Here is a 54,665-nt window from a genome sequence, read left to right on the forward strand (position 1 = left end):
GCGCTTTGCTAATCCTTCGCCGCCATCAGGCTGGATAGAAGACTTCCACCTCCAAGCTGTCGATCATGCTCGGCACACGCAAAAAAGCCCCGGCCATCGTCCGGGGCTTTTCTCCTATGGCGCTCCGGGGGACGGACCGGACATCACTTCTTGTAGACCTTGTCCGGATCGAACATCCGCTCGGCATCGACGAAGACGAGCTTCGCAATGCCGCCTTCAGGCTCGACCTTGCGATAGAAGCAGGACCTGCGGCCGGTGTGGCAGGCGGCGCCGACCTGCTCGACGCGGATCCAGACCGCGTCCTGGTCGCAATCGGTGCGCATCTCGACGACGCGCTGCGTTTGACCCGAGCTCTCGCCTTTTCGCCACAAGGCGTTACGCGAGCGGCTGAAATACCAGGCCTCGCCGGTCGCAATCGTCTTGCGCAAGGCCTCGTCATTCATGTGAGCGACCATCAGCACATCGCCGGTCGCGGCGTCGGTCGCCACGCAGGTGACGAGACCGGCCGCGTCGAACTTCGGCCGGAAGTCGAGGCCTTCCTCGAGGTCGTGGGAGTGAGCGGACACGAGACCCTCGCTAGATCATTCGCGAGGATCAGCGCAGCGAGCCTCGCACCAAAGACAGGAAGCGGGCCTGCTCCGCCGGGTTGTCGCGGAACATGCCCGTGAAGCGGCTGGTGAACGTGGAGGCGCCATGCTTGGCCACACCGCGCACCGACATGCAGGTATGCTCCGCCTCGATCAGCACGGCGACGCCGCGGGGTTTCAACACCTCGTCGATGGCGGCCGCGATCTGCGCGGTCAGGTGCTCCTGGGTCTGGAGCCGGCGCGCGAAGATGTCGGTCAGGCGCGCGAGCTTCGACAGGCCCACCACCCGCTCGACCGGCGTGTAGGCGATGTGCGCCTTGCCGTAGAACGGCATCATGTGGTGCTCGCATTGCGAGGTGAATTCGATGTCGCGCACCAGCACGAAATCGTCATAGCCGGCGGTCTCGCCAAAGGTGCGGTCAAGCACCTCGGCCGGGCACTGGTGGTAGCCCTGGTAGAGCTCGTCAAAGGCCTCGACGACGCGACGCGGCGTATCCAACAGGCCCTCGCGCTCGGTGTTCTCGCCGATATAGGCGAGCAGCGTCTTCACGGCCTCTTCGGCCTCGGCACGCGCGGGGCGCGGCTGGTCGGCGCGGACGGCGGCGGCGAGGAATTCGGCAGGATCGAGCTCCGCGGGGCGGCTCTCGGGCTGCTTGTCGGCAGGCTTATTGGGGCGGATGGGTTTGATCAGCGCGTCCATGTCAACTCCGTTCGACCGGCCTTTCGGCCGGAGTGTCACCGGCAGACGGGGCGGAATGCCGCCGGACGCCTGATAAAGAATAACCGATCCTGGCGCCGAACGGTCCCTTACCTTAGCGCCATGCGCGTGGTTCTGGACCACCGCTGCTCGCACGGCTGGACTGTTTTTCCGCCAGTTCCGACCCTATATAGGACCGAGGACGGCGGCCGCCAAGGCCGATCAGGCCTAAGAAGCCGCAAGCTGCGCCTCGGACTCCATGACATGCTGAACGACATTTATAACAAGCGGATCATCGAACTGGCCGGGAATATCCCCCGTCTGGGACGGCTTGCCGACCCCGATGCGACCGCAACGGCCCATTCGAAGCTGTGCGGCTCGACCGTGAAGGTCGATCTCAAGATGAGTGGGGACACCGTCACCGACTTCGCCCATGACGTGAAGGCCTGCGCGCTCGGACAAGCCTCCTCATCCATCATGGCAAGTCAGGTCGTCGGCTCGACCGCGAGCGAACTCCGTGAGTTACGCGAAACCGTTCGCAAGATGCTGAAAGAAAACGGCGCCCCGCCGGACGGAAAATGGGCCGAGATCAAATTCCTCGAGCCGGTCCGCGACTACAAGGCGCGCCACGCCTCGACGCTGCTGACCTTCGATGCCGTGGTCGATGCCATCGGCCAGATCGAGGCCAAGGCCAAGCAGCCCGCCGCGGCGCAGGGCTGATTCCCTAGCTCCGTCATTCCGGGGCTCGCATCAGCGAGAACCCGGAATCTCGCGCCACAACTTCTGGATTCCGGGTTCGCGCGGCGCGCGGCCCGGAATGACCGAGTTTGGAAGCTACTTTTGCGGCGCCGTGCTCGGCGTCGCAACGCCGCCGGTCGGCACCAGCGCTTCCGCGGTCTGGGTCGACTTTACCGCCTGCACATCAGGATGCTCGGCACCGAAGCGTTCCTGCGATTTCGGCGCCACGTCGGCCATCGCGGGCGCCGCGAGGCCGGCCATCGCGGGTCCCGCGAGATCCGCATGCGGCAGCACGTCGGCGATGAGATCGGTGGTCACGAGATTGGTGAGCTTCAGCTCGCTGGCCGTGAGCTCATGCAGGTCTTCCCACGGCGGAACGCTGAGCGCGAGCGACAAGAGGTCCCCCGCGCCGCCCATGTCGAAGGTGTATTTCGCGAGCCGGCCGATGTCGCGCTCGACGATCATCAAATCCTGCGCGCTGTAGCTCGCGGCCTTCGCATCGTCGGCACGATCGCCCATCCAGATCTGATGCACCCGGACATGGGCCGCTTCCGGCACGTAGCGCTTCTTGCCTGATAGCAGCAGGAACACGCACATGGATTCGCAATAGGCTTCCGGCGCGATGGTCGGACGCGTCGCCTGCGCGCCGCGATTGCTGACACCCACCGTCGTCAGCAGCCCCAGATTGCGGAACCGCCGGCCGAGCGTGATCGCATCGTTGACCGAACCGCCGCTGGAGTCGAGCACGACGGTCGCCCCGCCGAGCTGGCGCCCGCGCGCAAACTCCTCGAAGTCTCTCGGTGTATCTGATGTGATGATGCCGACCGCGCTGACCCACCCGCGGCAGTTCGGCTCGCAGGCAACCCAGCTGAACTTCATCGGCAGCTTGCGCTCTTCGAGCGTGCCACCGGCGCGAGCGGTCGTTCCGGAGGTTGCGATTGCGCCGGGCAATGCAACGCACAGAGCGGCGGTTCCCACCAACAACCACCTGCGAGGATCGAACGACTTCAGATGTCTCAATCTGGTTCCTTCCCCAAGCCCAAGGTAGCCCAAACAATCCCCGGTTAGCGCCCGATGAGTCCATCATACAGACGTATGATTCTACACATGGACGTCACAAAAATGGTATCCGGGGGAATACAGATCGTCCACAGAGACTTGCTGCACTGCTCCCTCAAAACATGCAAAATATGGCGCGCGCACAACAGCTTGCTGTTCCCTGCGCAGGAACCGCGCAACTCGTCGCCCAGGATTGCCGCACGGCGCATATGAAGCATTCAACCTCTCGAGGTTCCACCGCCCTCGCACTGGTGCTGCAGCTCCCGCGCCGGTTCGGCCGCGCGCTGATCTGGCTCTACCGCCACACGCTGTCGCCGCTGGTCGGCTACAACTGCCGACACCTGCCGACCTGCTCGGTCTATGGCGACGAGGCGATCGCGCGTTTCGGCCTCTGGGCCGGCGGCTGGATGACGCTGGCGCGGCTGTTGCGCTGCAACCCGTTCGGCACGTCCGGGATCGACTACGTGCCCGAAGCCACACCGCAAGGCGCGCGCTGGTACCTGCCGTGGCGCTATGGACGCTGGCGCGGCGTGTACAATCCGTCGCAACCCGGCTGAGCTCCACAACACTTGAAATCAAGACACTTGAAATTCGCCGGTCGCTACTGTTTTCTGATACAACCTTTGATAGTTCAGCTATAACCGAAATATTTCGAACCATCGTTTTTGCCGCCCAGCGTTTCGTCGAGGGCATCAAATGGCTTACGGATCGTCCGGTTCGCAGGATTCACCGTCGTCGGGCGGACTGGTCCTGGCGCTCAAGAACAGAGACTTCGCGATCATCTTCGACTGGTTCGCGAGCTACTTCTTCGGCTTCGCCATCGCCGGTTTCATCGCGCTGTTTCTCGGTACGTTTCCGTCGCGCGGCTGGGACTCGCTGCGCATCGTTGCGCTCAGCATCGTCTTCGCCTGCGCAAGCACCGTCTGCGGATGGCTGCTCGGCCTCCTGTTCGGCATTCCCCGCACCTTGTCGCGCCCGCAAGCCGCGCCCGCTCCGACCCCGCAACCGGGCGCAGCACCAGGTCAGGCGCCGGCGGCGGCCGCGCCGACCAGCCGCGTCAACACCAATCTCGAGGACATCTCCGACTGGCTCACCAAGACGCTGGTCGGCGTCGGCCTGACGCAACTCTACTTCGTGCCTCACTATCTCTGGCAGGCTGCGGAGAAGATCAACAATGCCGGCTTCAGGTGGGACGGGTCCGGCCAGTTGCTGGCGATCGCTCTTTTTCTCTATTTCGCACTGGGCGGATTCTGGCTCGGCTATGTCGGCACCCGCACGATCCTGACCAAGCTCCTGGACACCATCGACGGACCGAGCCCGGCGGTGGTGGAGACCACCTTGCAGGAAGGGCTGAAGATCGACACCAGCGGTCGGATCGTCGGATCGACGAATGCCAGCGTCAAATCGGCGGATGCGGCCTTGCTGGCGGTGCCGATGACCGCGCTCACCACGCCACGTCAGCTTGCGGCCTGGGGCACGGCGAAGGCACGGCACAACGATCTCGAATCCGCGACTGTAGCGCTTCAGGAAGCCAATCGGGTCGATCCCTCCGATCCGGTTGCCAAGCAGGCACTGGCCACGGTCTATGTCGCGCAAATGCGTACGGCCCAAGCCGACGAACTTCTCCCGGACGACCAGATCAGCGATGTGGCGCTGTTTCTCGCCCTCTACGAGGATCCTCCCGAAGGCTTCAGAAAGGCGATCCGGATCGGCCAGCGCCTCGCGCAACAGCCCAGCGCAGCGACCAATGGCAATCTCCATGTGTGGCTCGCTTGCGCGTATGGGCAACAGCACGCCTATGAGCAAGCGCATCAGAATCCGACGCTGGCCGACGAGGCCCGCAAGAACGTCGTCCAGGAGGTCGAGGCTGCGCTCAAGGTCGATCCGGCGGCAAAGGCGCTGCTCTACTCGCTGTGGCAGCCCGCGCCGAATTCTCAGGAGAACGATCTGGCGAGCATTTCCAATGGCGATCCGGATCTATTGCGGCTTCTGGCTCCCTAGCGCGTCGGCTTGCTGCGGTGCCATGAAGCGCTCTTCGTGCGACGCGTGATCTACTCGCGGTGCGTGGGGAACCGCAGGACGGGCAGTCGCGTTGACATGTTGCTTCCCTCCGGGAGGAAACAACAATGCGCTGGAAAATCAGCCGCGATCATGACCCTCGGCATCACGACCCAAGGCAAATCGACCTGTTCGCCATCATCGCCCTACTCATTCTCGTTGCCGCATCGATCTGGTATCTCGCCGCCAGCTTCACCGCGACGCCGAGCACGACCGCTTTCATCGTGCCGAGCCAGAACGTGCGTTGGTGATTTGCGATAGTCAGCGGAACCAGAACGAGCGATCCAGCGGCGTGATCGGCGCGGGCGGGCGCGGCTTCTTCGGACGCGGTTTGGGCGGTGGCTCGGCCGACGAGGTCGTTTCCGCAGGCGCCGCCTCACTGCCCGGCACCTTCACCGACAGCAGCAGATTCGATTCGTGGGTGCGCCAGCGATAGCCGATGCCGAAGTCGATCGGCTGCGCGCGCGTGAACAACTGCGCGTAGGAGTCCTGGTAGCGGCCCGGGAATTCCGCGATCGGTCCGAGATAGCGGCCGAACGGGAAGAAGCGCCATTGCCGCGCATTGTAGTTTCCAAGCGGAATTCCGGAATCGTCCTGGATGATGGTCGCGCTGTTGGCGAGCAGCCAGTCGCGCGCCACGGTGAAATTGCCGGAATGCAACAGATAGGACGCGCTCTTGATCAGGCTGTTGCCGGGTCCGAGCGTCTCGCAGAACTTCAGGAAGCCGGCCGCGCGCGCCCCGGAATTGGAGAGGTCGGTCGAGAAATAATACAGCGTTCGCGCCTGGCCGTCGCTGCCGGCGAAGCTGATGCGCACCCCGCGCGTGGCGTTCGGTCCCGCATTCTCGCCGGCCGCGCGCACACCGCCCTTGTCGTCCAGCGAGATGAATTCGACGCTCTTGATGGTCTTGCCGGAGCGCGCGAGGAAGACATAGAGGATCGGCAAGGTGCCGTTGACCTGGTTGCTGTGCAGGTCGACCTTCATCTGCTTGGTGATGAAGAAGGAGAAGCTCAGGATCGAGCCGAGCGAGCGCTCGACATTGTAGAGCGCAGCCCCGACCGAGCCGCGCGGCAATTTCGTCAGGTCGGGCACCGCGCCGACCGGCTCCAGCGCGCCGAGCACATAGGTGTTCGCCTTGGAATAGAAGGCGTCGGCGTAGAGGAAGTCCGGGCCGCTGAAGAGATAGAACATGGTCGGCCGGGGTGCGGCCAGATTGACGTCGGACCAGGCGCGGATCTTCGACAATTGCCGCTGCTCGAGCTGGGCAAAGGCGCCGTCGAAGAATTTTGCGTGGCGTTGCCAGGACGGATCCCTGGTGAGCGCCGTCAAAGGCGAGTCCGCCGAGGTCTGCATGCCGGCGAGGAAGCGCGCGGTGTCGTCGAGGGTGACGTCGGCGGCGCGCGCGGCCCCCGCGACCGCGATCAGCAAGGTGTAGGCGACGGCCGCAATTTTCATGGGTCGAAACATCTCTAAGCGCGATTCTCTGAGGCTGTGGCGGCGTCCGGCCGCTTGCGGAAAATGGCGTAAATCAACAGGCCGGAGAGCATGATCAGCATGCTCGACAGCGACTGACCCGGCCGCTCGGTGAGCAGATAGTACATCATGAACGCGGTCACGAGCAGGAAAACCAGCGGCGTGACCGGGTATCCCCATGCGCGATAAGGGCGCGGCAGGTCGGGCGCGGTGATGCGCAGCTTGATCACCCCGAGCACGGTGAAGAACGAGCAGAACAGCAGCGAGAACTGGATGAATTCCAGCACCGCCTCGAAGCTGCGGGTGAACAGCAGGACATTGGCGACCGCGAGCTGAAGCAGGATGGCGTAGGCCGGCGCCCCGCTCCTCGACTTGCGCGAGAACACGCGCAGCGCCGGGATGTCCTCCCCCATCGTCATCATCACACGCGGGCCGATCCACATCATCGCGCTGATCGAGGAGATCAGACCGATGCAGATCATCGCGCCGACGATGCGGCCGCCGAGCCCGCCGAAGATCGCAGTGCCGGCGACGCTGGCGACGTCGAGCTGGCCCGCGAGCTTTGCGACCGGCGTGGCGTAAAGGAACACCGCGTTCAGCGCGACATAGAGCACCATGACGATCAGCGTGCCCGCAAGCAGCGCGCGCGGCAGGCTCTGCTGCGGCGTCTTCATCTCGCCGATGATGTAGGTCGCCGCGTTCCAGCCCGAGAAGGAGTACATCACGAAGACGAGCCCGATCGCGAAGGGCGCGCTGGTGATGTGGCCGAAGTCGCCCTGCACGGGTAAGAAGTTGATCGGCTGCCGTTCGCCGATGATGAAGCCCGCGACCAGGAAGGCGACGATGAGGACGACCTTCAAAATGGTCGCGACGAGCTGGAAGGTCGAAGAGTGCTTCACGCCGGTCAGTTGCACGATCGAGACCAGCCAGACCACGCCGATGGCGAGCGGGATCGGCGGCAGCTCGGGAAACACCGATTTGGCATATTCGCCAAAAGCCATCGCGGCGAGCGCGACGGGGGCGGCGAATCCGACCGTCGCCGAGACCCAGCCGGCAAGAAAGCCGAAGGCAGGGTGATAGGCGCGGCTGAGGAAATTGTACTCCCCGCTCGAGCGCGGGAACATCGCCCCGAGCTCGCTATAGGCGAACACGCCGCACAGCGCGACGATGCCGCCGACGGTCCACAACAGCAGGATCGAGAAGCCGGAAGGGATGTCCTTGACCTGAAAGCCGAGACTCGTGAACACGCCGACACCGATCATGTCGGCCACGACGATCGCCGTCGCCACGAGGACGGAAACACCGGACCCGCTTCCGAGATGCCGGCCAGGCCACGCCGCGCTTCCCGCCTCTGATGCCGTCATCGGGTCCCCAAGCTGAGGCGTGCTCGCCTCTCCAAGCATCGTGCAGATTGAGACAGTCAATTCAAGCAGGGTTAACAAGGGTTAAATGAGGCAACCAAAAACGGTATTTTGGCACCTCTTATGGACGTCCGCAGGCAATTAACCGGGCTTCGCGCGGCGAAACCGGACCCCCACTCCCACAATCGCGACACGATTGCGTGGTCTTTTCACGTATTCCGGATGTGGGGAGTTTCTCCGGAAGCTTAACGTCGCCTAAACGCCAGTCGGCTCAATTAGATCAATATCGCCGCTGGACTTTGGGTTCACGGACTTGGGGTTACTGGGTGGATGGTCGGGGCAGTTCCGAGAGCTGAAGCAGACACGCGCGCTGACCGGACGATATCGTCCGGCGCGCGCGGTCGTGCGCGTCGGATAGGCATCGTCTGCGCTTTTGTGCCCCTGTCCCTGGCACTGGTTCAATGCGGCAAGGCGCCCAACCCGGCAGCGCTCGCCGCCAACTCGCAGGCCAATACGCAAGTCGTCGCCAAGACCAGCTCGAATGCCAGTCCGCAGCAGGTCGCCAGCGGCGACACGTTCAACGACCGCTTCCCGGCTCCGCAGTTCAAGGAGAGGTTCCCCTCCGCGAGCGAAAGCTTCCTCCAGCGCCAGATGTCGGATTTCTCGCCAAAGCGCGCGGTGCAGCAGCCGGAGCCGGCGCCCTACAAGGTCGCTTCGCTCGAGCCCCAAATCCCCTACAAGCGCCCGGCACGCGAAGACCTGACGACGCTCATCAGCATGAAGTCGTCGGCCTTCCCCTATTACGGCAACAACCCCGCCTCCGAGGCGCCCTTCCTCAACATCTCCAAGGGCGAGCGCCGCGGCCACCGCAGCTATTCGGGGCGCGTCTACTGGCAGGACGAGACCTACAGCGACAGCCGCGTGATGATGCACGTCCCCGAACATTTCGACGCGCGCAAGCCCGGCGTGATCGTGGTGTTCTTCCACGGCAATGGCGCCACGCTCGAGCGCGACGTGCGCGACCGGCAATTGGTGCCGCAGCAGATCACCGACTCCGGCGCCAATGCCGTGCTGCTCGCCCCGCAAATGGCGGTCAATGCCGCCGATTCCAGCGCCGGCAAATTCTGGCAACCCGGCGGCTTCAAGCGCTTCTTGGCTGAGTCGACCGAGCATCTCGCCCGTCTCTACGGCGATCCGAACAGCGCGCGGGCCTTCGCCAACATGCCGATCGTCATCGTCGGCTACAGCGGCGGCTTCCTGCCGACGGCCTGGAGCCTCGAGGTCGGCGGTATCAGCGACCGCGTGCGCGGCGTGGTGCTGCTCGACGCCGTCTATGGCGAGCTCGACAAGTTCGCCTCCTGGATCGAAAACCACCGCTCCAGCTTCTTCGTCAGCTCCTATACGCGCTATACGGCGCGGCGCGATCGCGAGCTGATGAGCATGCTGAGACAGAAGGGCATCGGCGTGTCCGAGGACATGGACGGCCCGCTTCGCCCCGGCAGCGTCGTGTTCGTCGAGACCGCCAACGGCATCACCCATCGCGACTACGTCACCCGCGCCTGGACGCAAAACCCGCTCAAGGACGTGCTGGTCAAGATGGCGGCAACGCCGTCGCTGGCGCTGACCCGCGTGGCGGCGAGCAGTTCAGCCTCGTCGAGCCGCTAGGATCTGCAAGGCAGGCATCCGCCTGCGCGGCCTTCTGATCGCTCATCCGATGATCAAATTGTGATGTTGACGAACGCCCCTACGGGGACGACACGGGTTTGTTTCCCACGACAACACCCCTAACCTATCGTCGGGATTCTGCGGGGACAGCATTTGCGCGAGGGACTCTACAAGGTCGACTTCCACACCGTGCACGGCACCGGTTGCGGCGTGGTCTATGTGACCAGCGGCAAGATGCGCGGCGGTAACTCCGCCTTCGCCTTCAGCGGCACCTATACGGGTGAAGGCGACCGCATCAAGGTCAAGATCTCGACCGAGCGCTACAATGCCGACCCGGCCTTCCGGCCGCTGTTCGGGACCGATCGGATCACGCTCATGCTGAGCGGCCGGCAAGACGGCGACATGGTGGAATTCGAGGGCACCGCCCTGCAGTTGCCCGGCATCGCCTTCAGGGCCGTGCTGGCCCGGCTCGGCGATTAGCCAAGGCGGGCCCTCCTCCCGGTCGGGTGCTTGTCAGTCTTGTCAGTTCCTGGGCAGCTTCGGGATGCTCTCGGCAAAGCCGTTGAAGCAGGCCAGCCGCTCGTCCTCTTCCTTGAAGAAACGGCAATCGGCCACGCCCTTGGCCTTCGCCGGCTTCGGCTTCGGCGCCGGCGGAATGACCGCGTCGTAGCAGTTGAGCCGGTCCTTGGTGCCGTCATCGAGATCGAGACAGCCTTGCAGCCGGACCGCCGTGGATTGCGGCTTGCCCTTCGTTCCGGCGGCCTTTGGCGCTGCCGGCGCGGCAGGTGCAGCCGCGTCTGGCGTTGCAGCCTGTTTCTGTGCCGCCGCCTTGGTCCCCTTCGGCTTGACCTGCACCAGCGGCTTGTCCCCCACCATCGGCGGCTTGTCGGTTTGCGCAAGCGCCGTTCCCGCATAGAGCACCGCGACAAGCGCCAGAATCATCCTCATCTCAGTCAACTCTCGTTGGTCCCACCTGTCGCGTTCTAGCCCTGTCCTGCGCGGTTTGCCAAGCGCCGACAGCGGGAAAAGCCGCTTCCCCGGGGGCAAACCTGGACGGCCGCCCGCGGCCTGGTCAGGACCACGATGGCGAGCGCCGCCGCAACAAAGGCGGCCGCCACGAAGCCGGACGCATAGGCGTCCGCGTTGCAGGCTGAAAGGCCATACCGACCTATCTCGCACTCTTGTTTCGCACTCTTGGGCTTTCGCGCTGTCCGCGCGCAAGCCAACGTCCTCCCTGTTGCCGGACGCGGCATTCATCGTGACGGCGTCGCATCCACCGTTGGAGACTGAGCCGCGGGAGCCGTTGGAGGCGCCACCGGCATGGCCGCAACCGGTGCTGCTGGGCACGTTGCCAACATCTGCGTCCATGCCGACTCAAGGCCGGTCGTATCGATGTCGAAGGTCGACAGACTGGTCTGGCCGTCGGCCGCCGGCGTACTCTCTCCCATGAACAGCCGGGGAGTTGCCAGCATCGCCTTGATGGTGTCCGGCGCCACCGTGTCGCTCCAGACCTCGAACTTCCCGACGCGCGCCGGGTATCTCCCGAAAGCCACCGATTTTCCCGGCTCCGCCATCATGACGATCGTGCTCTTGCCGGTCGCGCCCACGTCGGATTCCCGTGAGAACAACAGCCGCGCGCGATTCTTGTTCTCGCAGAACAGCCGCCACTCCATGATCCGGAACGAGGCGCCGTCGTCCTTCCTTGCGAACACAACTTTGCGAGCATAAGGCCGCGCGGCCTTCTCCAGCGTCCACAAGGTCTCCGGCTGGGCACGCGTATCGATGCCGAAGCGGTAAAGCTCCGGACGCGTGAGCACGTGGATGCTTTCGAATTTCACCGTCTTGATGAGATCGGTCAATTCGCCCTTGATTCCCATCGCAGCGATGAAGGCCGCCCGTTCCCGATCGGCCATCGCGAGGCGTTGCTGCCTCAGTTCGGCAACCACCTGCGGCGGCGGATCGCCGCGGATGAGCAAGGTGAGCCTGGAGTTGTGAACCGCAATCGCGGCGTCGGGCGCAACCTCGCGCGTCGTCGCGCCGAGGAACAGATAGCCGCAGGCCGAGTTGCACATCGCCTTGCGGGTGGTGAGCTCGGCCTCGACCTCCCCACCCGCGTTCTTGATCTTCAGGCAAGCGTCGTCGATCTGCGTCCCGGAAGCACATGCGGTGACGATGGTCCGTCCCACGCGGGCGATAGCCTTGCGGCTGCGTAGCAGCCGTCCGATCGCGAAGGACTGGTCCACGGCCCCGCCCGGCGAGTGGAAATAGATCGGTCGCTGCGTATCCTTGACGCCGGCAAGGAACCGACGGATTCGTGCGGCTGCCCCCTGATCGACCGTCCCCTCGACGGCGATCCAGCGATCGCAACCCTGTCCGCACGAATTCGCCGGCCCCTTGGCAAGGTAGATGACCAGCTTCGACGGAAATCCCGCTTTCTCCGCCGGGGTCCGCGCCCGCAGCTCACCGGCAATCAACAGCAGGGTCGCAAGAACCAGGAGCCGAACCATCATGATGCACGAAAGCAGCGGTCGAACCACAGAGACGTGAGAGCACGACAACGTTAGACAATGAAAATCAAGGCCGCAACCCATGGTGGCATGGCGGCGCTCGCCTCGGCGAACCGCTCCGGCCCCGATTTTCCCAAGATTTGCCCGATTGCATCGCCCGAATCGCCTGCTATACCGCTCGCTCCCGCTTACCTGCGCCCGTTCGCAGGAGTGAGCTTCAGGAGAAATGCATGTCCGACGAACACAAGTCCGAATCCGGCTTCCAGTACAGCCTCAGCAATTTGAAACCCGTGACCGCGCCCGCCAAGGTTACCCTCACCTTCCCCGACGGCGCCAAGCGCCAATTCGACAAGAGCATCACCGGCCTCGATATCGCCAAGGGCATCTCGCCGTCGTTGGCCAAGCGCACGGTCGCGATGGCGCTGGACGGAGAACTCGCCGACCTCAACGATCCGATCGAGGCGGACGCGAAGATCGAGCTGATCGGCCGCGAGGATCCGCGCGCGCTCGAATTGATCCGCCATGACTGCGCCCACGTGCTGGCGGAGGCCGTGCAGGCGCTGTGGCCGGGCACCCAGGTCACCATCGGCCCCGTGATCGAGAACGGCTTCTACTACGACTTCTTCCGCAACGAGCCGTTCACCCCGGAAGATTTTGCCGCGATCGAGAAGAAGATGCGCGAGATCGTCGCGCGCGACAAACCCTTCACCAAAGAGGTCTGGGATCGCGAGAAGACCAAGCAGGTGTTCCGCGACAAGGGCGAGGCCTTCAAGGTCGAGCTGGTCGACGCCATTCCCGGCAACGAGCCGATCAAGATCTACTTCCAGGGCGACTGGTTCGATCTGTGCCGCGGCCCGCACATGACCTCGACCGGCAAGATCGGAAACGCCTTCAAGCTGATGAAGGTGGCCGGCGCCTATTGGCGCGGCGACAGCAACAACCCGATGCTGACCCGCATCTACGGCACCGCCTTTGCCAAGCAGGAAGACCTCGACGCTTATCTGAAGCAGATCGAGGAAGCCGAGAAGCGCGACCATCGCAAGCTCGGGCGCGAGCTCGACCTCTTCCACTTCCAGGAGGAAGGTCCGGGCGTCGTGTTCTGGCACGCCAAGGGTTGGACCATCTTCCAGCAGCTCATCGCCTATATGCGGCGACGTCTGACCGGCGACTACAGCGAGGTCAACGCCCCGCAGATCCTCGACAAGGTGCTGTGGGAGACTTCGGGCCATTGGGGCTGGTATCGCGAAAACATGTTCGCGGCGCAGTCCGCCGGCGACGAGGCCGAGGACAAGCGCTGGTTTGCGCTGAAGCCGATGAACTGTCCCGGCCACGTGCAGATCTTCAAGCACGGCCTGAAGAGCTACCGCGACCTGCCCCTGCGCCTCGCCGAGTTCGGTGTGGTGCATCGCTACGAGCCCTCCGGCGCGATGCACGGGTTGATGCGCGTGCGCGGCTTCACGCAGGATGACGCCCATGTCTTCTGCACCGAGGAACAGCTTGCCGACGAGTGCCTCAAGATCAACGATCTGATCCTGTCGACCTATGCGGATTTCGGCTTCACCGGCGACCTGACGGTGAAACTGTCGACCCGACCGGACAAGCGCGTCGGCACCGACGACATGTGGGATCATGCCGAGCGCGTGATGGCCACCGTGCTGCGCGAGATCCAGTCGCAGAACAATCACATCAAGACCGAGATCAACCCGGGCGAAGGCGCCTTCTACGGGCCGAAGTTCGAGTACGTGCTGCGCGACGCCATCGGCCGCGACTGGCAGTGCGGCACCACGCAGGTCGACTTCAACCTGCCGGAGCGGTTCGGCGCTTTCTACATCGACCATGACGGCGGCAAGAAGCCGCCGGTGATGGTCCACCGCGCGATCTGCGGCTCGATGGAGCGCTATATCGGCATCCTGATCGAGCACTATGCCGGCAACTTCCCGCTCTGGCTCGCGCCGGTGCAGGTGGTGGTCACGACCATCACCTCGGAGGCCGACGAATATGCCAAGCAGGTCGCCGCGCAAGCGCGCAAGGCCGGCCTGCGCGTCGACATCGACCTGCGCAACGAGAAGATCAACTACAAGGTCCGCGAGCACTCGCTGGCCAAGATCCCCGCGTTGCTCGTGGTCGGCAAGAAGGAAGCCGAGACGCATTCGGTGTCTGTCCGCCGTCTCGGCAGCGACGGCCAGAAGGTGATGCCGACGACCGAGGCGCTCGCCGCCCTGCTCGACGAGGCGACGCCGCCGGACGTGAAGCGGGTGCGCGGGGCAGCGGCCTAACCGGCCGTTGCAGTCTGCACCGACAGCTTGGCGCTTTTCACATAAGCGCCGAGCGCCTCCTTGGCGCAGTGCGCGAGATACAGGAACATGGTCGCGAGCATCTGCTCCAGCGCATCGCGACCGCGCGGCAACAGCGTGACTTCGTTGTTTGCGGCTCCGCTGCGCAGGAGCAAGCCTGTCTGCTCGGCGTCCCGCAGCAGCGACAGGACGTGCTTGCGCGAAACGGAAAAATTGGTCGCCAGCGCGTTGATCGAGAGCTGCACCGGTCCTGCCGGAGGAAATGCCTCACCCTCGCTCCCCGACAGCGCCAGGCTGAACAGGATCACGACGCCGGCGTTGCGCTCGGCAAACGGCTCCAGCTCCGGCGCATTGTCGAGAACACGAAGGCCCGCGACGAACCGCCGGCCGAGCGCCGTGGCGAAGGCTCTTACAAACGCAGGATCGCCCAAGGCGACGAGATAGTCCGCGGCTTCGAGAAAGATGCCGCGCATCGCCTCGAACTGCCGAGCCCAGCGCGCGCGGTGCAAGGCGAGCAGCTTTTCCGTCGGCGCAAGCAGACGCTTTCGGCGATCGGGATTGGGCGCAGCCATCAGCAGACCGCCGGCGCGCATCAGGGCGAGCAGCGCCTCGCAGCGGCCGCGGCTGCACAAGCGGAGCTCGACGCAGAGATCCTTCATGGCACCGACGGTCAGGCCGGACTCCGCGCCTCCGAAATGCAGATAGAGCGCGACATGGGTGAACAGCGCCCGCGCGCGGTCGCTCAGGAGCAGGTTGAGGAGCCTGTTGGTCCGGTAGATCGCGACCGCCCCCTCCGCAGAGGACCGCATCGCGCGCGAAAATTGGGGATGGCGGCGCAGCGCGGCGACGGCATCTGAAGACGGGGTAAGCTGCGGGTCGGACATTCCAGGGACGAGCCGGAGAGGTGTGCCTCTCCGTTGGCACGGCCCTTGTGTTGCACACAAGCCTCAAGCGGCCATCGTTCGCGCAATCCACCCAAAAAGTCGCAGTTCTCGGCGCAGCGCCACGTCGGTACGTCTGCGCAAATCGCGTCGTCTGTGCCACGGCGCACACGATGTCGTGCAAAGGGGACGAGGTGCTGTTCGAAGGTAGGTCCGACCGCCGCGGATTTTTGATACAGCCGCAGATGCGCGCCCGTCCGTTCTGCCTTGCGGCGGCGTTATCGCTTGCTGCTGCGAGCCCGGCCTTCGCACAGGCGACGCGTGGCGGCGACGGCGGCAGCAATAGCACCAGCTTCGCAAATGGCGGAACCAGCTCCGCGACAGGCGTCGGGGGCGACGGGGGCGATGCGCCCCTGGGGACCCGTGGCGCCGGCGGCGGCGGCGCCGGGGTCACCGGCGGTGCCGGTGGGACGGATTCCACAGGCACTATCGGCGGTGGCGCCGGTGGCGCTGGTCCAGGAGACAACGGCCGAAACGGCAACAATGGCGACTCGAGCCACGGCGGCGGTGGCGGCGGCGGCGGCGCACACGGCGCCGTCGTGACCACGGATACCACCAATGCCGCGACGATCACCGGCGGGACCGGCGGGCGTGGCGGCTCGACGACCGGCAACTTTGCCGCCGGCGGCGGCGGCGCCGGTGGCTATGGCGTCGTCGTCGACGACAGCGGTCTTGCCTATACCAACACCGGCACCATCAGCGGCGGCACCGGCGGCAACGGCGGCGCGGCGACTACGGGGAACGGCTTTGCCGGCGACGGCGGCGACGGAGGCTATGGCGTCTTCCTGACCGGCAGCGGCGTCCTCACCAATGCCGGCACCATTGCCGGCGGCAATGGCGGCAATGGCGGCAACGCGCCCATCAGTAACCAAACGTCTGCGGCGGGCGATGGCGGCAATGGCGGTGCGGCCGTCTACTTCGCTGGCGGGGGTACGCTCATCAATTCGGGGAGCATCGCCGGCGGCGATGCAGGCAGCGCCGGCACGGCCTCGTCTTCGGCGACGCACGGAAGCGACGGCTTGGGCGGCGCCGGCGTGGTGGGCGCCGACCTCACCATCATCAACAGCGGCTCGATTTCTGGGGGATGGAACGACGGTTCGACCCGCGCCAATGCCATCACCTTCATCGGCGGCAGCAACGTGCTGGAGCTGTGGGCCGGCTCGGTTATCAACGGTAACGTCGTCGGCACCGGCACCGATACATTCCGGCTCGGCGGCTCCACCGACAGCACGTTCGACGTCTCCAGCATCGGCGCGGCGGCACAGTATCAGGGCTTTTCGAGCTTCGTGAAGACCGGCACCGGCACCTGGACACTGACCGGCACGACGACGGCGACGACGCCGTGGACGATCAACCAGGGCACCCTCGCCGTCAGCTCTGACGCCAGCCTTGGCGATGCGTCCGGCGGGCTCAGCTTCGGCGGCGGCACGCTGCAGGTCCTGGCGGATTTCACCACCAGCCGAACCATAACGCTCAATGCGGGCGGCGGCACCTTCGACACCAACGGCTACACAGCGACGCTTGCGGGCGCCATCGACGGTGCCGGAGGGCTCACCAAGATCGGCAGCGGAACGCTGGTGCTGAACGGCATCGGCCTCTATTCCGGCGCGACCATCGTCAATGGCGGCGTACTCGACATCGAGGGGACGATCACCACTTCGGCGATGACGGTCAACGCGGGCGGCACCTTGACCGGCACGGGCACCGTCGCTCCGCAGACGCTAACCGTCACTGCCGGCGGCACGCTCGCGCCGGGCAACGGCACGCCCGGCTCGTCGTTGACGATCGTCGGCAACCTCGCTTTGCAATCCGGCGCGACCTATCTGGTGCAACTCGATCCTGTGGCGGCATCATATGCAAGCGTAACCAATGCTGCGACACTCGGCGGTGCGACGGTGAATGCGGTCTTCGCCAACGGCAGCTATGTCAGCAAGACCTATACGATCCTGACCGCGGATGCGGGTATCTCCGGCACCTTCAGTTCGCTGGTGAACACCAATCTGCCGGCCAACTTTCACACCACTCTCAGCTACGATGCCAACGACGCCTATCTCAATCTCATCCTGGACTTCGCCATTCCGGGCGGACTGAACGGCAACCAGCAGGCCGTCGGTAAAGCGCTGACCAATTTCTTCAATGCGAATGGCGGCATTCCGCTGGTCTATGGCGCGTTGACGCCGGCTGGCCTGACCCAGGCCTCCGGCGAGCTCGGCACCGCCCAGCAGCAGACCACGTTCGACGCGATGGGCCGGTTCATGGGTCTGCTCACCGATCCCTTCTTCCAGCGGACTGCGGGCACGGATGGAGCTGGCGGCACAACCGGCTTTGCAGAAGAGGACGTTGCGGGCACCCGTGCCGCACGCAGACGAACCGACGCCTTCGCAATGCTGGCTGGTGCGCCGCCCCGCAGCTTCGAGCAGCGCTGGGGCGTGTGGGCGGCCGGCGTTGGCGGCTCGCAATCCACCACTGGCAACACGGCCATTGGGTCGAACGACGCGACGAGCCGCACCTACGCCACCGCAGTCGGCGCCGACTATCTGATATCACCAAACACGGTGGCCGGCTTTGCGTTCGCCGGCGGCGGCACCAGTTTTGGCGTGAATGGTCTCGGGTCGGGTCGCTCCGATCTGTTTCAGGCGGGCATCTCCCTGCGTCATGTCGAGGGGCCTGCCTTTGTTACCGCCGCGCTCGCCTATGGCTGGCAGGACATCACCACCGACCGCACCGTCACCATCTCCGGCGTCGATCGTCTGCGCGCCGCGTTCAAGGCCAATGCGTGGGCCGGCCGCGTCGAAGGCGGCTACCGATTTGTTGCGCCCGTGAACGGCGGCATCGGCCTCACGCCTTATGCCGCAGCGCAGGCGACGATCTTCGATCAACCGGCCTATGCCGAGCAGGTCGTCTCCGGTGCCTCGACCTTTGCGCTGAGCTACGCCGGCAAGCGCGTGACCGACAGCCGTAGCGAGCTCGGCCTGCGCAGCGACAAATCCTTTGCCCTGCAGGACGGCATCCTCACCCTGCGCGGCCGCCTCGCCTGGGCGCACGACTTCAATCCCGATCGCTCGGCCGCCGCGAGCTTCCTGGTGCTGCCGGGCGCGAGCTTTGCGGTCAACGGAGCCGCACAGGCGCGCGACTCCGCGCTCACCACAACGTCGCTCGAAATGAAATGGGCCAGCGGCTGGTCGGCCGCGGCAACATTCGAAGGCGAGTTCTCCGCCGTCACGCGCTCCTATGCCGGCAAGGGCGCCGTGCGCTACACTTGGTGAACGACCACCGGCACCGATCACAATCCGTCTAAATGGGGAGCGACGGTCTCGTGGCCGGCAGGATCGCGTGCTAATGCGATGCTCAAATTGGTTCCATGAGAGAGCTGCCCGTGCCCGACGCCATCGAACTCCTGAAGACCCGCCGCTCGGTCAAGCCGCGCGAGATGACGGGGCCCGGCCCCTCGCCCGCCGAGCTCGAGACGATCCTCACCATCGGCGCGCGGGTGCCCGACCACGGCAAGCTTGCGCCCTGGCGCTTCATCGTGTTCGAGGGCGACGCTCGCATGCGTGCCGGCGAAGTGATCGCCCGGGTGTTTTCGCGCAAGAACCCGGGCGCGGCGGCGGCCAACATCGAGGTCGAAAAGCGGCGACTGACCGACGCCCCGCTCGTCATCGGCATCGTCAGCTTCACCAGGCCGCATCCGAAGGTGCCGGCCTTCGAGCAGGAATTGTCGGCGGGCGCCAGCGCCATGAACATCGTCACGGCGGCCTCCGCGCTCGGTTACGGCGCCTGCTGGTTGACCGGCTGGTTCGCCTTCGATCGCGACGTGCTCGACGGCCTCGGCCTGAAGGCGGACGAGAAACTTGCCGGCTTCGTCCATATCGGCACGCCCACCAAGCCCAGCGAAGACCGTCCGCGCCCGGCGCTCTCGGAGATTGTGACGCGGTTTTAATCGAGCTGTCTCTGTTGACGGGCAAGACATCTTCCGGTTTTGATCGATCGCCTGAGACGATCGGGACTGGGAGGATGCCGGGATGTATCGCGCGCGATCACGACCGCTGTTCGCCGCTTCATTGTGGGCCCTGCTCTGCATCTGCAACGTCGGACCAAGCCGCGCGGCCGACATTCCCGCACCGTCGTCGGACGGGCTCGCGCGCATCACGGCCTTCTTCGACAATGAGGTGAAGACCGGCAAGCTGCCCGGGGCCGTGATCCTGATCCAGCAACACGGCCGTCCGGTCTATCTCAAGAGCTTTGGCGTGCAGGACGTCAGGACGGGCACACCCATGAGCCCGGAGACGATCTTCGCCCTCCATTCCATGACCAAGCCCATCACCAGCGTCGCCGCGATGATGCTGATCGACGAGGGCAGGCTCGCGCTGAGCGATCCCGTCTCCAAATACATCCCCTCCTTCGCTTTCACGAAGGTGGGATTGGAGAGGACGAGACCGGACGGCGGGCTTGCGCTCGATATGGTGGCGCCGGTGCATCCCGTGACCATCCGCGACCTGATGCGACACACCTCCGGCATCAGCTACGACTATATCGGCGGCAAATGGGTCGAGCAGGCCTACAAGGACGCCAACATCTTTGAGGGCCGGTTCGACAACAAGGAATTTGCCGAGCGCATCGCGCGACTGCCGCTGGCGCGGCAGCCGGGCACGCTCTGGCGCTATGGTCATTCCACCGACGTGCTCGGCCGCGTCATCGAGGTGATTTCCGGGCAGACGCTCTATTCCTTCATGAAGCAGCGCATCTTCGATCCGCTCGGCATGACCAGCACCAAATTCCTGCTGAAGACTCCAGAGGAGCTGGCGCGGATGGCGCGACCGCTGCCCAGCGACATGATCCTGCTCGACGCCGAGCAGGATCGGCTCGCCCACCCCGAATGGGAATCCGGCGGCGGCGGCCTGCTCTCCACCTTGAACGACTATGCGCGGTTCGCGCAGATGCTGCTTAGTGGCGCCGAGTTCGACGGCAAGCGCTATCTGAGCCCCGCCGCATTCAAGGACATGACGACGGACCAGATCGGACCGGGTTCGGGCGTCGACCGCGACTACTTCTATTTTCCCGGCGACGGTTTTGGCTACGGCTACGGCCTTGCCGTGCGCACCGATCCCGGCAACGCAAAGCCGCCGCCGCCCGGCTCGCTCGGCGAACTGAAATGGGACTCCGGCAGCGGCACCCTGTTCGGCGTCGATCGCAAGCTCGACATGGTCTACATCATGCTGGAGCAGACGCAGAGCGAGCGCGGCCGCATCACGCCCGCCTTCAAGGCCCTGGTCTACGATACTTTCCCGGCAGAGCTACGCCGCCCGTGACGCGCGCTGACTGCCAGACAAATGACGATCAGATATCTGCGAGCGGATAGACATCGATTTAGCTTGAGCACGATCTCCGCGCAAACGCGTTCCGCGCTTGTCGCGAGGGAAAACCGCTGCACACTTTTCGGGATCGTGCGCTAGTCTTCGCTCGGAGCTGCCGAGCGCTTGGTGAGATAGGCCTGGGAGAGCAGGAAGAACAGTGCGCGCTCGGCATGATATTTCGCAGCCGGCCGCGTGCGCTCAAAACCGTCGGCAAAGACCTTGCCGGCCTGATCGCAAACCTGCCACCGCCAGCCCACTCGCTTGCGTCTGGTGAGGACCACTTCGAACATGTCGAAAGGCTGAAACCCCCTGCTCGTCACTGGCGCCGACCGGCCCCGGCGATCCGGCCTCCATGGACGGACAGCCGACATATAACGCAGCAGGATGGAAAGAGAATAAAATTGATTGTCGAATTTTCGCAGCGGGTGGGGACGATCGACGGCGCGTCTCGCCCAGTGTTCACATTTGCACACAGGCGGAAGGTGCTAACAGCGCCGTCCCGCCCGCGACGTTTGCAAGATAATGCTCAACGGCCGACCCTGGCCTGGAGATGAGCCGGATAGCGGTCGCCCTGCACCGCGACCCTGGCCAGGACGTCGGCGATGGCAGCCAGATCACCCGGCGTCAGCGTCACGTCGGCGGCGCCGATATTCTCCGCAAGACGCGGTAACCTCGTGGTACCCGGGATCGGCACGATCCACGGCTTTTGCGCGAGCAGCCAGGCGAGCGCGATTTGCGCCGGCGTCACCGCCTTCGCCGCGGCGATCTCACCGAGCAAGTCGACGAGGGTCTGATTGGCCTTTCGTGCGCTGGATGAGAAGCGTGGTACGATATTGCGGAAGTCGCTCTGATCGAACCTCGTATCGGCGTTGATCGCACCGGTCAGGAAGCCCTTGCCGAGCGGACTGAAGGGGACGAAGCCGATGCCAAGCTCCTCCAGCGTCGGCAAAATCTCCGCCTCCGTCTCGCGCCACCAGAGCGAATATTCGCTTTGCAGTGCGGCAACCGGCTGTACGGCATGGGCGCGGCGGATGGTCTGGGCGCCGGCCTCCGACAGGCCGAAATGCCCGACCTTGCCCTCACCGATCAGGTCTTTCACGGTCCCGGCCGCCTCCTCGATCGGCACGTCGGGATCGACACGGTGCTGGTAGAACAGATCGATGCGATCGGTCTTCAGCCGCATCAACGCGGCGTCGGCGACCTGCCTGATGTTCTCCGGCCTGCTGTCGAGGCCGGACTCGACCTTGCCGCCCGCAAAGCCGAATTTCGTGGCGATCACCACCCCGTCGCGGAACGGCGCGAGCGCTTCGCCCAGGAGCTCCTCGTTGACGAAGGGGCCGTAGGCTTCGGCGGTGTCGAACAGCGTCACGCCGCGCTCGAAGGCGGTCCGGATCAACGCAATCGCCTGCGTCTTGTCGGTCGCCGGACCATAGCCATAACTCAGCCCCATGCAGCCAAGGCCGATCGCCGACACCTCCAAACCGCCTTGTCCCAATTTGCGCGTCTGCATCGCTGCTCTCCTTGGCTCGATTGCCTGCGAGTTTAGGGCGCCCGCGATTAGATGATAAAACCGGCATGGACTTATTATCCGGATTCATGAATGCCCCGCCCCAACGTCAACGACCTGCTCGCCTTCCTCGCGGTCGCCAGAGAGCGCAGCTTCACGCGCGCGCCCGCGCAGCTCGGCGTCTCGCAATCGGCGCTCAGCCATACCGTTCGCGGCCTGGAGGAGCGGCTCGGCCTGCGGCTGCTGACCCGTACCACCCGCAGCGTCGCGCCGACGCAGGCCGGCGAGCGCCTGCTGCGCAATGTCGGGCCGCGCTTCGACGAGATCGACGCCGAATTGTCGGCGCTCACGGAGCTGCGCGAAAAGCCTGCGGGCACGATCCGCATCACCGCCGGCGAGCACGCAGCGCAAACGATCCTGTGGCCGGCACTGGCACGGCTCCTGCCGCGCTATCCCGATATCAAGGTCGAGCTCATCGTCGATTACGGCCTGACCGACATCGTTGCCGAGCGCTACGATGCCGGCGTGCGTCTCGGCGAGCAGGTCGCCAAGGACATGATCGCCGTGCGCATCGGGCCCGACATGCGCATGGCCGTGGTCGGCGCGCCCGCCTACTTCGCGGCACGGAGCAAGCCCAAACAGCCGCAGGATCTCACCGAGCATAATTGCATCAACATTCGCCTGCCGACCTATGGCGGGATCTATGCCTGGGAATCCGAGAAGCGCGGCCGCGCCATGAAGGTGCGCGTCGACGGCCAATTGGTGCTCAACACCAGCGCGCTGCGGATGAATGCGGTGCTGGCCGGCCTCGGCCTCGCCTATGTCCCAGAGAACATCGTGAAGCGGGAGCTTGCAGATGGGCGGCTGATCCGCGTGCTCGCCGACTGGTGCGCGCCCTTCTCAGGCTATCATCTCTACTATCCGAGCCGGCGGCAGCCGACGCCGGCCTTTGCCGTGCTGGTGGACGTGTTGCGGTATCGGAGGTGAATGGCGCGGCGTACAGCACAGCGGCCTCCCGAGCTCGTCATGCCCGGGCTTGTCCCGGGCATCCACGTTCTTTGTGCCGCGGGAAAGGTCGTGGATGGCCGGGACAAGCCCGGCCATGACGATACGGAAATCTCAGCGGGGAACGGCAAGAGCTCGCGAAGAGTCCTCTCGCCCGGATTCCATGATCAAGGGTTTAGCGCGCGACGACTTCGACTTCGCCGTCGACGCCGTTGACGACGTTGAAACCGCGCTCATAGACCTTGCCCTCGTTCTTGGCGATGGCGCGGTACTCGCCCTCGGAGAGCACGACGCGCGGGAAGGCGCCGATCGATTCCTTGATGATGTCGCCGCCGGGGGTGAGCACCGACCATGCCGTGTTGGCGAGCGCCTCGCCGCCCTTGTCGCTGACGAGCTTGAGGGTGATGACAGCGGCGCGATGGGTGATGGTAACGTCGGTGAGCTTGCTCGCCTGCACGCGGATGTCGGAGCGCACCACCGAATTGGCGTCGCCATAGTTGGAGATGATGTAGTAGGTGCCCTCCGGCAGCAGCACGACGTCGCCGGCGGCGACGTTCGGCACCAGCGAGGAGCGCTCGCCGCCCTCGAACTGGCTGCCCTTGTAGATCGCAAACGAGATCTGGTTCTGCGGAATGCGGCTGGTGCCGACGCGGCCCTCGATGCGCAGGCCGCCAGCCGGCAGCACGAAGGATTCGCGGTCGGTCTCGGCCTTGAGGCTGACCGTGCGCACCGCGCTGACGAGGCCGAAGGCGACGTGGACGACGTAGTTGCCCGGCGGCAGCACGATGTTCGGCGTGGGATTGCGATCCTCGCGGATCAGCTTGAACGTGCCGGTCTCGTCGGGACGGTCGGAGAACACCCGCCACACCAGGCCGCTGGTGATCGCCGGCAGGTCCTTGCCGTATTTCGCGGTCAGCGACAACACGGCCTGACCGGGCGTCGCCGCGCCAAGCGGGGCCGCCGGGGGAACGGTCGAGACCGTCGGGGGAATGGTCGGAGACGCTGGCTGCGTCAGCGTCGGCGGCAGGCTCGGCACACCCACAGGACCCGAAGGCGGCGCCAGGCTGACAGCATTGCCGGGATCGGGCACGGAGGCCGGCGGCACCGGCGGCGGCCGATCGGAGAAGAACTGCGCCTGGGCCCCGGTTGGGCCCAAAACCAGCACGGAAACGACAAGCATGAGCGTCGGCAGCAGCCGTCCGCTGCGCCGCCATCCGTCGATGCCGTCACCCCCGAGTGTCATGTTCCTGCTTTTCACCGAAAACGCGGCAAATTCAAGCCTGAGAAGCCGAGGGAATACCGACTTTGGAACCGTCGGGAACCCCGCCGGTTAGTCCTTGTGCAATTTACCTTCGCCATACTGACGCCGCGGGCCCTGTCCAAAGCGGCATAAACCATGCTTCGCTGTCTATCTGGCGGGGCGGCAACGCGGTGCCTAGTCTGTGCCATGCGCGGAACGGTCTGTGTCGTGGGAGTTGTTCGGTGCTTGATATGTTGAAGGGCCGGGGCGCGAACGGGTCCAACGGCGAAAAGGTCGGTCTCGGCAGCGTCCGCCGCCCGGTCATCGGGCTGGCACTCGGCGGGGGTGCAGCGCGCGGTTTTGCCCACATCGGAATCCTGAGAACCCTGCTTGCCAATGGCATCGTTCCCAACGTCGTGGTCGGCACCTCGATCGGCGCCGTGGTCGGCGGCGCCTATGCGGCCGGGCATCTCGACGCCCTGGAGGAATGGGCCCACAGCCTGCGGGGGGTGCGCAACATCCTCGGCTACCTCGACATCCGGCTCAACGGCTCCGGCTTGATCGGCGGCGAAAAGCTCGCCTCGCGGCTGGAGCAAGCGATAGGCCCGACCCTGATCGAGGATCTGCCGGTCAAATATGCTGGTGTCGCGACCGAGGTCCGCACCGGCCATGAGATCTGGCTGACCCGTGGCCGCCTGGTCGACGCGATGCGCGCCTCCTATGCCCTGCCCGGCATCTTCTCACCTGTGCTGATCGGCGATCGCTGGTTGGTCGATGGCGCGCTGGTCAATCCGGTGCCGGTCTCGGCGGCGCGGGCGCTGGGTGCGGAAATCGTCATCGCCGCAAATCTTTCCAGCGACATCTTCACCCATTCCACCACGATCTATTCGCACGGCACGATGCCGGGTGCGGCCGAACCGGTGGCCGAGGACGCGTCCACCAAACGGCGCTTTCCAAAATTCTTCTCGCCCGAGCGGACGGTGAAGCGCGAGTTCTTCGGCGGCGGCGGACGGCCCGGCATCTCTTCGGTGATGGTCGACGCCTTCAACATCATGCAGGACCGCATTACCCGCGCGCGGCTTGCCGGTGATCCGCCCGACATGCTGATCACGCCGCGGGTCGGCCAGATCGGCTGGTTTGACTTCCACCGCGCCGACGACCTGATCGCGTTCGGCACCCGCGCCGCCGAGCGCGCGATCGATTCGATCCAGGAGGCGATCCACGTGCTGGCCCCGGCGCCGCAAGGCACCGCGCCCAAGGCCGGCGAATAGGCGCACAGTTTATCCGCGGGCGCGGTTCTCACCTCTCCCCAGCGGGGAGAGATGAATTCCCGATGCGACGCGACTTCAACCTGATCTGATCGCGCTTCAAGCCGTCTTGATGTAGTCGCGCAGGGCTTCCTGCTCGGTCTCATATTCGCGCACGCGCCATTTGACGATGTCGCCGATCGAGATCAGGCCGACCACCATGCCGTTGTCGATCACGGGCAAATGCCGGAACTTGCCGTTGGTCATCGTATCCATGATCTCGGCGACCGTGTCGGTCTCCTTGCAGCTCACGACCTTTCGGGTCATGACGCTCGAGACCGGCTCCTCCAGGACGCCCGCGCCCCGTTCGCCGAGCACGCGCACGATGTCGCGCTCCGACAAAATGCCCTCGATCCGGCTCTGACTCATCACCAGCACGGCGCCGATCTTCTTCTCGCCGAGCAGCTTGATCGCGGCCGACATCTTGGTGTCGGGCTCGACGCTCATGATCTGGTGGCCCTTGGTGTTGAGAATAGAACGTACCGTCATTGTCGTCTCCCTGAATCCGACCCAGCCCTTGGTCGGGCCGGACTTGTTCGCGAGTCTTCAACTAACAGTCTCAAAGCCGGTTCATTTTTCAGGCGCTGCACGAAGCAGGACCGCTACCGGCTTGTCGTTTCACGACATTCTTTGCGCAAGATGATGGATGAAATCGCCGTGAGCCGCAAGCGCCGCTTCAAATACGGGTTGAAATGTCCCGTGATGACGCATCTGCAGCATCGCCCCGCGCGCGTGGCACGGGATCGAACAGCGAGAACAGTAACAGGCCGGCGAAGAAACCGCCGATGTGGGCCTGCCAGGCGACGGTCGCGCCTTCGCTGCCCACCCCGATCGCGCCGATGCCAAAGATGATGTTGACGCCAAACCAGACGCTGAGGAAGCCGAGCACGCGTCCGTCGCGCAAGGCACGCGACAGCGGCAGCGCGGGAACTTTTGCCGCGGTCTCGGCATCGGTGCGGCTAAACGACAGGAAGCTGCCGCGCACGAACGCGAAGCGGATCGCGGCCGCCATGGCACCGGATACCGACGCCGAGGCGCCGATCATCGGCGCGATCGCGTGTTCATGGGTGACGAGATGGGCAAGCGCTCCGGCCGCCGCCGTCACCGCCAGAAACAGGTAGAAGCGCAGCGCGCCGAACCGCCGCGCCAGCGCGCTCCCGAACGGCAGCAGCCACAGCACGTTGAAGCCGAGATGGGTGAGATTGGCGTGCAGCAGCGAATAGGTGAAGAAGGTCCACACCTTCGCTCCGCTGCCGCCGGGAATTTGCAGGTTGAGCAGCGAGGAATCGTAGCGCTTCGGGATGAAGCCGAAGACGTCGATGGTCCAGTTCTCCAGCTCCGGCGGCAGCAGCACCCGCAGATGGATCAATGCCAGCAGCAGGATATAGGCGGTCAGCGCCGACGGCAGCGTCAGGATCGGCTCGCGCGGGCCGCTATCGAGTTCGGCCGGCACGTCCGGCGGAGAATTTTGCGGGGAATCCAAGGGAAGCTCGGTTTTCGGGCGCGGTCGTCGCTATCCCCTGCAGATAGGCGCCTTTGGCCACCCCGTGCAAGGGCACAAATGCGTGCCCAAAATGGAAAAGGGAGGGCTCTGGGAAAGCCCTCCCTGTCCGTGTCGGCCTTGCCCGCGAAAATCGGGAAGTAAGGAGTATCCCCACCCCTCCCCGCGCAGTGACCAAACTGTTTGACGCCTGTGTACAGGCTCCGCTGAGAACCTGGATGAAAGCAGCGAAGCTTGCGACCGCGGCCACCATAACAGCCGTCTCAGCGACGCAAAGCGCGTAGTTAATTTAACGTTAACGACGCAAAGGCGCCCGCCCCGAGGCCAAAAACACCTCTACGGCATGGACGCTGCAATACCCGTCCTGCACAACAATACAGGGATCTCAGGTGCACTGAAGCGGGACAGCTCTGTCCCACGAATTGCGCCGAGGGGTGAGCGTCAAACATGAAACATCCGTCAAGCCGCGAATTCTTCGCTTATTGGGACGACAAGCGCGGCACGGCCCGGGCGCCCGATCGCGCCGACATCGACCCGGCCGCCGTCCGGGGGCTGCTCGGCGACATCTTCGTCCTGTCCTGCGAACCGAAGCTCGGCTTCCCCTTCCGCGTCGCCGGCACCCGCGTCTGCGCGCTCACTGGGCGCGACCTCAAGGACCAGAGCTTTGCCGCGCTGTTTGCACCGGCCAGCCGCAGCGAGATCGAGGAGATCGCGACCATCGTCGCCGACGAGACCATCGGAGCGATCGCCGGCGTCACGGCCGCGCGCGAGGACGGCAGCAAGGCGCATCTCGAGCTTTTGCTCCTCCCCTTCAACGCCCGGCCGCATACACCCGTCAGCGTCACCGGCGTGCTCGCGCCGTTCGACGATGAATGCGCAACACTCGGCGCCTTCACCCTCACCTCCTGGCGCTATTTGCATCAGCCCGAGAAGCTCCTTCCCCGCGCCATCCGCAAGCTGCAGATCGCACGCGGCCTCATGGTGTATGAGGGATTCAGGTAGCGGGACCGCCGCTCCGAAACGCCACACGGCCAATGGCGGCTGGAAAATCCGTCACAGGGTTCGCGATCGATTGCCGGAACCTTATCCGCTGCGGCGAGTTTGGTTGGTTGCGTGGCGACGATAAGTTCTCCAAGCCTTTAGACGTCCGGGAAGGAGATTCCCGTGATGGAGCGTACGAGTAGAGTTGGTAATCGACTGTTAGCTGCGTTGCCGCCGGCCGATTTCGCTTTGCTTGCACCCCATCTGCGGAAGGTCCCTCTCGAACGCGATGTTGTGCTGGTCCGATCGGGCGATTGGATCGATCAGCTCTACTTTCCCTGTAGCGGCGCAATCGCCTTCGTCATGGGCTTGCCCAACGGGCAGACGGTGGCCACCGCGGTGATCGGCAATGAGAGCGCCGTCGGCCTCTTGTCGGCGATCAGTCCCTCCCGCTCGCCCATGACTGCGGTCGTCCGCGTGGCTGGAACCGCATTACAGATCCCTCCAGCGCGATTTCATGCCGCGCTCGGTCGCAGCCCAGCCATCGCGGACGCCGTGCAGATCCTCACGAGGTCGTTGTTGGCACAATTCCAGCACGTCGCGGCTTGTAACGCACTGCACTCCGTCGAGGCTCGCTTGTCCCGCTGGCTGCTTCATATCCACGATCTGTCGGATGGCGGTGACGTCCTGCCATTGACGCAAGAGACGCTATCGGAGCTGCTCGGCGTCCGGCGCACGACGGTCACACACGTCGTGAGCGCGCTTCGGGCCTCGCGAGCCCTGCGGTCCAATCGACGCGGCCAACTCGAGATCGACAGGCCAAGGCTCGAAGCCGCCGCATGCGAGTGCTACAAGGTCATGAGCCGCAGGATCGATCGGATCGTGTCGGGAGGAGCCGAGAGGGATTACGCCGCGCTGGCGGGAGACGACCGCCAGCGCCCGGCGTCCCCCTTGGCCAGGGCGGCATCGTAGACCCAGGCGTCCCTGGCAAACCATTCGTGCGTGACCGAGCAGATCCGGCAATAAGTGCGCGCAAAGAACACTGCACTACACTGAAATTTCTCGCGATCCGTCGTTATTCCGGTCGGAATGGAGTCCCCCGTTTCCGGGCAGCGGATCATGACCATACCCATAATTCTTCCCTCCAGCTTGGTCTCGTCTCGCGGCAAGGTCGGCCGCCGTCGGCTGGATCCGTCTCTTCTTGCGGAGACGCTGGTCCAGCCGATCCGCGTGGCGGTCACCCGACTCAAGACGCCTTGTGCAATACCCGGTTGAAGCTCTTCTTGATCGGCTCGGCCGTCTCGGTCGCGACTTTGCGCGCGAGTTCCCAAAGCTCCCGGTTCTGATCAGACGCCGCTTCGAAGGTCTTGCGGCTCTGCACGGTGGACAGGTTTACGACATCCGCCAGCGACTTGGCTCCAGCCAGCTGGACAAGGAATTCCCAGGCGGAGTTGGCGTTGACGCTGGAGATCTGCATGATCTTGGCGCCGTAGTCCGCAGCACCGGTGGCGTTGGTCGAATAGGCTTCGCGCAAGGCCTCGCCGATCTCCTCGGAAGCCGCCTTCATCTTCTCGAGATTTTCTTTGGCCCTCGTAGCGCCTTGCTCGGCGAAGCCGCGGAAGAGTCCCTGTGCAACGAACAGCGGCACTTCGAGCCTGATTTTTTCACTACCCTTTGCCGTCTCGTTCAGCGGATCGGCATTCGTTTCGACTTTCACATTCGCATCATTCACGGGCTTTGATCCTTTCAAGCGAAACCAGGTGCCGGAACCAACACTCCCCGAAGCTTCCCGGTACGGCGCCGCACCGGGCAACCAGTGTTCCTTCACGACATGTCGGCTGTTGCGGATAAACCGCTCTCGCCCCGCCGAAGCCAATCATGACCGACTAAAGTCGCGACTTCCGTTCGCTTTCGGACTCTCACATCGAACTAATTTGAAGGAAGCGATGAGATGGCGCGCGCCCGGATCTGGCGCCTCTAAAGTTGCAGCGAATCGATCGCGCCAACCTGCGATCATGGTTAATCGGACCGATGCGCGGCGCCGTATCCCCGCACCCTTGGCTTGTCGAGCGACCCGCGCGAACCCACATCGATTCCGTTCCAACACAGGCGGCAAGGACGACACATGGCAGACAGGATCTCGCTCGCGGAAAAGCTCTCGACCTTCCAGGACCATTGGTCGCCGCGCACGGTTGCAACTTTCAACGACAACGATGTGATGGTCGTCAAGGTGAAGGGTGAATTCACCTGGCACAAGCACGACGAGACCGACGACTTCTTCCTCGTCCTGAAAGGCACGCTCGATATCGAGCTGCGCGATCGCACCGTGACGCTCGGCCCCGGCGAACTGTTCGTGGTTCCCAGAGGTGTCGAGCACCGGCCCGTGGCGCGCGAGGAAGTGCATCTCCTGCTGATCGAGCCGACGGGCACGCCAAACACTTGCAATGAGGCGACCGCCGCGCCGCGCAGGCTGGCTTAGGAACCGTGGATCTCAGACATGCCGTCAAGTCTCATTCAGACCTTCCGCGCCTTCGCCCACAACAACGCCTGGGCCAATCATCGCCTGCTGGCGGCCTGCGCAAGCCTCAGCCAGGAGGAATTTGAGGCGGAGCGGAAGAGTTTCTTTCCAAGCCTTCAGCAGACGTTGAACCACGTCTACTACGTCGACCTCTTTTATGTTGATGCACTGGAGGGAGGCTGGCTGGGCCCGAGAGCCTGGGCAAACCAGATTCCCTATCCGACTGTGGCCGAACTAAAGCCGGCCCAGGCCGCGATGGACCAGCGCCTGATCTCCATATGCAATGCGCTCACTCCCGAGGACCTGGACGGCATCGTCCGCGTCAATCGCGACACGCGCGTGCAAAACGAACGCCGCGACCGCCTGTTGATGCATCTCTTCCAACATCAGATCCACCACCGCGGCCAGGCCCACGCCATGTTGTCGGGAACGACGGTCGCGCCGCCACAACTCGATGAATTCTTTGCCGCCGAGGAGGCGCCGCTGCGCGCATCGGAGTTTGCGGAACTGGGTTGGACGGAGGCAACGATCTGGAAAGACGGCTGATCGTGTATGAGGGGTTCAGGTGGGCCGATTAGCGCTGTCATGTCCCGCGCACTCAGCGTACATTTCTCCCAAACGGCGAGACATCATGTCGGACATCATCAATATCGGCGCGCTCGAGCTCAACTTCCTGCACAGCAAGGACGACACCGGCGGCAGCGTCGATGTGTTCGAAATGACACTGCAGCCGGACGCGCGCATGCCTATCCCGCACTATCACGACCGCTGGGATGAAACGATCTACGGATTGAGCGGCGTCTCGACCTGGACCGTCGACGGCGAGGTGATCGACATCAGCCCCGGCGAAACCGTCTTCATCAAGCGCGGCGTCGTGCACGGCTTTGCCAACCGCTCAACCGGACCGGCGAAATGCCTGTGCATCCTGAGCCCTGGCGTGCTGGGGCCGCAGTACTTCAAACAGATGGCTGCGCTGTTGTCCGCCGGTACGCCGGACCCGGCCAAGATGAAAGAAACGATGCTGCGCTATGGACTGGTGCCTGCACCGGCGGCGTGAGCGAGCGTTGCCAGGACGGGTCGGCTTGGCGCAACCCGCCCCGGTTCTTTCTCAGCGAACGATCACGGCTGCGCGAGATGCCAGGCGCCGTTCAGAAAACCGTCGCCGGTGATGTCGCCGGGCTTCTGGTCTTTGGCAAAGGTGTAGAGCGGCTTGCCCTTGTAGGCCCATTGCTTCGAGCCGTCGTCGCGCGTGATGATGGTGTAGCCGTCGCCCTCCTTGTCGCCGGCTTCGGCCTTCAGCACTGGCCAGTTCGTCGCACACGGTCCATTGCAGGCGGACTTGCCGTCGGCGTCTTTGTCGAACGTATAGAGCGTCATGCCCTTGGCATCGGTGAGCACCGCGCCCTTGGAGGTCGTGCCGGACTTGGCCGGGGGAGCGGCGAACGCCGCGGAGGCCACCGCGAAGGAAGCTGCGGCGACGAGTGCGATCGAAAGTCTCTTCATGTTGTCTCCATGTCATGCAATTGGCTTGCACGAATGAGACGCCGCAGGATGCGTCGTATTCCGAAACATGCCGCGACGATATTTTTTGCGCTTCACCGTTCCCCCGGGAATAATTGCGCTACCTGTGCTTGGAGCGGCAGGACCGAAGGCCGAGCCGGTCGCTCCACGTACCGGACTCACTTGGACCGCTTCGCCCCCCGTTCGCCTCGATGACATCGAAACGAAGCTATCGGTCGTGATCTTCCATGTGGCCACGAACTGTCAGGCTTGCAGGCGGGCGGTCAGGTCTGGCGGCGGCAACCCCCGCTGGAACAGCAAAAGATCGAGCGGCGGAGGCTCGTGCTTTGTGACGATCGAGATGCAAGCGTGAGCCTGGCCGCGATGGTGGGTCTGGTGGTTGAAGAGATGCAGCAGGATGTCCGCCAGGACCTGCTCCTGGGGCTGGCCCGATGTCGTCCGGTAGGCGTGCGGACGCAATAGGCTCGTGTCGTCACAGCCCTCAACAACCTCTTTGAGGCGCGCGTCTTCCATGATGCGGGCGCGGGCCAGCGCCAGTCGATCCTCACAGAGGATCGCGTCGAGCCGCCTTGGCTGCTCGCCCGCGCCGGTCAGTCGGGTGAGCCACAGCCGGTCGGTCAGAAGCAGGTGATTGAGCGTGCCATGGAGGCTTCGAAAGAACACCCCCACGTCCGCGCGATAGAGCTCCTCCGGCAATGCGAGCGCGGCCTCATAGAGGCGGAGGTTGGCCCAGGCATTATAGGCGGCAAGCTCTCGGAACTGATTTTTCATCTGTGATCTCCCATGTTTGATCTTATCAGCTTGGTCAGAGATCATCAGTGAGATAACCTCACCTATCGGGTCCAATCGCCAGGAGACGCCGGTTTGATTCCATCGCTGAAGGGATTGCAGGCGCTATCGGCGCTCTCCCGCGCCGGCAGCCTCAATGCCGCGGCGAAAGCGGTCGGCGTCACCCGATCGGCGCTGTCGCATCGCATTGCCGATCTCGAGCAGCAGCTCGGTGTCGCGCTGGTGCAGAAGGCCGGCCGCGGAATCGTTCCGACTGACGATGCAGATGCGCTGCTGACGGTGATGGGAGATGCGCTCGACCGCATCGAGGCGGCCATTGAACCGATCCGCAGGCGGCGCCTTCAACTGCGCGTCAGCACCGTTGCGACCTTCGCCTCGCACTGGCTGCTGCCGCGGCTGCCGCAGTTTCGCAAACACCATCCCGACATCGAGGTGGCGCTGACGACGACACGCCGTGTTGTCAATCTGGGCGCGGAAGACTTTGACTGCGCGATCCGCCACGGCCGCGGTGACTGGCCGGGGCTTGCCGCCACGCTACTGTTCGGCGAGACGCTGGCGCCGGTTGCTGCGCCTGGCGCCGACCACGACCTGCGAGGCTCTTCGATCATTCGCGCGCGTTCGCGCTTCCGAGACTGGTCGCTGTGGTGGAAGGCCGAAGGCCTGCCGGGAAAACCGAGCGAGTCAGGTTTGATCGTCGATTCACGCGCCCAGGCCCTGGAGGCGGCGCTGGCCGGAGCAGGCATTGCCATGATGGATCTGGCCTATGTCAGGGGGCATGTCGAAGATCGGAGGCTGCTGCTGCTCGGATCATCGATCTCCCTTGAGGTCGGTTACTACCTGGTGCATTGCCGACGACCAAGGAACAGCCGGATGATCTCGGCCTTTCGCGACTGGGCGGTTCAGGCGGCAACGCCTGCGCGGATTCCTCTCGCGACGACGTGATTGGCGGCGCCTCCAGGATGACGACAATTGGCAAGTTTTGTGGGACCGCTTGGTCGCGCGCTCGCCACAGAGTCGAGCGGCGCGGCCCCAGACACCTGCCCGCTGCCATAATCGGCGAACTCGTCAGCATGATTCGAGCCTCCGTTTGGAAGCCTGCTTCACAGCGGTTTCGCCAGACGCAACGCTGCCTGGCAGGTCCCGGTTGAACGCTTACGGGGTAGAAGCGGACATCAGCCAGCCGACGATCTCCGTCGAACACGACCCGAAGCGGTCATCTGGCCGTCCCTACTCCCACCTTAAAGGTGACAAATTTTCAGACCTTGAGAAGAGCGGACGAGAATTGTTGCATGACGTCGGAGTGTACGAATGAGCCCTTCCGGAGCTTTGATCGCGATCCTGCCGTGTAACGACCTTGATGCGTCGGAGCGGTTCTACAATCGGCTGGGCTTTGCGCGCCCGCACAGCGAAAAGCCTGCTCCGGGAGAGCCCGACACCTATCGCATGCTGTCGAACGGGAAAGGCGGATATCTACATCTGACGGACGCGGTCGAGGGATGGCTAACGCCGGGCAGAAACCCTTTTGGGCTTTATCTCTATCTCGAGAGTGTTGATGCTGCGGCGCGCGAATTTCAGCAATCACCCGAAGACAAGCCGTGGGGGATGTACGAATTTGCGATCTCTGACCCAGATGAAACGTTGGTCCGTGTCGGTTGGCCAACCCGTCTCTGCGCCGGAGCGCAATAATTCGTGTGCAGCAGGCCCATCGTGACATTTTGTGCCGCACGTACTTGGGCGCTATAGGAGCAAAGCGGACGTGTCACCGGTCAAATGACGTTGCCGGGTTCATGAGCACACGGCCTAGTGAACAACGCAGACTCCACGCAGAGAAACGATGGTGAATTCGCATTGGCGCCAGGCTCTGCCGTCCGACCTTCCGGCGATCGCCGTCATCGCCGCGCGAATTCACCCCGAGCTTCCCGAGCGCCCCGAGGTGCTTGCGGAGAAGCTGCGATTGTACCCCGACGGCTGTCGGGTGCCGATCGCCGGTGACGCGATCGTCGGCTACGGGATCGCGCATCCCTGGAAGCTGCATCTCATTCCCCCGCTCGATGATTTCCTGCACAGGCTGCCAGACGAAGCCGACTGTCTCCATGTGCATGATGTGGTGGTGTTGCCCGAATTTCGCGGCAGGCAGATCGCGGGGGCATATGTTGCTGATGTCGCGACGCTCGCGCGATCGGCGAGGATCGGCTCCCTCGCGCTCGTCTCGGTCTATGGCACGCGCGCGATGTGGGAGCGTTTTGGCTTCCGCGCCGTCGCGCCTGACGCCACGCTGCGCGGCAAGCTCGCAAGCTACGGCGAGGCCGCAACCTACATGGTCTGCACGCTTCCCGCCTGACCCCTGATGGGCACGGGCTCGCCCGGCTGTCGACCCTTATGTGCGCTAGATCACGTTAGCGCGTGCGCCGTCGAACCCGCCTTCATCAGGCTCCGTCAAACGGTCCGTACACACTGTTTCGACATTCCCAACCGAATGAACGGAGAGCGTTATGTTCATGAAATCCAGACTTTCAGCGATTGCGTTAATCACGGTCGCTGCAGCCACCGCGACGATCTCGACCAGCGCCAACGCGTTCAGCTATCGCGTCTCGACCTGCGACGTGCTCCTGCTGGGAGGCTGTGCAGACTATTTCATTGCCACGCAGCCGGCTCGTCGGATCGTTCGTGAGACGCCGCCCCTGACGCACGACATCTCGCCGACCTACATGAGACAGAGCGATCCCCGCTACAATTCCGCGATGACCGTTGCCGGCGGTGGTGGCGGAGGCGGTGGTGGCGGTGGCGGCGGCGGTCGCTAAGCCACACTGACACTGGAAAAACGTTTCGGGGCGGGCAAGCTGACAGCTTACCCGCCTCGCCCGCCTGTGACTTTGCGATGCACTTCCGCATGATATGATTGGGTTGCGTGCAAAGCAGATGCAGGCCGAGCGAATGTGGAAAGCACTTTGGAAGACTTGGACTATCGACAAGCCGGCTGCGCTCGGTAATTGGCTTTGGGAGGTCCTCGTCGTGCAACTGGCCGCTCTCCTCGACCGGCTGACGCTGCGCAAGATCATCGCCTTCATCCCCGTCGTCATTCTGATCCTAGCCTACTACCACCGCATTCCAATTCCGCCGGAGTTGATGCTGGTCGGGGATTTCCTTGCCTATATCGACGTCTTCGCGGTCGCGTTCCTGCTCGGCGTTTTCAGTCGCGCAACGACGATTCTGTTCGTCGTCAAACAGGCGACGGGACGGGCTGCACAACTCGCCCTGAGCCTGGTAGCGGCGTTTCAGCGGTTGGATTTCAGGCATCGACGTGAAGGCGGCGCGAAAAATCGGACGCGGTCGGCCGGTCAGACACGAAAGGACGATGAGCCCGTCGTCGGCGGCGGTTATGCCTGGGCCTGACGACAATTTCGCTAGATGTCCGCGAACACTTCGAGCAGGTTCCCATCGGGATCGCGAAAGAACAGCGTGCGATGTCCGAAGGGCTGGTCCGTTGGCGGGGATAGCAACGAGACGCCTTGTCGCATGAGTTCGGCCGCGCACTGATCGACTTCAGTTACGGATACCTTGAAGGCCAGTTGAAGCGACGCGCTGCCCGTGGGCGTGGGCGCATCTGTCGCGGTTCGGCTCGGCCTTGCCAGGGCCAGCGTGTTGGCCCCCACACTATACTCGATCCAGTTCGGCGAAAGCTCGCGTAGCAACGCGAAACCGAGGAGGTCCTCGTAGAAGCGGCGCATCGCCGCCATGTCGCGAACGAAAATCACGGTATAGTCAATTGCACGGATGGCATCGAAGGGCGAGCGGCTGCGCCGGCTCGGTTCGCTTGTCTGCTGGTCCATCATCATGTCGTTCACTCCAGAAAACTTCGCAGCGATATCATATCTATCGCAGCAGGCCGCCGCTGTAACGGAGCTCATAGAGCTGCACGCCGGCTTTCGAAATGGTCTCGATGCCGTGGAAACGATCGAGCGAACCCTCGACGTCGTTGCGATAGGTCATGTCGTCGGCACTGAGAACCGGCGGACCGCGATAGGGTTTTTCGATCCCGGCCGCCAGCAGGGCCCGCCGCAAGAACTTGTAGAGCGCAAGCAGCGTGGTCCGGTCCGTGATCTCGGGGCGAGCGCCGCCGCTGTAGCACATCGACCAGATCGGCGTGTCGTCCCTCGACACCGTCTCCTGCCCGACGAAAAACCCCATGCCAAAATAGATGTCGCGGTAGGCATAGGGCGGCGCGCGGTGCTCGAGCTGTTTTGAGCCGGCGAGCAAGGGGGCCGCAATGGTCGCATCGTCGTCGAGGCCGGCATAGGTTCGCCGCTTGGCCTCCAACAGAAAGGTGGCGAGATCCGGCGGAACAGCCGTCATGCGCTCTCCTGCTCCGCCACGCGGTCCGCGATGAAGGTACCGTTCGGCTGGTGGAAGACGATCTGGCCGATACTCTCCCCCTCCCCGCGAAATTCGACGGCAAAGCCCTCCAGCTCGGCGACGCGAAACCGGCGACCCTGCTGCGGCTCGAGGCGATAGGCCGGCTGGTAGTCCGGCTTCAGAATGAGCCTGCCTTCGCTGTCCAGGGTCACGCGATGGGTGATGGCGCCGCTCTTGAACTGCCCGACGCAGCGCGCGCGGAACGCGGGATCGAGACATTCGCCGGCGGCGCGGCGCTCGAACACGATGTCCTTCACCGTCGGCTCCAGCGGCACCGACAGGTGCACGATGTTGCCCTCGCGGTCGGTCTGGAAGGTGATGGGGAGATTGTCCGGATGGAGCTGGTCGACGATCTCAGGCGTGACGAACGTCTCGAAATGCCAGTGCGACAACGGCGCGCCCATGCCGCGCCACGACCAGTGCAGCGCGCCGTCCCGCTCGCGGATCTCGATCACGCCATAGGCGGGATGGGCATAGTCGGCCGCATAGGCCGACAATGCATGCGCCGGCTTGGTGTCCCTGTGACGCGCCTTCTCGCGCGCCTCCTTGTTGGCCGGGATATGGGCGATGAAGTCGTCGCGCATCTTGCGGAAGCGCGAGAGCCAGTCGACCGGCTCCCGGCCGCGCAGCCGGTCGATGATATACCACGTCAGAATCGGCGGTATCTCGTTTGAGCTGCGATTGGTCAGCACCGCGACGCCGATGCCGGAATCCGGGACCAGGGTCATGAACGAGCCCCAACCGTTCCAGCCGCCGCCATGCGATATGTGGCGGTCGCCCCGATAGGTGCTGGATTGAAGCCCCAATCCATAATGAGTGTGGCCGAACTCGGAATATTCCGACTTGGCGACGAACGCGAGCGGCGCGTGCAGTTGCTCTACCATCGTCGCCGGCAGCAGGCGCTCCCCCTCGAATTCGCCCTTGCCGAGATGCAGGCGCATCCAGTTGGCGAGATCGGCGACCGACGTGTTGATGGCGCCGGAGGCCGTGGTGCGGATCGGCAGCCGCAGCGCCGGCGAGCGCGTGTCGACGTCAATCTTGTAGGGCCGCGCCGGCTCCGATCCAGCTTCGAGCTCATCGAGCGAGAAACTGACGGTCATGCCGAGCCGGTCAGTCAGGCGCTCGCGCACGAAGGCTTCAAAGCTCTTTCCGCTCAGCCGCTCGATCAGGAGACCGGCGGCGTTGTAGCAAAGATTGCTGTATTGCCAGGTGGTGCGGATGTCGCGGCTCAGCTCGAGGTACCGCATCAGCGGCAGCATCTCGGCCGGCGAGAGGTCTCCCGGAAGATGAACCCAATCGTGCCGCGGCAGCCCCGATTGATGGCTGAGCAGGTCGCGAATGGTGACGCGCTCGGTCGCAACCGCATCCGAAAGACGAAACTCCGGCAGATAGTCGCGGACCGGTTTGGTCCAGTCGAGCAGTCCTTCGTTATGCAGCAGTGCGACCGCGGTCGCGGTGAAGGACTTCGTGATCGAGCAGATCACGAACTGGGTGCGCGGGGTGACCGGCAGATCGGCCTCGACATCGCGCTGACCGTAGGTGCGGGTGAGCGCCACCTTGCCGTCCTGCACGACGGCAAGCGCTGCGCCCGGCACCTTCCAGACCGCCATCGCTTCAGCGGCAAGCCGGTCGATATCTGACATGAGGGATGAGAGGGACGTGTCGGGAAACTCGGATGAAATGTTCATGAAACCTGCCGGCCTTGCGAGGTGCGCAGGCTAGCGGCTTCAACGTCAAATGGAAATCACGGTTGCGCATTTTTTTTCGCGACGCGCATCTCTCTCGCAGCTAACCCACCAGCTCCGGCCACGGCACGATCGTGGACTTCACCGTCTTCATCGCCATCGCATCCTTCACGGCCTGTGCGACTCCCTCCTCCGTAAACGGATAGATCGTCTGCATCTTCAGCCACGGATATTTGCCCGCCGTGCGGTAGAGCATGTCGACGCCGAGCGGCAAATCGTTGGCAGTAAAGCCCCAGGATCCCAGCACATTGAGATCCTTGGTGCAGATGCGATGCCAGGAGGTCTCGATCGAGCCGGCGTCAGTGAACTGCCCCATCTCGACATAGGTGCCGCCGTCGCGCAGCATCTCGATGCCCTCGGGGCCGGCGGTCGGATGGCCCGAGCAATCCATCACGAGATCGGCGCCAAAACCGCCGACGATGTCGCGGACCGCCTTGATGCGGTCTTGCGGCGTCTTCAGCTCCTCGATGTTGACGGTGGCCTCCGCGCCGAACTCGCGCGCGAGCTTGAGCCGCGGCTCCTCCGGCGCACCGACGCAGATCACGCGCCCTGCCCCCATCTCCCGGGCGGCGGCGACCGCAAGGATTCCGATGGGACCGGAGCCCTGGATCACGACGGTGTCGCCCCAGGTAAACCCACCGGCGCGCGTGGCGCGGTTGAAGGCGCGGATGCAGGACGTCAGCGGTTCCGACAGCGCGCCCAGCCGCAGCGACATGTCGTCGGGCAGCTTGTAGATCTTGGTGCCCGGCAGCATCTCGAGATCGACATAGACATATTCGGCCCAGCCGCCCCACAGATGCGGCGCCTTGTCGAAGCCGAGGTAGCGGCCGTAATAGACCGGCGTCAGACACTTGTTGGCCGTCTGCGGATAATGGATGCAGTAGTAGCAGCTGCCGCACGGCATCAGCGGCGGGATCATCACCTTCGATCCGACCTCGAGCCGCTTGCTCATGAAGTCTTCGGTAAACTCCTCGCCGCATTCGACGATGACGCCGCCGAGTTCATGGCCGAGCGTGAACGGCCACGGCAGCGGCTTTGGCCAGTGCCCCTTGAGGATATGCAGATCGGTGCCGCAGACGCCGCAAGCGCCGATCTTGATCAGCGCCGCCTTCCGGCCGATCTTCGGCCACGGCACGGTGCGGATAACCGGCTCGGATCCCGGTCCGGCGTGGGTGCAGACGCGGATTTGCTGCATGGTGTTTCCTCCCGCGCGCTTGTTATATTTGTTGGGCGCGACGCAAGCCTATGGGAGGCGATCGGCTCCAGCAAGTATCCGGGAAGGCGCCAATGCTGGGCGACCACCAGGCGCAAGACGCAAACACGGTGACGTGACAGCGCATCGATCATCGCATTGCACACGACGCCGCTGATCTCGGTTGCACTGCGAATGGGCTTTGCAAAGCTGCGCGGCGCACCGGCCATCCGCGGCCAGCCCTATGCGGTCTACGTCAAGGCGCTGGACGGCTGGTAACATCCACAGGTTGACACGCGCCGATTGCAACCGCACGCTGTGCGGACGATCTCATGTGAATGAGACGTCTGGGGGATGAGGCATTGCGCAGCCGCTGGGGCATTCTCGCGATCCTTTTCCTGGTGCGCCTCACCATGGCGTTCCAGTTTCAGAGCGTGGCGGCGGTCGCGCCGCTGCTTCAATCGACGTTCGGCGTCGGGCTTGCCGATATCGGCCTGCTGATCGGCCTCTACTTCACCCCCGGCGTCGTGCTGGCCCTGCCGGGCGGCGCGATCGGCGCGCGGTTCGGCGACAAGCCGACGGCGCTCGCGGCACTGGCGCTGATGATGATCGGCAGCCTGATGATGGCGCTGGCGGATGCCTGGAGCCTTCAGGTCGCCGGCCGCCTCCTTGCCGGCGTCGGCGGCGTGCTCCTGAGCGTGCAGCTCACCAAGATGACCACGGACTGGTTTGCCGGCAAGGAAATTGCGACCGCCATGGGCATCGTCATCAATTCCTGGCCGACCGGGATCGCATTGTCGCTCGTGACGCTTCCCATCATCGGCACGGCCGGCGGCACAGGCGCCGTGTTTTTCGCGGTCTGCGCGGTCGTCGCTGTTGGCATCGTGCTGTTGCTGTTCTATCAGCCGCCGCCGGTCAGCGTGTCAGCGGCCGCCGTCTCCGGCGGGCTCGATCGCCACACGGTGTCGGCCGTCATGGTCGCCGGCATGATCTGGGGACTGTTCAACGTCGGCTTCGCCATGATCCTGTCCTTCGGTCCGACGCTGCTGGTCGAGCGCGGCTGGACGGTTGCGGCGGCGGGCTCGGTGATCAGCGTCGCGCTGTGGATCTCGGCCTTCTCCGTGCCGCTCGGCGGCTATCTCGCCGATCGCACGCAGCGACCGCTGACCCTGCTCGTCGCCGGCAGCTTTGCCCTCGCGTTCCTGCTCGCGCTGCTGACCCGGTCGAGTTCGGTGGTCTTGATCGTGGTTGCGCTCGGCATCGTCTCCGGGCAGCCGGCCGGTCCGATCATGAGCCTGCCGGCGCGGGTGCTGGCGCCGCAAACGCGCGCCATCGGCATGGGCATCTTCCTCACCGTGTTCTATGCGGCCATGATGCTGGGGCCGGTCGTCGCCGGCCGGCTGGCAAGCTGGACCGGCAGCGCTTCCGCCGCCCTCGATCTCGGCGCCGCCGTGGTGCTGGTCTGCCCGCTGCTGCTGTGGCTTTTCGAGCGCATCGCCGCCCGCCGGCCACAACCCGCCTGAGCCAATCACAACTCCCGCACGCGCTGCTAACGGTACATTAACCCTGTGCGCCTTAGGGTCGTTCGGACTCCGCCCGGGCGGGGGTCGGGTAGTGAAAATGGCGTTGGCGAACAGAAAATTTCTTCCGGCCACCGAGGAGCGTCGGCGCTTCCAGCGGGTGAAAGTGCATCTGCTCGGCCGCTATATGCTGCCGGACCGCCGTGAATTTCCCTGCCAGGTCATCAACATGTCCCCCGGCGGGCTCGCCATGCTGGCGCCCGGCATCGGCAATGTCGGCGACCGCGTGGTCGCCTATCTCGACCATATCGGCCGCGTCGAAGGCAAGATCACCCGGATCATCGACAACGGCTTCGCCATGACCGTCGGGGCGACGCCCCGCAAGCGCGACAAGCTCGCCGCCCAGCTCACCTGGCTCGCTAACCGCGACATCCTCAATTTGCCCGAGGATCGCCGCCACGACCGTATCGTGCCGCGCAACCCGATCGCGGTGCTCACGCTCGAGGACGGCAACAAGATGACCTGCCGTATCATCGACCTCTCGCTGTCGGGCGCCGCGATCGCCGCGGAAAACCGCCCGCCGCTGAAATCGACGATCCTGCTCGGCCGCGTCCAGGGCCGCGTGGTGCGAAACCTCGAAGACGGCTTCGCCATCGAGTTCACGCATGAGCAGCCCATCGAGACTCTGGAAGAGAGCGTTACCGCGCGGTAAAGCGCAAACACCCGAAAAACGCAGCTTGAATCGCAGAGAACGCGGCCCCCGCATCCCGGGAGCCGCGTTTTTCATGTGCGGCCCGCGCGCGTTTCGCGGTTAACGCGGCGCCCGCCCCGGCGCACGAACGCAGCAATCGCAGGCGTCGGCGCGTTAATGCCGACAATTTTAGTCAATTGCAGTCATCTCGAATTTTACGCGAATTCTATTCAAGTAAATCTCGAATTCGCCGCTCGTTTTACTTGTGTTTGTCTCGACTTGACTTGCCTCACTTAGCGGCGACGCAAATCGTCTGTGCGAAACGTGGTCCCAACAAGAAACGGGGGCCACAATGTTCGACTTCAGAGGACAGGGGAAAGGGTTGGCGTTCGCCGCCATCCTTTTGGGAATGAGCGCGGCGGCGCAGGCCGGTGACAACCGTCTGCTCTACGCGAGCCTCGGCGATACCACGCGTGCGCCGATCGGCTGGGTCGAATTCTGTGCCGACAATACTGCCCAATGCCAGGGCGGTCCGACGCAGCCGCGCGACATCGTGATGTCGCAGACGGCGTGGCGCGATCTGCTCAAGGTCAATCGCTGGGTCAATGAGACCGTGAAGCCTTTGACCGACATGGAGCACTGGGGCGTGATCGAGAAATGGTCGTTGCCGACCGACGGCTACGGCGACTGCGAGGACTACGTGCTGTTGAAGCGCAAGATGCTGATGGATGCCGGCTGGCCGCGCGAGGCCCTGCTCATCACCGTCGTGCGTGACAAAAAAGGCGAAGGACACGCGGTGCTGACGGTCAAGACCGACAAGGGCGAGTTCGTTCTCGACAATCAGAACGAGAACGTCGTCGCCTGGACCGAGACGGGCTACCGCTTCGTCAAGCGGCAGTCGCAGGCGGATCCCAATGTCTGGGTGTCGCTCGGCGACAACCGGCCGGCGGTGTCCACGGCCAGCAACAGAGACCAATAGTTACGAGCGAACGGAATCCTTCAACGAGTTACGCGACCCGGTCACATCCCCACCCCTCCCCGTCCCAGACCGGTTCGCGCGCGGCCAGCCATCCCCCAATGGCTGGCCGCAACCATTTTGGGGCCTGGCGTGAGCATGTCTGCCGCAGGTGAACAACGTGCCCTGACCAGCCTGACATGATCTCCGCTGACGACGTGTGAGCGCGGTCGCACCCGCCTTCGATCATCTCCAGCGCCACCCGCAGTGACGACGTCCGCGATGCCACCAGCACACCCAGCGCCGGCGTGGCCGGTGCCGAGACGGCGGCCGCGGCGGCGGGCGCGGCCGGGGCGGCGGGCGATGGGCCGGCTCCGGCAATGGGCGTGCAACTTGCGCATAGGTGCGGGCGGATCTGCCTCTGTTCGGAGCGGCATGATCGCTGAACGGCTCATCCGGCAGGGCCGCGGCGGCATCCCGGGGCCACAGGCTCACGCCTGCACCGGCGAGGACCACGCCTCCAAGCAACGTGCGCAGCGCGCCGCGGCGATCCATTTCATTCATGGGGTTCTCCTTCGCGCAGTCCCTGCCCGTTCTTCCGCACAACAGATTCAACTCATGCCGGCTCCGTTCCAGAACGCGACGTGTCGCGACGAGTTGACGTCGCTGATGACAGCAAGTCAAATTACAACCCAAGAGCGATTATGCAGTCCTGCCATACGGCTCTAAGGGAGGCGCAACGTTTGCGACGTCGAATCGGGAATTTTCGGCAAGTGCGTAAACGCCGCTGTCGCGCCTGCATCGAACTCTAATCAAAGGGTGGAAATCGCATCCGACTCGTGATCAACGCCAGATTGCAATCGCTTCGGACGGGAGTACGATCCCATGAGGTCTGCGCAACAGGAGGTCATGGGGCAAGACAGGAGCTTTGCAGGCCGGCCCTCCATCAAGCGACGAGGCGCAACATGGTGGCACAAACGAGCGACGGACACATTCTGCTGACAAAGAAGCTCGGCGGACTCTTCGCAATCATCATCGGGTGCCTGCTGACCGCGGTCGGCGTGACCTTCGAATCATCCGGCACGACGATGTTGGGCGTGCTGTTTCTCGCGCTTGGCGCCGTTCTGCTCGTGCTCAAGATTATCAGGCGCCAGGGACCGCCGCTTACATAGGCGCGGGCCCGCTCACGCCCCCAGCACATCCGCGAGCCGCAACTCGTCGGCCGCGGATTCCTTCAGGAACAGTTCCGCCTCGATCTCGCGGAGATGCGAGAGCATCAGTGCGCAGGCCTGCACCTTGTCCTTCTTGCGGATCGCGGTGACGATCTCGGCATGATGGCTGGTGCCGCAGGCCGGCCGATCGTGACGGCGATAGAGCAGGATGATGAGCGAGGAGCGCGCAATCAGCTCCTTGAGAAAGCCGGCATAGATGCTGTGGCCACTCATCTCGGCGACGAGCCGGTGGAATTCTCCCGACAAGCGAACCGAGGCGCGGGCATCGCCGCGCTGCTCGGCCTCGCGCTCCTCGGCAAGATGTTGCTGGAGACGGTCGAGCCAGTCCGATGACACCGCATCGATCGCGTGATCGACGATCGAGGGCTCGATCAGCCGCCGTGCCTCGAACACCTGGCGCGCATCGGCCGGCGTCGGCCGCGCCACGAACGCGCCGCGGTTCTTCTCGATAGCGACGATGCCCTCATGCGCAAGCTGCTGGAGCGCGGTGCGCACCAGCGTGCGGCTTGCACCATAAATCTCGCCGATCTCGTCCTCGCCGAGCTTGGTGCCCGGCAGCAGCCGATGCTCCAGGATCGCGGTCGTCACGCCTTCCCGAATACGGCTGACGCGGTCGCTGCCCTGATCGGGCGCAATCGCGGGCTCGGATTTCGGTTGGGCTTTGGGGGCCATTCGGTTGGGCTCGATCGTCGGACTCACCGGCAAGGGTAGTCGACCTGCCGTATCCAATGACAGGCGAAAGATTATACAATCCCTGCCGATTTTGTGTGCATATAGTTGAGGCAAGATGCGCAGCCGACGATCAAGATCGGCGGACTTAGAGCTAACGACCTGACTTTGCTGGATCATTTGTGGAGATCCGCTCGCGCAACCCGGTTGGCATGACCCTCGCAGAGAAAAGCGGGCGTCTGCCCTGTCCCAGGAAAGTCCATGGCCCTCCCCGCCGCCCTCGAACTGGTCGCCGTCACCAAGCGCTACGACACCACGCTGGCGGTCGACGCCGTCAACCTGAAGATCCCGGCCGGCACCTATTGCTGCCTGCTCGGCCCGTCCGGCTGCGGCAAGACATCGACGCTGCGGATGATCGCGGGCCACGAGGCGGTCAGCGCGGGCGACATTATCCTGGGCGCCCAGAACGTCACCGACCTGCCGCCGGCCGATCGCGGGACGGCGATGATGTTTCAGTCCTACGCCCTGTTTCCGCACCTCTCCGTCATCGACAATGTCGCCTTCGCGCTGAAGATGCGCGGCATCGACAAGCCGACGCGCCACAAGCGGGCCGGCGAGCTGCTCGAGCTCGTGGCGATGAGCCAGTATGCGGGCCGCCTGCCGGCGCAGCTCTCCGGCGGCCAGCAGCAGCGCGTCGCGCTCGCCCGCGCCCTCATCACCGAGCCGCAGATCCTCCTGCTCGACGAGCCGCTCTCCGCGCTCGACCCTTTCCTGCGCGTCAGGATGCGCGGTGAGTTGAAGCGGCTGCAGCGCGAGCTCGGCATCAGCTTCATCCAGGTCACGCACGGCCAGGAGGAAGCGATGGCGCTCGCCGACCACATCGTGGTGATGAACCACGGCAAGATCGAGCAGCAGGGCACGGCCCGCGAGATCTTCCATCATCCCCGCACCGAATTCGTCGCGCGCTTCATCGGCGGCCACAACGTGCTCAGCGACGCGGGCCAGCTCATCGCCGTGCGCGCCGATCAACTTGGCATCGTGCCGTTCACTGACGGCGCGTTCGGCGCGCCGGCGCTGCTGACCCAGACCGAGTACCAGGGCTCCTACGTCGCCGTGTCGCTGACGCTCGACGACGGCACCGCCCTGTTCTCCCACGTTCCCGAGGCCACCTTCGACGTCAACCCCTTCCGTCCGGGTGATCGCGTGCTGGCCACCTGGGATCCCGCCAAGGCGCAACGCCTGCAATAGCCCATCGTTCGTGAAAATGCGCAACAGAGGAGTGACTGATATGACCGAGACGACCAGAAGGAAAGGCCTCAGCCGCCGCACGCTCTTGAAGGGCACCGCGGGTCTCGCGGGCCTTGCCGCCGGATCCGGCGCCATCACCGGCTTTCCTTACGTGATGTCGGCCGATCCGAAGGTGCTGCGCTATCTCGGCACCGCCGTGAACGAGGGCGACGACATCTCGAAGCAGTGCCTGAAGGACACCGGCATCAAGATCGAATACATCACCGCCACCACCGACGACGTCACCAAGCGCGTGATGACCCAGCCGAACTCCTTCGACGTGCTGGACACCGAATATTTCTCGCTGAAGAAGCTCGTGCCTTCCGGCAACATCCTCGCCCTCGACGCCAAGAAGATCAAAGAGTTCGACAACATCACGCCCGTCTTCACCAAGGGCATGACGCCCGGCGGCAAGAAGATCGGCAACCAGGGCACCGCACCCTGGAAGGTGCTCTATCTCGAAGGCAAGGACTCCAAGAAGTTCGCGACGTCGGCGACCGAGTTCGTGACGCTGATTCCGACCGTCTACAACGCCGATACGCTCGGCATCCGTCCCGATCTCATCAAGCGCCCGATCTCGTCCTGGGCCGAGCTGCTCAACCCGGAATTCAAGGGCAAGGCCTCGATCCTCAACATTCCCTCGATCGGCATCATGGATGCCGCGATGGTCGTCGAAGCCACCGGCAAATACAAATATGCCGACAAGGGCAACATGACCAAGGAAGAGATCGATCTCACCATGAAGGTGCTGACCGAGGCCAAGAAGGCCGGCCAATTCCGCGCCTTCTGGAAGGACTTCAACGAGAGCGTCAACCTGATGGCCGCGGGCGAGACCGTCATCCAGTCGATGTGGTCGCCGGCCGTGACCAAGGTGCGCTCGATGGGCATCCCCTGCACCTTCCAGCCGCTGAAGGAAGGCTATCGCTCCTGGGCCTCGGGCTTCTGCGTCTCCAAGGGCGTGTCGGGTGCCAAGCTCGACTGGGCCTATGAGTTCGTCAACTGGTTCCTGTCCGGCTACGCCGGCGCCTATCTCAACCGCCAGGGCTACTACTCGGCCGTGCTCTCGACCGCGAAGGCGCACATGGAGCCTTACGAGTGGGCCTACTGGATGGAAGGCAAGCCCGCCGAAAAGGACATCAAGGCGCCCGACGGCTCGCTGCTCGAGAAGGCCGGCGCGGTGCGCGACGGCGGCTCCTACGAGGACCGCATGGGCGGCGTCGCCTGCTGGAACGCTGTCATGGACGAGAACGACTACATGGTCCGCAAGTGGAATGAGTTCATCGCTGCGTGATGACCACCTCGGATGAAATACTGCAAGAAGGATCCCCGGGCGTGACCCGGGGATCCCCGAAGGCACAGGCGTCGCTGAGGCCGCGCCTGTCGCCCTCCTTCGTGTCCTGGCTCCAGGCCGGGCCGATGATGCTGGTGTTTCTCGCCTTCTTCCTGATCCCGCTGGTGTTCGTGGTGATCGTGTCCTTCTGGGACTACAATGAATACCAGTTGCTGCCGGCCTTCTCCGGGCGCGGCTATACCGACACGTTCGAAGGCTGCATCGACAAGCTGCCCGAGCTCTGCACGATCGGCCGCACCTATGTGATGACGCTGAAGCTCTGCTTCATGGTCTGGGCGATCACGCTGTTCATCGGCTTCTGGGTCGCCTACTTCCTCGCCTTCCACGTCAAGTCCAAGACCTGGCAGATGGGGCTCTCGCTACTCTGCACGATCCCGTTCTGGACCTCCAACGTCATCCGCATGATCGCGTGGATTCCGCTGCTCGGCCGCAACGGCCTGGTGAACTCCGGCCTCGTCAAGGCGGGGCTGATCAACCACCCGGTCGAATGGCTGCTGTTCTCCGAATTCTCCGTGGTGCTGGCGCTCGTGCACCTCTTCACCTTCTTCATGGTGGTGCCGATCTTCAATTCGATGGTGCGCATCGACAAGTCGCTGATCGAAGCGGCCTACGACGCGGGCGCATCCGACTTCCAGACGCTTGTCAACGTCATCATCCCGCTCTCAAAACCCGGCATCGTGATCGGCTCGATCTTCGTCATCACCATCGTGATGGGCGATTTCATCACCATCGGCGTGATGGGCGGCCAGCAGATCGCCGCTGCCGGCAAGATCATCGAGACGCGGGTGAACGCGCTGCAATTCCCGGCTGCGGCGGCGAATGCCGTGATCCTGCTCGTCATTACGTTCCTGATCATCACCATGATGTCGCGTATCGTCGACATCAAGAAGGAGCTGTAGACGATGAAGGAGGGACGCCCGCGCAGTTTCTACGTGCTCGCAATCTTCTTCGCGGCCTATGTGCTGTTCCTTTATGGCCCGATGATCGCGATCTACATCCTGTCGTTCCAGGGACCGTCGGGCGGCCTCACCTTCCCGATGAACGGCGTATCGACCTTCTGGATCGCAAAGCTGTTCCAAGGCACCGGGATCGTCGATCTCGGCGCGGCCTTCCGCCGCTCGCTGCTGCTCGGCATCATTGTGATGATCGTCACGGTCGTGCTGTCGGTCGCCGCCGGCATGGCCTTCCGCAGGAGGTTCAAGGCGCAGAGCATCCTGTTCTACTCCGCGATCGCCAGCCTCATCGTGCCCTCGATCATCACCTCGCTCGGCATATCCCTTGAATTCCGCATCATCGACGATCTGATCAAGGCGCATTGGCACGAGAACTTTGAGACCTCGATGGGCCTGCTCACCTCCGGGCTTGGCGCGCATCTGACATGGACGCTGCCGTTCGGCCTGCTCATCATGTTCGCGATCTTCAACCGTTTTGATCCGAGGCTCGAGGAAGCCGCCCGCGATCTCGGTGCGACGCCGTGGCAAACCTTCCGTCATGTCGTGCTGCCGATCATCCTGCCCTCCGTGATCGGCATTGGACTGTTCGGCTTCACGCTGTCCTGGGACGAGCTCGCGCGCTCGAGCCAGGCAATCGGGGCAGTGAATACATTGCCGCTCGATCTTCAGGGCCTCACCACGACAGTGACGAACCCTGACATCTATGCGCTCGGCACCGTGATCTCGGCCGTCTCGTTCACGGTGATCACCCTTGCGCTCGGCACCATCCACGTGCTGAACAAGCGGCAGGCGGCCAAAGGCTCGGACGCTGGCAAGGGGCTTGTCTGATCGCGATGCGGCTGCACATCGTCAATCCCAACACGACGGCGTCGATGACGGCGAAGATCGCGACCGCCGCCCGTGCCGTCGCGCTCCCCGACACCATGATCGATGCACGCCAGCCCGATATGGGACCGGTCTCGATCGAAGGATTTTACGACGAAGCGTTCGCCGTTCCGGGCATGCTCGGATGTATCCGCGATGCCGATCGCGATGGCGCGGACGCCCACATCATCGCCTGCTTCGACGACACCGGCCTCGACGCCGCGCGTGCTGCGGCCAAGGCGCCGGTGATCGGCATCGGCGAAGCCGCCTTCCACATGGCAAGCCTGATCGCCGCGCGCTTTGCCGTGGTCACGACACTCGGCGTCTCGATCGTGCCGATCGAGCACAATTTGCAGAAGTACGGCCTTCTTGCGCGCTGCGCCCGCGTCCGCGCCGCCGAGGTGCCGGTGCTGGCACTCGAGGAGCGCAATTCGGATGCGCTGGGCAAGATCGCCGCCGAGATCACAGCGGCGATGCGCGATGACCGGGCCGAGGCCATCGTGCTCGGCTGCGCCGGCATGGCGGATCTTGCCGGCGAGCTCGCGGCCAAACACGGCCTGCCGGTGGTCGATGGGGTCGCCGCGGCGGTGACGCTGGCCGAGGGCCTAGTGCGGCTGGGGCTCAAGACCTCCAGGCTCGGGCCCTACGCGGCGCCGGGCACCAAGACCTATGCGGGCTTGTTCTCCCGGTTTCAGCCGTGAACACGGCCAGGAAACCCCTGGAACGGGGCCATTTTCGCCGGCGGACGCCCGGCTGCCGGAGTTTTTGGTCCTTTAGCCTCGTTTTCGACCCATTCCTTGCCGAAATGTAACTTTTTCGGGACGTCCCGGCTGCCCACGCGCTGCCGGTCTTTGCCGCATAGGTCTTGTTTGGGGCTTTGTCTGGGATGATCGACCGCGCGCCCGCCGAACCGCAAAGCAATGCCTTCAGCCGTATCGGCGCCCAGCCGATTGCGCTGACGGCCGCGGCACTTTTCCTGCTCATCGCCGGCGTCACCTCGATTGCGATCTGGCGCGCTTATACCGGTGCAACGCCGGAAACCGACCGCATGGTTGCGTCGCGGCAGCTCCAGGCCCGCACCGCCCAGGCCTCAGAACAGCTCGTGGAAAAGACCAGGGGACTGGAGGCCACCCAGCAGGAATCGATCGACCAGCTCCAGGTCGTGCAGGACCAGCTTCAGACGGTCCGCCGCCTGCTCGCGGCGCAGCAGTCCGATACCAAGCGGCTGTCCGAACAGGTCGCGAGCCTGAACGAATCCATCGACGGGCTTCGGAAATCCTTCGCCAGCGCCCAGACCAGCGAACCCGAGACGCCGACCGTGACCCGGCGCAAGCCGGTCCGCCACCGCGGCTATGCCAGTGCCCGCAAGAGAGGCAAGTCGCGCGGCTGATTCGCGCGGTGACTAATTTTTGCCGCTTGTGAACTGGATCACACTTCCCTGTGTGATTCCGGGTCATGCTTGGGTTCACCGGATGGCGTGAGCCGATTTCAATATCCGGGGCTGGCAAGGTCGTTGACGGTATATTGCGTCAACGGCCTTGTTCTTTTAGGCGCCAGCCCCGCCCTACTTCCCCCACAGACCTTGAATGCGATGCAGCCGCCAGCTCCTTGGCGTCATGACACGCTTCCGCACCAGATGTGGCAAGCTGCGAGCCGTGCCAGGCGACACGGGCGAACCGGCAAGAGGCGGCCATGCGCAAGTTGATCGAATTCGACGACGACACGCTCGACAAGCTCAAGCAGCTCGGACGCGATCGTGCGAAGACGCTCCAGGAGTTGACGGATGAGGCGATCGCCGATCTCCTGAAGAAGCATGGCGTGCCGCGCGATCTCAGGGACGCACTGCGCAAGAGCGCGAAGCTCGATCGAACGATCTCAGGATCTGCATCCCGAAAGACGAGAACGACACGTTGAGGCAAGGCCTCATCCGATCCGCTTCAATCCCTTCGTGAAGCGCGGGCCGTTGGCGACATAGAAGCGCGCGGCACTGCCCATCTTCTGGACCTGCGTATCATCGAGCGTGCGGATCACGCGCGCCGGCGAGCCGATGATGAGGGAGCGCTCGGGAAATTCCTTGCCTTCGGTGATGACCGAGCCTGCGCCGACGATGCTGTTGCGGCCAATCCGCGCGCCGTTCATCACGATCGAGCCCATGCCGACCAGCGCGCCGTCCTCCAGCGTACAGCCGTGCAGGATGACGTTGTGGCCGACGGTGCAGCTCTTGCCGATGACGAGCGGAAAGCCGAGATCGGTGTGGCAGGTCGATCCGTCCTGGACGTTAGAGCTTTCGCCGATTTCGATCCACTCATTGTCGCCGCGCAGCACCGCGCCGAACCAGACGCTGGCGCCCGGCTTCAGGCGCACGCGGCCGATCACGGTTGCGGTTTCCGCGATGAAGTAATTTCCGTCGGCTGGAAGATCGGGCGCCTGCCCGTCGAGTTCGTAGATCGCCATCAAGGTCTCCTGTCAGAAGACCTATAGCAAAGGGCAAAGCGCCCTGTCAGCCCAGCACGCCCGTCGCGCGCAGCGTCATCAGGAAGAAGGTGCCGCTCATCATGCTCCAGAAGCCCGCGATGATGGTGGCCATCATCACGAATTCGAAGCGGCGGTTCTCCAGCCGCGCACCGCGCAGCGTGTTGCGCATGATGATGAAGGGCGCCGCGAACACCAGGAACGGCACGGCGGCAAACGTCTTCGGCGCCACGCCCTGCTGCAACAGCCCGAAGCCGGCGGGCCGCGTCGCAAAAACCTGGAATCCGCTGACCAGCGCCCCCGCAAGCGCGAACCCGATGCAGATCGAGAACAGGGAATTCAACGCCTCAGGTGACATCAGAAGGGTTCCGCCAATACGCAACGCGACGCGCCCACCTGTGACAAAAAGTACGGCTCCGCGCCAGATTATCCTTAAGGAAAGGTTAACGCGGAGCGGCCCAGCGGCCACCCACGCCGCATGCCCGGAATGCTCCGCGAATGGGCCGCCCCATGGCATATTCGCCCCTGATTCGTCGGCCAGCGGCCGACTTCCCGGACAAGGCGCATTTTCCAGCTCAGCGATGACGGTGTTCTCGGCAACCTCCCCCCGCAACGGCCGCGCCCGGACGCACATGCTGCCGATCGCGGTGGGCGGCGCCTTTGCGGCGGCCGCGCTTGCGCTGGTCGCCTATCTGTTGTGGCCGACCTGGGGCACGGTGGTCGGGGCCAGCGCGCCGGAAAAACTGCCGGTCAGCGTCGGCAACACGCTGTTCAACGTGCCGACCGCGGCGATCAGGATGAAGATCCAGCGTCACTCCGGGCCGCAGGAGCGCATCGACCTCGACTTCCTCTATCCCTCGCTCGAAGCACCGGGCGCGCCGAAGCACGTCACGGCCGAAAGCGTTGATGCGACGATGCAGCCGATCGACCGCATCTTCCTCTCGATCTCGGCGCATCACGATGCGCTGGCGCCGGAAGCGCGCGTTGCCACCATCTATCCGCGCTATCTCGATCGCGCGCCGGGCTCAGCGGATGACGGGCTGACGCTGCGCAAATTCCGCACCGAGACGCCCTATGGCAGCGAGGACCTGTTCTCCGCCGCAAGCCCGCCGCTGAACGCGCGCTGCACGCGCGATGCGGCGACACCCGGGATGTGCCTTTCCGAGCGCCGCATCGGCGGCGCCGACCTCACCTTCCGCTTTCCGCGAAGCTGGCTCGGCAATTGGCGCGAGGTGGCGGACGCGATGGAGAAGCTGACGGCGCAGTTGCGAGGGCCGAAAAGCTGAGCGGAACCAAAAGCTGCGAAAACAACCCCATGCAAAGTAGCCGGCGACGCCGGCTAAATCGCGCGTCTTTCCGAAAATCGCCTGATGGATCAGGCCGCTGCCCCGGCCCGTACCGGCAACGTCCCGCGCTCGGCAATCACCCGCGCGAACCGGTCGACGTCATCGGCCGTATTGAACAAGCCGAAGGACACACGGATGCCGTCCCGCTCCGGTGACACGCGCACCTGCCGGCTCGCGAGATAATCGGCCCACTCCTCCGCCGGCAGATCCAGCACGTAGATGTGCGGCGAGCGATCGGCGCGGGCGCGCGGTCCCACGAGGCGGATGCCGAGATCGTCGATCCGCTCGATCAGGCGATCGCCGAGATCGTAGAGGTGCGCCTCGATGGCGGCCAGGCCGACGCTCTCGATCAGCGTGAGCGACGCGTCCAGGGCATGGATGTCCGGCAGGTTGAAATTGCCGATCTCAAACCGCCCCGCGCCCGCCTTCAGCGCCATGTTGTCGGCGCGCGCGATGTAGTCGCCCGGCGGATAGGCCAGGCTCGACATCGCGAGATAGGCCGGCTGCAATTCGTCGAGCCCCTGTCGGCAATAGAGGATGCCAAGCCCCTGCGGCACCAGCAGTCCCTTGTGGCAGCCGAAGCCGATCAGGCTTGCACCGCTCGTCCGGACATCCAGCGGGATGACACCGGTCGACTGCATCGCGTCGATGACGAAATAGAGCCGCCTCTCGGCGCAGAGCGCCCCGATGCCGTCGATGTCGAAACGGTGCCCGGCGTGGAAGGTCACATGCGAGAGCGAGATCGCGCGCGTTCGGGCATCGATATGGGGCGCGAACATCTCGGCGCGTGCCGTTTCGCCCGTCATCGGCACGAAGCGCACCTCGACGCCCTTGCGTCGCAGATTGAGGAACGCATAGGCGTTGTTGGGATG

General features: G+C 64.2%; 58 protein-coding genes (1 of these 58 running past the window's edge). 34 read left to right on the forward strand and 24 right to left on the reverse strand.

From position 1 onward, the window contains the following. Nucleotides 1-143: 143 nt before the first annotated feature. Nucleotides 144-566 (reverse strand): phosphoribosyl-AMP cyclohydrolase, encoded by a 423-nt coding sequence (gene hisI, locus JQ632_RS13985; protein ID WP_212402918.1) that lies wholly within the window; start codon nucleotides 564-566, stop codon nucleotides 144-146. 28 nt (nucleotides 567-594) lie between these two features. Continuing rightward, nucleotides 595-1,287 carry a GTP cyclohydrolase I FolE gene (gene folE / locus JQ632_RS13990; protein ID WP_212402919.1) on the reverse strand — a complete coding sequence of 231 codons (693 nt, stop codon included), beginning with the start codon at nucleotides 1,285-1,287 and terminating at the stop codon, nucleotides 595-597. A gap of 261 nt (nucleotides 1,288-1,548) precedes the next feature. On the opposite strand from folE, the gene JQ632_RS13995 reads away from it, so the two are divergent. Then, nucleotides 1,549-2,004 carry an iron-sulfur cluster assembly scaffold protein gene (locus JQ632_RS13995; RefSeq protein WP_212402920.1) on the forward strand — a complete coding sequence of 152 codons (456 nt, stop codon included), beginning with the start codon at nucleotides 1,549-1,551 and terminating at the stop codon, nucleotides 2,002-2,004. Nucleotides 2,005-2,118: 114 nt separating this feature from the next. On the opposite strand, the gene JQ632_RS14000 is transcribed toward JQ632_RS13995, so the two are convergent. Further along, a complete protein-coding gene (locus JQ632_RS14000) occupies nucleotides 2,119-3,042 on the reverse strand; it encodes a hypothetical protein (protein WP_212402921.1) in 924 nt (307 codons plus the stop codon). A 248-nt stretch (nucleotides 3,043-3,290) separates the two neighbouring features. Between JQ632_RS14000 and yidD the strand changes: the two genes are divergently transcribed. The 3 genes from yidD to JQ632_RS14015 all read left to right on the forward strand — a co-directional run bounded on the left by yidD (nucleotide 3,291) and on the right by JQ632_RS14015 (nucleotide 5,390). Further along, a complete protein-coding gene (gene yidD / locus JQ632_RS14005) occupies nucleotides 3,291-3,638 on the forward strand; it encodes a membrane protein insertion efficiency factor YidD (RefSeq protein ID WP_212402922.1) in 348 nt (115 codons plus the stop codon). Between the two features lie 139 nt (nucleotides 3,639-3,777). Beyond that, nucleotides 3,778-5,082 carry a M48 family metallopeptidase gene (locus tag JQ632_RS14010; RefSeq protein WP_212402923.1) on the forward strand — a complete coding sequence of 435 codons (1,305 nt, stop codon included), beginning with the start codon at nucleotides 3,778-3,780 and terminating at the stop codon, nucleotides 5,080-5,082. Between the two features lie 125 nt (nucleotides 5,083-5,207). Next, nucleotides 5,208-5,390 carry a hypothetical protein gene (locus JQ632_RS14015; RefSeq protein ID WP_212402924.1) on the forward strand — a complete coding sequence of 61 codons (183 nt, stop codon included), beginning with the start codon at nucleotides 5,208-5,210 and terminating at the stop codon, nucleotides 5,388-5,390. A gap of 10 nt (nucleotides 5,391-5,400) precedes the next feature. On the opposite strand, the gene JQ632_RS14020 is transcribed toward JQ632_RS14015, so the two are convergent. Further along, nucleotides 5,401-6,594, reverse strand: coding sequence for a hypothetical protein (locus JQ632_RS14020; protein WP_249151942.1), 1,194 nt, complete (start codon nucleotides 6,592-6,594; stop codon nucleotides 5,401-5,403). Nucleotides 6,595-6,608: 14 nt separating this feature from the next. Beyond that, on the reverse strand, nucleotides 6,609-7,976 hold the full coding sequence (locus tag JQ632_RS14025; RefSeq protein ID WP_212402926.1) for an APC family permease: 1,368 nt from the start codon (nucleotides 7,974-7,976) through the stop codon (nucleotides 6,609-6,611). Nucleotides 7,977-8,303: 327 nt separating this feature from the next. Between JQ632_RS14025 and JQ632_RS14030 the strand changes: the two genes are divergently transcribed. Next, nucleotides 8,304-9,638: an alpha/beta hydrolase gene (locus tag JQ632_RS14030; protein WP_212402927.1), complete on the forward strand. Its 1,335-nt coding sequence runs from the start codon at nucleotides 8,304-8,306 to the stop codon at nucleotides 9,636-9,638. A 153-nt stretch (nucleotides 9,639-9,791) separates the two neighbouring features. Then, a complete protein-coding gene (locus JQ632_RS14035; protein ID WP_212402928.1) occupies nucleotides 9,792-10,118 on the forward strand; it encodes a GrlR family regulatory protein in 327 nt (108 codons plus the stop codon). Between the two features lie 42 nt (nucleotides 10,119-10,160). Here JQ632_RS14035 and JQ632_RS14040 read toward each other — a convergent pair whose 3' ends face one another. Next, entirely contained in the window at nucleotides 10,161-10,586 is a 426-nt protein-coding gene (locus tag JQ632_RS14040) for a hypothetical protein (RefSeq protein WP_212402929.1), read from the reverse strand. Between the two features lie 305 nt (nucleotides 10,587-10,891). Beyond that, nucleotides 10,892-12,148, reverse strand: a complete 1,257-nt coding sequence (locus JQ632_RS14045) for a hypothetical protein (RefSeq protein ID WP_212402930.1) — start codon at nucleotides 12,146-12,148, stop codon at nucleotides 10,892-10,894. A gap of 227 nt (nucleotides 12,149-12,375) precedes the next feature. On the opposite strand from JQ632_RS14045, the gene thrS reads away from it, so the two are divergent. Then, nucleotides 12,376-14,421: a threonine--tRNA ligase gene (gene thrS / locus JQ632_RS14050; protein WP_212402931.1), complete on the forward strand. Its 2,046-nt coding sequence runs from the start codon at nucleotides 12,376-12,378 to the stop codon at nucleotides 14,419-14,421. Here the strand turns inward: thrS and JQ632_RS14055 are convergent. Continuing rightward, complete coding sequence (locus tag JQ632_RS14055) at nucleotides 14,418-15,323, reverse strand: hypothetical protein (RefSeq protein ID WP_212402932.1); 906 nt, start codon at nucleotides 15,321-15,323, stop codon at nucleotides 14,418-14,420. The two genes, thrS and JQ632_RS14055, sit on opposite strands and share 4 nt — an antisense overlap. Nucleotides 15,324-15,493: 170 nt before the next feature. Between JQ632_RS14055 and JQ632_RS14060 the strand changes: the two genes are divergently transcribed. The 3 genes from JQ632_RS14060 to JQ632_RS14070 all read left to right on the forward strand — a co-directional run bounded on the left by JQ632_RS14060 (nucleotide 15,494) and on the right by JQ632_RS14070 (nucleotide 20,689). Then, nucleotides 15,494-18,646 carry an autotransporter domain-containing protein gene (locus tag JQ632_RS14060; protein WP_249151944.1) on the forward strand — a complete coding sequence of 1,051 codons (3,153 nt, stop codon included), beginning with the start codon at nucleotides 15,494-15,496 and terminating at the stop codon, nucleotides 18,644-18,646. A 110-nt stretch (nucleotides 18,647-18,756) separates the two neighbouring features. Beyond that, on the forward strand, nucleotides 18,757-19,320 hold the full coding sequence (locus JQ632_RS14065) for a nitroreductase (protein ID WP_212402933.1): 564 nt from the start codon (nucleotides 18,757-18,759) through the stop codon (nucleotides 19,318-19,320). A gap of 82 nt (nucleotides 19,321-19,402) precedes the next feature. Then, nucleotides 19,403-20,689, forward strand: coding sequence for a serine hydrolase (locus JQ632_RS14070; RefSeq protein WP_212402934.1), 1,287 nt, complete (start codon nucleotides 19,403-19,405; stop codon nucleotides 20,687-20,689). A 140-nt stretch (nucleotides 20,690-20,829) separates the two neighbouring features. On the opposite strand, the gene JQ632_RS14075 is transcribed toward JQ632_RS14070, so the two are convergent. Both JQ632_RS14075 and JQ632_RS14080 read right to left on the reverse strand, forming a co-directional pair. Then, nucleotides 20,830-21,024: a hypothetical protein gene (locus JQ632_RS14075; protein WP_212402935.1), complete on the reverse strand. Its 195-nt coding sequence runs from the start codon at nucleotides 21,022-21,024 to the stop codon at nucleotides 20,830-20,832. Nucleotides 21,025-21,260: 236 nt separating this feature from the next. Further along, on the reverse strand, nucleotides 21,261-22,244 hold the full coding sequence (locus JQ632_RS14080; protein ID WP_212402936.1) for an aldo/keto reductase: 984 nt from the start codon (nucleotides 22,242-22,244) through the stop codon (nucleotides 21,261-21,263). A 90-nt stretch (nucleotides 22,245-22,334) separates the two neighbouring features. Between JQ632_RS14080 and JQ632_RS14085 the strand changes: the two genes are divergently transcribed. Continuing rightward, nucleotides 22,335-23,228 carry a LysR family transcriptional regulator gene (locus JQ632_RS14085; protein ID WP_212402937.1) on the forward strand — a complete coding sequence of 298 codons (894 nt, stop codon included), beginning with the start codon at nucleotides 22,335-22,337 and terminating at the stop codon, nucleotides 23,226-23,228. 193 nt (nucleotides 23,229-23,421) lie between these two features. On the opposite strand, the gene JQ632_RS14090 is transcribed toward JQ632_RS14085, so the two are convergent. Beyond that, nucleotides 23,422-24,489 (reverse strand): hypothetical protein, encoded by a 1,068-nt coding sequence (locus tag JQ632_RS14090; protein ID WP_212402938.1) that lies wholly within the window; start codon nucleotides 24,487-24,489, stop codon nucleotides 23,422-23,424. A gap of 239 nt (nucleotides 24,490-24,728) precedes the next feature. Here JQ632_RS14090 and JQ632_RS14095 point away from each other — a divergent pair, with 239 nt between their 5' ends. Further along, nucleotides 24,729-25,757 (forward strand): patatin-like phospholipase family protein, encoded by a 1,029-nt coding sequence (locus JQ632_RS14095; RefSeq protein WP_212402939.1) that lies wholly within the window; start codon nucleotides 24,729-24,731, stop codon nucleotides 25,755-25,757. Between the two features lie 96 nt (nucleotides 25,758-25,853). On the opposite strand, the gene JQ632_RS14100 is transcribed toward JQ632_RS14095, so the two are convergent. Both JQ632_RS14100 and JQ632_RS14105 read right to left on the reverse strand, forming a co-directional pair. Continuing rightward, nucleotides 25,854-26,282: a CBS domain-containing protein gene (locus tag JQ632_RS14100; protein ID WP_212402940.1), complete on the reverse strand. Its 429-nt coding sequence runs from the start codon at nucleotides 26,280-26,282 to the stop codon at nucleotides 25,854-25,856. 187 nt (nucleotides 26,283-26,469) lie between these two features. After that, nucleotides 26,470-27,276, reverse strand: coding sequence for a rhomboid family intramembrane serine protease (locus tag JQ632_RS14105; protein WP_212402941.1), 807 nt, complete (start codon nucleotides 27,274-27,276; stop codon nucleotides 26,470-26,472). 465 nt (nucleotides 27,277-27,741) lie between these two features. Here JQ632_RS14105 and JQ632_RS14110 point away from each other — a divergent pair, with 465 nt between their 5' ends. Together JQ632_RS14110 and JQ632_RS14115 are read left to right on the forward strand one after the other, a co-directional pair. Further along, nucleotides 27,742-28,296: a PAS domain-containing protein gene (locus tag JQ632_RS14110; protein WP_212402942.1), complete on the forward strand. Its 555-nt coding sequence runs from the start codon at nucleotides 27,742-27,744 to the stop codon at nucleotides 28,294-28,296. 165 nt (nucleotides 28,297-28,461) lie between these two features. Next, the gene (locus JQ632_RS14115; protein ID WP_212403168.1) at nucleotides 28,462-29,247 is read left to right on the forward strand and encodes a Crp/Fnr family transcriptional regulator; all 786 of its coding nucleotides are present in this window, start codon (nucleotides 28,462-28,464) and stop codon (nucleotides 29,245-29,247) included. 274 nt (nucleotides 29,248-29,521) lie between these two features. Here the strand turns inward: JQ632_RS14115 and JQ632_RS14120 are convergent, their stop codons facing one another. Beyond that, complete coding sequence (locus JQ632_RS14120; RefSeq protein WP_312015609.1) at nucleotides 29,522-30,103, reverse strand: phasin; 582 nt, start codon at nucleotides 30,101-30,103, stop codon at nucleotides 29,522-29,524. A gap of 297 nt (nucleotides 30,104-30,400) precedes the next feature. Between JQ632_RS14120 and JQ632_RS14125 the strand changes: the two genes are divergently transcribed. The 3 genes from JQ632_RS14125 to JQ632_RS14135 all read left to right on the forward strand — a co-directional run bounded on the left by JQ632_RS14125 (nucleotide 30,401) and on the right by JQ632_RS14135 (nucleotide 31,850). Next, entirely contained in the window at nucleotides 30,401-30,754 is a 354-nt protein-coding gene (locus tag JQ632_RS14125; protein ID WP_212402943.1) for a cupin domain-containing protein, read from the forward strand. 18 nt (nucleotides 30,755-30,772) lie between these two features. Further along, a complete protein-coding gene (locus JQ632_RS14130) occupies nucleotides 30,773-31,339 on the forward strand; it encodes a DinB family protein (RefSeq protein WP_212402944.1) in 567 nt (188 codons plus the stop codon). Between the two features lie 85 nt (nucleotides 31,340-31,424). Further along, nucleotides 31,425-31,850: a cupin domain-containing protein gene (locus tag JQ632_RS14135; protein WP_212402945.1), complete on the forward strand. Its 426-nt coding sequence runs from the start codon at nucleotides 31,425-31,427 to the stop codon at nucleotides 31,848-31,850. A gap of 62 nt (nucleotides 31,851-31,912) precedes the next feature. Here JQ632_RS14135 and JQ632_RS14140 read toward each other — a convergent pair whose 3' ends face one another. Then, entirely contained in the window at nucleotides 31,913-32,296 is a 384-nt protein-coding gene (locus JQ632_RS14140; protein WP_212402946.1) for a hypothetical protein, read from the reverse strand. A gap of 261 nt (nucleotides 32,297-32,557) precedes the next feature. Further along, nucleotides 32,558-33,085 (reverse strand): DinB family protein, encoded by a 528-nt coding sequence (locus tag JQ632_RS14145; RefSeq protein WP_212402947.1) that lies wholly within the window; start codon nucleotides 33,083-33,085, stop codon nucleotides 32,558-32,560. 93 nt (nucleotides 33,086-33,178) lie between these two features. Here JQ632_RS14145 and JQ632_RS14150 point away from each other — a divergent pair, with 93 nt between their 5' ends. From JQ632_RS14150 to JQ632_RS14170, 5 genes are all read left to right on the forward strand, one after another. After that, nucleotides 33,179-34,045, forward strand: a complete 867-nt coding sequence (locus tag JQ632_RS14150) for a LysR substrate-binding domain-containing protein (RefSeq protein ID WP_212402948.1) — start codon at nucleotides 33,179-33,181, stop codon at nucleotides 34,043-34,045. A 366-nt stretch (nucleotides 34,046-34,411) separates the two neighbouring features. Further along, complete coding sequence (locus tag JQ632_RS14155) at nucleotides 34,412-34,789, forward strand: VOC family protein (RefSeq protein ID WP_212402949.1); 378 nt, start codon at nucleotides 34,412-34,414, stop codon at nucleotides 34,787-34,789. Between the two features lie 148 nt (nucleotides 34,790-34,937). Next, a complete protein-coding gene (locus JQ632_RS14160) occupies nucleotides 34,938-35,444 on the forward strand; it encodes a GNAT family N-acetyltransferase (RefSeq protein ID WP_212402950.1) in 507 nt (168 codons plus the stop codon). Between the two features lie 157 nt (nucleotides 35,445-35,601). Beyond that, entirely contained in the window at nucleotides 35,602-35,904 is a 303-nt protein-coding gene (locus JQ632_RS14165) for a hypothetical protein (RefSeq protein ID WP_212402951.1), read from the forward strand. Between the two features lie 118 nt (nucleotides 35,905-36,022). Continuing rightward, nucleotides 36,023-36,496 (forward strand): hypothetical protein, encoded by a 474-nt coding sequence (locus JQ632_RS14170; RefSeq protein WP_249151950.1) that lies wholly within the window; start codon nucleotides 36,023-36,025, stop codon nucleotides 36,494-36,496. 11 nt (nucleotides 36,497-36,507) lie between these two features. Here the strand turns inward: JQ632_RS14170 and JQ632_RS14175 are convergent, their stop codons facing one another. The 4 genes from JQ632_RS14175 to JQ632_RS14190 form a co-directional block, all read right to left on the reverse strand. Next, nucleotides 36,508-36,936: a VOC family protein gene (locus tag JQ632_RS14175; protein ID WP_212403174.1), complete on the reverse strand. Its 429-nt coding sequence runs from the start codon at nucleotides 36,934-36,936 to the stop codon at nucleotides 36,508-36,510. A gap of 40 nt (nucleotides 36,937-36,976) precedes the next feature. Continuing rightward, the gene (locus JQ632_RS14180) at nucleotides 36,977-37,456 is read right to left on the reverse strand and encodes a DUF5680 domain-containing protein (protein ID WP_212402952.1); all 480 of its coding nucleotides are present in this window, start codon (nucleotides 37,454-37,456) and stop codon (nucleotides 36,977-36,979) included. Then, on the reverse strand, nucleotides 37,453-39,204 hold the full coding sequence (locus tag JQ632_RS14185) for a serine hydrolase (RefSeq protein WP_212402953.1): 1,752 nt from the start codon (nucleotides 39,202-39,204) through the stop codon (nucleotides 37,453-37,455). Before JQ632_RS14185 ends, JQ632_RS14180 begins: the two co-directional genes overlap by 4 nt. 100 nt (nucleotides 39,205-39,304) lie before the next feature. Then, nucleotides 39,305-40,456: a zinc-binding dehydrogenase gene (locus JQ632_RS14190; protein WP_212402954.1), complete on the reverse strand. Its 1,152-nt coding sequence runs from the start codon at nucleotides 40,454-40,456 to the stop codon at nucleotides 39,305-39,307. Between the two features lie 335 nt (nucleotides 40,457-40,791). Between JQ632_RS14190 and JQ632_RS14195 the strand changes: the two genes are divergently transcribed. The 4 genes from JQ632_RS14195 (at nucleotide 40,792) to JQ632_RS14210 (ending at nucleotide 44,791) form a co-directional block, all read left to right on the forward strand. Next, nucleotides 40,792-41,976: a CynX/NimT family MFS transporter gene (locus JQ632_RS14195; RefSeq protein ID WP_249151952.1), complete on the forward strand. Its 1,185-nt coding sequence runs from the start codon at nucleotides 40,792-40,794 to the stop codon at nucleotides 41,974-41,976. 97 nt (nucleotides 41,977-42,073) lie between these two features. Next, nucleotides 42,074-42,685: a PilZ domain-containing protein gene (locus tag JQ632_RS14200; RefSeq protein WP_212402955.1), complete on the forward strand. Its 612-nt coding sequence runs from the start codon at nucleotides 42,074-42,076 to the stop codon at nucleotides 42,683-42,685. 331 nt (nucleotides 42,686-43,016) lie between these two features. After that, the gene (locus JQ632_RS14205; RefSeq protein ID WP_212402956.1) at nucleotides 43,017-43,643 is read left to right on the forward strand and encodes a transglutaminase-like cysteine peptidase; all 627 of its coding nucleotides are present in this window, start codon (nucleotides 43,017-43,019) and stop codon (nucleotides 43,641-43,643) included. A 941-nt stretch (nucleotides 43,644-44,584) separates the two neighbouring features. After that, nucleotides 44,585-44,791: a hypothetical protein gene (locus tag JQ632_RS14210; protein ID WP_212402957.1), complete on the forward strand. Its 207-nt coding sequence runs from the start codon at nucleotides 44,585-44,587 to the stop codon at nucleotides 44,789-44,791. Nucleotides 44,792-44,803: 12 nt separating this feature from the next. Here JQ632_RS14210 and JQ632_RS14215 read toward each other — a convergent pair whose 3' ends face one another. Beyond that, nucleotides 44,804-45,523, reverse strand: coding sequence for a GntR family transcriptional regulator (locus tag JQ632_RS14215; protein WP_212402958.1), 720 nt, complete (start codon nucleotides 45,521-45,523; stop codon nucleotides 44,804-44,806). A gap of 258 nt (nucleotides 45,524-45,781) precedes the next feature. Here JQ632_RS14215 and JQ632_RS14220 point away from each other — a divergent pair, with 258 nt between their 5' ends. The 7 genes from JQ632_RS14220 (at nucleotide 45,782) to JQ632_RS14250 (ending at nucleotide 51,889) form a co-directional block, all read left to right on the forward strand. Then, nucleotides 45,782-46,768, forward strand: coding sequence for an ABC transporter ATP-binding protein (locus tag JQ632_RS14220; protein WP_212402959.1), 987 nt, complete (start codon nucleotides 45,782-45,784; stop codon nucleotides 46,766-46,768). 40 nt (nucleotides 46,769-46,808) lie between these two features. After that, the gene (locus JQ632_RS14225; RefSeq protein ID WP_212402960.1) at nucleotides 46,809-48,098 is read left to right on the forward strand and encodes a PotD/PotF family extracellular solute-binding protein; all 1,290 of its coding nucleotides are present in this window, start codon (nucleotides 46,809-46,811) and stop codon (nucleotides 48,096-48,098) included. Beyond that, nucleotides 48,098-49,057 (forward strand): ABC transporter permease, encoded by a 960-nt coding sequence (locus JQ632_RS14230; protein WP_212403178.1) that lies wholly within the window; start codon nucleotides 48,098-48,100, stop codon nucleotides 49,055-49,057. Before JQ632_RS14225 ends, JQ632_RS14230 begins: the two co-directional genes overlap by 1 nt. A gap of 3 nt (nucleotides 49,058-49,060) precedes the next feature. After that, nucleotides 49,061-49,939 (forward strand): ABC transporter permease, encoded by an 879-nt coding sequence (locus JQ632_RS14235; RefSeq protein WP_212402961.1) that lies wholly within the window; start codon nucleotides 49,061-49,063, stop codon nucleotides 49,937-49,939. A 5-nt stretch (nucleotides 49,940-49,944) separates the two neighbouring features. Beyond that, a complete protein-coding gene (locus JQ632_RS14240; RefSeq protein ID WP_212402962.1) occupies nucleotides 49,945-50,676 on the forward strand; it encodes an aspartate/glutamate racemase family protein in 732 nt (243 codons plus the stop codon). 185 nt (nucleotides 50,677-50,861) lie between these two features. Beyond that, complete coding sequence (locus tag JQ632_RS14245) at nucleotides 50,862-51,365, forward strand: hypothetical protein (protein ID WP_212402963.1); 504 nt, start codon at nucleotides 50,862-50,864, stop codon at nucleotides 51,363-51,365. A gap of 302 nt (nucleotides 51,366-51,667) precedes the next feature. Next, nucleotides 51,668-51,889, forward strand: a complete 222-nt coding sequence (locus JQ632_RS14250; RefSeq protein WP_212402964.1) for a hypothetical protein — start codon at nucleotides 51,668-51,670, stop codon at nucleotides 51,887-51,889. A 9-nt stretch (nucleotides 51,890-51,898) separates the two neighbouring features. On the opposite strand, the gene JQ632_RS14255 is transcribed toward JQ632_RS14250, so the two are convergent. Together JQ632_RS14255 and JQ632_RS14260 are read right to left on the reverse strand one after the other, a co-directional pair. After that, nucleotides 51,899-52,429, reverse strand: coding sequence for a gamma carbonic anhydrase family protein (locus JQ632_RS14255; RefSeq protein WP_212402965.1), 531 nt, complete (start codon nucleotides 52,427-52,429; stop codon nucleotides 51,899-51,901). A 46-nt stretch (nucleotides 52,430-52,475) separates the two neighbouring features. Continuing rightward, nucleotides 52,476-52,805: a DUF6949 family protein gene (locus JQ632_RS14260; RefSeq protein ID WP_212402966.1), complete on the reverse strand. Its 330-nt coding sequence runs from the start codon at nucleotides 52,803-52,805 to the stop codon at nucleotides 52,476-52,478. Nucleotides 52,806-53,028: 223 nt separating this feature from the next. Between JQ632_RS14260 and JQ632_RS14265 the strand changes: the two genes are divergently transcribed. Then, nucleotides 53,029-53,733, forward strand: a complete 705-nt coding sequence (locus JQ632_RS14265) for a hypothetical protein (protein WP_212402967.1) — start codon at nucleotides 53,029-53,031, stop codon at nucleotides 53,731-53,733. An 89-nt stretch (nucleotides 53,734-53,822) separates the two neighbouring features. Here the strand turns inward: JQ632_RS14265 and JQ632_RS14270 are convergent, their stop codons facing one another. After that, nucleotides 53,823-54,665, reverse strand: partial view of an aminotransferase class V-fold PLP-dependent enzyme gene (locus JQ632_RS14270; RefSeq protein ID WP_212402968.1) — the 3' portion only. It continues 327 nt past the right edge of the window; 843 of the gene's 1,170 nt are visible here — the last part of the coding sequence; its start codon lies beyond the right edge, outside the window; its stop codon occupies nucleotides 53,823-53,825.

This window comes from Bradyrhizobium liaoningense, assembly GCF_018130955.1.
In the GTDB taxonomy this organism is placed as follows: Bacteria; Pseudomonadota; Alphaproteobacteria; order Rhizobiales; family Xanthobacteraceae; genus Bradyrhizobium; species Bradyrhizobium liaoningense_C.

Excerpts from the sequence above, each read along its gene's own strand:
- JQ632_RS14060 (WP_249151944.1), top strand. The coding sequence starts at position 15,494 with ATGTCGTGCAAAGGGGACGAGGTGCTGTTCGAAGGTAGGTCCGACCGC.
- JQ632_RS14100 (WP_212402940.1), bottom strand. The coding sequence starts at position 26,282 with ATGACGGTACGTTCTATTCTCAACACCAAGGGCCACCAGATCATGAGC.
- JQ632_RS14165 (WP_212402951.1), top strand. The coding sequence starts at position 35,602 with ATGAAATCCAGACTTTCAGCGATTGCGTTAATCACGGTCGCTGCAGCC.
- JQ632_RS14230 (WP_212403178.1), top strand. The coding sequence starts at position 48,098 with ATGACCACCTCGGATGAAATACTGCAAGAAGGATCCCCGGGCGTGACC.
- JQ632_RS14040 (WP_212402929.1), bottom strand. The coding sequence starts at position 10,586 with ATGAGGATGATTCTGGCGCTTGTCGCGGTGCTCTATGCGGGAACGGCG.
- JQ632_RS14070 (WP_212402934.1), top strand. The coding sequence starts at position 19,403 with ATGTATCGCGCGCGATCACGACCGCTGTTCGCCGCTTCATTGTGGGCC.
- JQ632_RS14240 (WP_212402962.1), top strand. The coding sequence starts at position 49,945 with ATGCGGCTGCACATCGTCAATCCCAACACGACGGCGTCGATGACGGCG.
- JQ632_RS14250 (WP_212402964.1), top strand. The coding sequence starts at position 51,668 with ATGCGCAAGTTGATCGAATTCGACGACGACACGCTCGACAAGCTCAAG.
- yidD (WP_212402922.1), top strand. The coding sequence starts at position 3,291 with ATGAAGCATTCAACCTCTCGAGGTTCCACCGCCCTCGCACTGGTGCTG.
- JQ632_RS14215 (WP_212402958.1), bottom strand. The coding sequence starts at position 45,523 with ATGGCCCCCAAAGCCCAACCGAAATCCGAGCCCGCGATTGCGCCCGAT.
- JQ632_RS14155 (WP_212402949.1), top strand. The coding sequence starts at position 34,412 with ATGAGCCCTTCCGGAGCTTTGATCGCGATCCTGCCGTGTAACGACCTT.
- JQ632_RS14010 (WP_212402923.1), top strand. The coding sequence starts at position 3,778 with ATGGCTTACGGATCGTCCGGTTCGCAGGATTCACCGTCGTCGGGCGGA.
- JQ632_RS14190 (WP_212402954.1), bottom strand. The coding sequence starts at position 40,456 with ATGCAGCAAATCCGCGTCTGCACCCACGCCGGACCGGGATCCGAGCCG.
- JQ632_RS14265 (WP_212402967.1), top strand. The coding sequence starts at position 53,029 with ATGACGGTGTTCTCGGCAACCTCCCCCCGCAACGGCCGCGCCCGGACG.
- JQ632_RS13995 (WP_212402920.1), top strand. The coding sequence starts at position 1,549 with ATGCTGAACGACATTTATAACAAGCGGATCATCGAACTGGCCGGGAAT.
- JQ632_RS14185 (WP_212402953.1), bottom strand. The coding sequence starts at position 39,204 with ATGAACATTTCATCCGAGTTTCCCGACACGTCCCTCTCATCCCTCATG.
- JQ632_RS14210 (WP_212402957.1), top strand. The coding sequence starts at position 44,585 with ATGGTGGCACAAACGAGCGACGGACACATTCTGCTGACAAAGAAGCTC.
- JQ632_RS14260 (WP_212402966.1), bottom strand. The coding sequence starts at position 52,805 with ATGTCACCTGAGGCGTTGAATTCCCTGTTCTCGATCTGCATCGGGTTC.
- JQ632_RS14085 (WP_212402937.1), top strand. The coding sequence starts at position 22,335 with ATGCCCCGCCCCAACGTCAACGACCTGCTCGCCTTCCTCGCGGTCGCC.
- JQ632_RS14175 (WP_212403174.1), bottom strand. The coding sequence starts at position 36,936 with ATGATGGACCAGCAGACAAGCGAACCGAGCCGGCGCAGCCGCTCGCCC.
- JQ632_RS14025 (WP_212402926.1), bottom strand. The coding sequence starts at position 7,976 with ATGACGGCATCAGAGGCGGGAAGCGCGGCGTGGCCTGGCCGGCATCTC.
- JQ632_RS14220 (WP_212402959.1), top strand. The coding sequence starts at position 45,782 with ATGGCCCTCCCCGCCGCCCTCGAACTGGTCGCCGTCACCAAGCGCTAC.
- JQ632_RS14205 (WP_212402956.1), top strand. The coding sequence starts at position 43,017 with ATGTTCGACTTCAGAGGACAGGGGAAAGGGTTGGCGTTCGCCGCCATC.
- JQ632_RS14135 (WP_212402945.1), top strand. The coding sequence starts at position 31,425 with ATGTCGGACATCATCAATATCGGCGCGCTCGAGCTCAACTTCCTGCAC.
- JQ632_RS14195 (WP_249151952.1), top strand. The coding sequence starts at position 40,792 with ATGAGACGTCTGGGGGATGAGGCATTGCGCAGCCGCTGGGGCATTCTC.
- JQ632_RS14235 (WP_212402961.1), top strand. The coding sequence starts at position 49,061 with ATGAAGGAGGGACGCCCGCGCAGTTTCTACGTGCTCGCAATCTTCTTC.
- JQ632_RS14125 (WP_212402943.1), top strand. The coding sequence starts at position 30,401 with ATGGCAGACAGGATCTCGCTCGCGGAAAAGCTCTCGACCTTCCAGGAC.
- thrS (WP_212402931.1), top strand. The coding sequence starts at position 12,376 with ATGTCCGACGAACACAAGTCCGAATCCGGCTTCCAGTACAGCCTCAGC.
- JQ632_RS14015 (WP_212402924.1), top strand. The coding sequence starts at position 5,208 with ATGCGCTGGAAAATCAGCCGCGATCATGACCCTCGGCATCACGACCCA.
- JQ632_RS14055 (WP_212402932.1), bottom strand. The coding sequence starts at position 15,323 with ATGTCCGACCCGCAGCTTACCCCGTCTTCAGATGCCGTCGCCGCGCTG.
- JQ632_RS14130 (WP_212402944.1), top strand. The coding sequence starts at position 30,773 with ATGCCGTCAAGTCTCATTCAGACCTTCCGCGCCTTCGCCCACAACAAC.
- JQ632_RS14140 (WP_212402946.1), bottom strand. The coding sequence starts at position 32,296 with ATGAAGAGACTTTCGATCGCACTCGTCGCCGCAGCTTCCTTCGCGGTG.
- JQ632_RS14115 (WP_212403168.1), top strand. The coding sequence starts at position 28,462 with ATGGAGCGTACGAGTAGAGTTGGTAATCGACTGTTAGCTGCGTTGCCG.
- JQ632_RS14075 (WP_212402935.1), bottom strand. The coding sequence starts at position 21,024 with ATGTTCGAAGTGGTCCTCACCAGACGCAAGCGAGTGGGCTGGCGGTGG.
- JQ632_RS14145 (WP_212402947.1), bottom strand. The coding sequence starts at position 33,085 with ATGAAAAATCAGTTCCGAGAGCTTGCCGCCTATAATGCCTGGGCCAAC.
- JQ632_RS14255 (WP_212402965.1), bottom strand. The coding sequence starts at position 52,429 with ATGGCGATCTACGAACTCGACGGGCAGGCGCCCGATCTTCCAGCCGAC.
- JQ632_RS14245 (WP_212402963.1), top strand. The coding sequence starts at position 50,862 with ATGATCGACCGCGCGCCCGCCGAACCGCAAAGCAATGCCTTCAGCCGT.
- JQ632_RS14200 (WP_212402955.1), top strand. The coding sequence starts at position 42,074 with ATGGCGTTGGCGAACAGAAAATTTCTTCCGGCCACCGAGGAGCGTCGG.
- JQ632_RS14090 (WP_212402938.1), bottom strand. The coding sequence starts at position 24,489 with ATGACACTCGGGGGTGACGGCATCGACGGATGGCGGCGCAGCGGACGG.
- JQ632_RS14170 (WP_249151950.1), top strand. The coding sequence starts at position 36,023 with ATGCAGGCCGAGCGAATGTGGAAAGCACTTTGGAAGACTTGGACTATC.
- JQ632_RS14020 (WP_249151942.1), bottom strand. The coding sequence starts at position 6,594 with ATGAAAATTGCGGCCGTCGCCTACACCTTGCTGATCGCGGTCGCGGGG.
- JQ632_RS14160 (WP_212402950.1), top strand. The coding sequence starts at position 34,938 with ATGGTGAATTCGCATTGGCGCCAGGCTCTGCCGTCCGACCTTCCGGCG.
- JQ632_RS14030 (WP_212402927.1), top strand. The coding sequence starts at position 8,304 with ATGGTCGGGGCAGTTCCGAGAGCTGAAGCAGACACGCGCGCTGACCGG.
- JQ632_RS14080 (WP_212402936.1), bottom strand. The coding sequence starts at position 22,244 with ATGCAGACGCGCAAATTGGGACAAGGCGGTTTGGAGGTGTCGGCGATC.
- JQ632_RS14225 (WP_212402960.1), top strand. The coding sequence starts at position 46,809 with ATGACCGAGACGACCAGAAGGAAAGGCCTCAGCCGCCGCACGCTCTTG.
- folE (WP_212402919.1), bottom strand. The coding sequence starts at position 1,287 with ATGGACGCGCTGATCAAACCCATCCGCCCCAATAAGCCTGCCGACAAG.
- JQ632_RS14045 (WP_212402930.1), bottom strand. The coding sequence starts at position 12,148 with ATGATGGTTCGGCTCCTGGTTCTTGCGACCCTGCTGTTGATTGCCGGT.
- JQ632_RS14180 (WP_212402952.1), bottom strand. The coding sequence starts at position 37,456 with ATGACGGCTGTTCCGCCGGATCTCGCCACCTTTCTGTTGGAGGCCAAG.
- JQ632_RS14110 (WP_212402942.1), top strand. The coding sequence starts at position 27,742 with ATGAAACATCCGTCAAGCCGCGAATTCTTCGCTTATTGGGACGACAAG.